The organism is Arthrobacter sp. 9V (genome assembly GCF_902506065.1).
Taxonomy (GTDB): Bacteria; Actinomycetota; Actinomycetes; order Actinomycetales; family Micrococcaceae; genus Arthrobacter.
This window is the reverse complement of the sequence record NZ_LR732912.1, coordinates 4,312,457-4,367,912: the sequence shown is the minus strand read 5'-3', so window position 1 is coordinate 4,367,912 and position 55,456 is coordinate 4,312,457. Positions and strand designations below refer to the sequence as shown.

Below are 55,456 nucleotides of genomic sequence, written 5' to 3'. Positions count from 1 at the left end.
AGCTGAGATCCCCCTGAGTCACTCGCTGATCACTCCCAACGCAAAGTACACGGACTGGAAGTACCTCGGCGGGATGCCGTCGGATTCCAGCAGCGAGGGTTTCAAGAAGCACGGGCTTTCCAGTTCCGGCGCCAAGCTGAAGGAGAAGGACCCGTTCGTGCTGAAGCCGGGTGAGTCCTTCAACATCGCAGAGAACTTCGGCTACACCGCCGGCAAGGAAACCGAAATCAAGGTGACCATGACGCCTCAGGGCGCCGACGGCGACCTTGATCATGACAAGAAGGAAACAGCCGAAACCACGGTCACACTGAAGTAATTCCGGCCGCGTTTGCCCGGGTCCGCCTCAGTGCCGGCCCGGGCAAACTGCGTTCGGGCATAAAAATGGTGCCGAACCGGATACGCCTCTCGGCGGTAGGCCGCTCGAAGCGGCTATATGTTGAAGCCCGGGGGTTTCGCGGTTCGACACCAGCTTTAGTTTTCACCGTCAGGCGGGCTAAGTCAACATTGACAGGCCGGGCGCGACGTGGGTACGTTTCTCCCCTTTTGCCGGCTAGTCCAGCTCGCCCAGGCGCCACGCGTTGGCTGCATGCTCAAGGTCCTCCGCGGTTTTCACCAGCTGATGCGAATTGCGCGTGAGCTTGCTGGCGTGGCCTTCGTTGCTGTACTCCGCGCCGTCGGCAAGGGTCGCCTGGCCGAGCGCCACCACGCGGCAGAAAGCAGCGGAACGTTCCAGCGCGACGTCGAACTCGCCGTCGAAAGCGCCGGACAAAATGGCGTCAGCCATGGTCTTCATTTCATCGGCACCCGGCGGCTCAGCTGCCCCTGCCACCACGTTGGAAACCTGCGCGGTGTCGCGGCCGGCCCTGAAATAGACGGAGATCCGTTCGGGATTTTGGATGGTGGCGGCGCGGAGCGCGTAGAGCCTCCAGAGGGCGCCGGGAAGCGAACGTGCAGGACTTTCGGCCCACATCTCCGCGATGGCTTCGAGGCCCTGCTCATCTGCCAGCTTCACGAGTCGGCGGGTGACCTTGGGGTCGTCGCTGTCCCGGCCGCGCCTCACCAGCGCCTGGGCGGCAAGGTGGGCGGCCTCTGAAACCCGAGCGGGATCGGCACCACCTGCGAACGGTTCAAAATCGATGGGCGCGAAGGGCTTGGGCTTGTGATGCCTGTTTGCTCCGCCGTACGCACGTGATCCTGGCTGTTCGCTCATGAGTTCACCGTACTCCTGTGCTCTGGTGGGGTCGAGTAACGGTTGCCGACGGCGCACGTCACCTTGAGTTCCTCGTCTGCCTTGACGTTGGGGTACAGTATTCATGGCTGTTTCAACAGCTGGAGGGCCTTTAGCTCAGTTGGTAGAGCATCGGACTTTTAATCCGTGGGTCGTGGGTTCGATCCCCACAGGGCCCACCCTCCAAATCCCCCGGGACCACACGGTTCCGGGGGATTTTTTGTGCGCCCTACCGCGGAACCCGCCCTCGTTCGAATCTCCCGCCGCACAACGGTCAGGGCAGCGAACAACTGCGGGACGGGGCGGGTAGCCCCTAGGCGATCGCCTGTGATCCGTCCGTGAAGAGCGGATACGCCGAGATTGGTGTGACCGTAGCTGTCCGTGTGGGCTCCGGTGCCGGCGTCGCAGGTGCGTTAGCCGGCTCCTTGCCGGTAACGATCTCCATCGACTCCATGTCCAGCAGGCGGCGGCTGCCGGTGTCATCCTGGAGCCAGAAGAGGTCTGTCCCCGCGACTGTCTTGACCACGGTGCCCCGGTGGTAGAGGCGGCCGTTGTGCCACGCCTCGATGTAGTCGCCCGGGTTCAGTGCGTGTGGCTCATCCTGGCTGCCCGGCAGAGTGCCGAACGCCTGCGCCAGGCTGGCTTGTGTCTTCAGCGCCTGGAAAAGATCCCTGTTTGCAATGCTCATTTCTGCTCCCCTCCGCTGGATGCGTCATCCATGAGATCCAGCTTTCCGCATGTATGTTGCGGGGGCGTTGCAGGAAAATGAGCGGTGTGTGTCGGCTACGAGGAGGCAGGCCCGTCGTCCGGTACATCGGTTTCGCCTGGAGATTGGAGGGGGAACTCGTCTGAGTATGGGGCATGGGGTCCGGGACCACTGTTGGACAGCTCGTTGGCGGCCATGGCAAGGAGGTCCCGTTCCAGTTCGGGAAGGGAGAGCATGCCCTGCAAGTAGGCCTCAACCTCGTACTCGCCTACCGAACCTCCGATGCTGAAGTACTGCAGCCACAGGTTGCCTGTGGTGATCCCCGCGCCTGAGAGCGCCGCGTGGAGTCTGCGGCGTTGCTCGGGTTCGTTGTTATCGAAGCCCATGTCCTGCGGCCCTAGTTCCGGTCTGCCGGGATCCCGGCTACGAGCTCCGCGCTGACTTCCTGCAGGCTCTGGTCCTTGTTGCGCGACTGGAGTATCAACTGTTGAAGGGCTCGCTCATGAGTAATTTTGTGGCGCTCCATAAGTATCCCGCAGGCGCGATTCACCATATCCCTGCTGTGCAGGGCGGTCTGGAGGCCCTCGCTGATGCGTTTGGGGGTCTCCGCGCTTTGAATGTGGGAGAGGAGCGTGGCGGCGGGGGAGGCGAAGAGTTCCATGAGGGATACCGCGGCGGTGTCAAAAACGGATGGCTCGGACGCATAGACCTTAATGGCACCGATGCTGTGCCCGTTGGCCATGAGCGGGGCGCTGATGACCGACCTGATGGGCAACGCGCTGACTGCTGCACTCCATTCGGGCCAGCGGGTATCGGTGCGGACGTCGTCGAGAAGGACCGATTCCTCAAACGCCCAGGAAGTAAGGCAAGGGCCTTGGCCCAGCTCGTATTGCAGGTGGTCCGCCTGCTCCACAATGCTGTCCGTGAAACCTGTGCTGGTTCTGCGCGCTTGGGAATCAAGGATGGACACTCCTGCGCCAATTGTCCCCGGCACGGATTCCTTGATGGCCAGGGACAGGTTCTGCACGGCCTGATCAACTTTTTCCTCGGTGAGGAGAAGGCCCAGAATCCTGCCGATGGCACCTGAGAGCTCGTCCAGAGGAAGTTGCTTCTTCGTCATGGTCTTCTCCTCGGCCGTTCATGTTCGTACCGGCGGCCCGACACGTAAATTCTCTGAATTGCTGGACCCCGCAGTGCATTTCCAGCCTAGTGCTTTTGCAACCTCAGGCCCCAATTGCAAAGGTCCAATTTTTACTCCTCAAATGCGGTGGAGATATTCCGATCTCCCGCAACGTGGCTGATGACTCTCTCCGCTACCTTGTGGAGTTTTATGTTGCGATGGCTGGAAGCACTGACCAGGATCTGGAATGCGGCATCGCGGCTGCAGCGGTTCTGCGCCATGACGATTCCGACGGCGGTATCGATCGCCGTGCGGGAGGCCAACGCTGCTGCGAGGTTCTCGCGCGCATCCCGTAATTGGGCGATCTTCAGTGCCAAGTAGACGGCTTTCGCGCCAGTGGCGGTGAGCCGCTCAGCTGTTGCCATGTCGTCATGGGAAAAGCCATGGGGACTCGTCGAGTAAAGGTTCACTACGGCCTCGGCAGTGCTGTTCAGTTCCATAGGCAACGCGAGAATTGAGCCAACGTCTGTGCAGGCGGCAGCCTTCATATAATCAGCCCACCGCGTTTCCTTGTGGACGTCCGGAACGTGAGTCACAGTGCGGGTGCGGAGGGCTGTTAGGCAAGGACCGTCGCCGAAGCTGTTCTGGATGTCGTCCAGTTTGCGGGCCAAAGGATCGCTATCCGCTACAGCAACTGGCTTTTTCTGCCGAATTACAGTCACACCGCAAGCGATGGTGTTGCCCTCGCGGGTCAGTTTCCTCGCAGTCATGTCTACAAGGTCTTGGAGAAATTCCCGAATGTCAGCATTTTCCACAAGCAGGTCCTGCAGGTGCGCCAGGAAGTCCGTCAGATCTACCTGGTCCTCGTCCGCGGGAGGGCCCATGATCTGTTTAGAAGGCTGAGCCTCAGTCAAAGCGTGTTTCCTTCACTACTCCATCCGGCCCGGGCTAAGCCGATACTCCGTTGCGGTTGGCTTCCAAAGCCAATTAGTGGGCGTATCCTCCAATCCGGAACCTACCTTCCACCTTGGTCCATATAGCCGGCACGGTCCAGAATGTCTCCGGCTATTTCATGAAGCCGTTTATTACTGTTGCGCGAGGCCACTTGGATGAGCCGTAGGGCTGATTCCCGGTTGCAATGGTTCTGCACCATGATCAGGGCGATTGCAGCATCCACGATTGCCCGGGATTTGAACGCAGACCGCAAATGTTCAGGATACGGATCCTCGGCGTGCATGCGTAGGGCCAACCGCAAAATCCGTGACAGGGATTCGGCATGCGCCTCCACGCGGGCAATGGTGTCCGGACCAAAGGTCCCCAGCTCCGTGGAGTAGCAGTTCAAGGCAGATTTTGACCCGTCATCGGTTTGGATAGGCACTGCCAACACAGTCCGAATACCTTCATTGGAGATCGCTTTTGCATAGTGCTGCCAGGACTCGTCGGTCTGAAGATCCGGAATCAACACGGTGCGCTGTTGCCGGAGTGCCGTAAGGCAAGGGCCGTCGTCGAACTCGTATTGTTTTTCATCCAAGCGCCGGGCAGCGTCACTGCTGCTGGCCACAGTGGAAGGGCCGCCGTCGCGCTCAACGGTGATAGCGCACAGCATGGGACTATCCCCGCCCAGAAGGGACGCCGAAATGGTTGCCAAACCTAGAAGGAATTCGGTGAAACCCGGGCTCTCCAGCAGCAGGTCCTGCAGCTGCTCAGCTGTTGGTACTGCGTCGTTCTGGGCCATGCGGCCTCAATTCCAGCAGCGCCGGAGTCCACGCATCACCGGCAGGGCGGCAGTGCGCTCGTGTTCGCGCAAAGCCCGGATGTTCAATTCCGGACCAAGTGCCACACCCGAAATCTCCTACTTCCGACATTACGCCGATGCCATGCAACAAGACAGGGGCAGTCCAAAGCGTGATGGAATGTGGATGCCGTTAGGGTTTGAGGAATGAACGTGATCCCTGCTGCTGTCATCACTCCTGCCGTCATGATCGACGTCGATATCCTGGACCGGAACATCGAACGCATGGCGTCCAGCATGCGCGGGCGTGGGCTGGGGCTTCGTCCGCACGTGAAGACGCACAAGACGTTGGAAATCGCGCGCCGGCAACTCGCAGCGGGAGCCGTTGGTATTACTGTGGCCACCATCGGCGAGGCCGAGGTGTTCGCGGCGGACGGCGTGAAGGACATCTTCATCGCCTACCCGCTCTGGGTTGAGGCGCCGCACGCGGAACGGCTCCGCGCCTTGGCGGCTCAATGTCGCCTTGCTGTGGGCGTGGATTCAGCGGAAAGCGCGACGGCGATGGGCCGCCAACTCGGTGCGGATGCCGGAAGCATTGAGGTGCTGATCGAAGTGGACAGCGGACACCACCGCAGTGGCGTCCTGCCGGATGAGGTGGGGGACGTTGCCCGTGCTGCTTCTTCTGCAGGTTTGAAGGTGGGGGGCGTTTTTACCTTCCCTGGGCACAGTTACAAGCCGGGCATGCCCACGGGGGCGGCGAGCAACGAGAATGAGTCGTTGGGCCTTGCTGCAGCGACGCTGACCTCGGCCGGTTTTGATGTGAAGACCATCAGTGGCGGATCCACGCCCACTGCCCTGATCTCCGGTGAGTCCACAGCAACCGAGCTTCGTCCCGGCGTCTACGTGTTCGGCGACGCCCAGCAGCTGGAACTGGAACGCTGCGGCTGGGAAGACGTCGCACTGACCGTCGCCGCCACCGTGGTCAGCAGGCATGAAGCCCGCGGTGGGAACGTGCGCAGAGTGGTGCTGGACGCTGGCAGCAAAGTCCTTGGCAGCGACCGCCCGGAATGGGCCACGGGATACGGCCGGCTTCCCGAATACCCGGAAGCCAAATTGACTGCGCTGTCCGAGCACCATGCCACTGTTGTGTGGCCGGAATCCTCGGAACTGCCGCCCTTGGGAACCCGGCTCCGGGTCATCCCCAACCATGTGTGCCTCACTATGAACCTGGTGGACGAGGTCACTGTGGTGCGCAGCGGGAAGTTGTGGAGCAGTGGACCGTGGCGGCGCGGGGACGGAACAACTAGGCAGGATTGTCTGTTGAGATCTCCCGCGGATCCGAAAGCACCGGACCGCTGTACGGCTTGGCGAGGAATAGCGACGTTGACGCGTCCTAACTGGAGAACGACCGGCTGTAGCCGCGTGATCGAGGGCATTCTGCGGACTCGCCCGGAGGAGGTGCCGGTTCCCGATGGTCCGATTCTCCTGGGTTACCATGTGATTGCTGGGTATATGAGTCGAGTAAACGGCCGTTTTTTTGAATCATGGGGAAGGTCTCCCATTTCCCTCCATGATCAAATTCTTCATAACGGCTGCTGACCCGTCTCTTACTTTTTGCGGCAGTGGATGAGCGAACCACAACGGTAGATCGCTCAGACCACTGCTCCATTCTCAGCGTCGGGAGGTAGTTGATGAGCAGCACACCAAGCCCCTTCATCCGTTGCGTAGTTGTGGCAGCCCTGAGCCTTTGTCTTGGGGCTACAGGCTGCACTGCCGGGCCCGGTTCTTCACCGCAGACTTCGCCGCCGACAACCAGCGAACAACCCTCTTCGCCCACCGAGAGTGCATCACCTCCCAGCCAGGAACCAGTCACAGGCGCCAGTACAAGCACTGCCCCGACACCCAAAACATGGCCCGAAGTAGTTGCGCAAGTACAACCCGGCGTGGGGCAGTTCTATGTCACAAGGTGTAATGCCGGCGCCACAGGTACCGGGTTCCTCATTGGACCGGATCTGGTGGTCACCGCAGCGCACGTTGTCCGAGAAGCGTCAGCCATCAGCATCGCTTTCGGCCGGACTTCAGTGAATGCCACGGTTCTTGGCAAAAATGATGTGGCGGACATCGCGCTGGTCAGAACCGACAGCCCCGTTCAAGGTCATCAGTTTCAGCTGCGGAGCAGCGAGCCTCCCGTTGGAAGCGATGTAGCAGCACTCGGATTCCCCTTGGGCCACCCCTTCACGCTGACCAGGGGAACGGTCAGCGCGCTCGATGCAGAGCAAGATATAGGCGACCGGATTCTACAAAACCTCATTCAAACAGACGCCGCGGTTAACCACGGCAATAGTGGCGGACCACTCATCACCCAAGACGGGCAGGTAGCCGGCGTTGTTGTCACCATCGAGATCAGAGACAACGTCAGGGCCGAAGGCATTGCCTACGCAGTAACCGCTCCGCGTGTAGCGACTGCCGTCAACGAATGGAAGTCCCGATCCACACCCGTAGCTTTCAAAGACTGCGGAAACGCCCCGGCGCCAGGTTCTGGCTTCTTTCCACTCACCGTCTCGGCAAACCACGACCAAGCCCGCAACATAGGCCAGAGTCTGATCCTTCACGGGCAAGGCATCAACCAAGGCGCGTACACCTCCGCGTTCAAGTTACTGACCCCGGAACTACAAGCCACTTTCGGTGACGCCACCAAGTGGAGCGCAGACCTCGGATCCTCCTACTGGACCAAAGCCGAGATCTTCAACGTCACGGGCACGCCTTCGGCGGATGATTTGGACGCCGACGTGAACCTCCAGACCATTCAAGACGCAGCCCATGGTCCGAACGCCCAGACATGTTCCAACTGGAAAATCCGATACTCAATGCACTGGGACGGCACCGTTTGGCTCATAGCCGGCACCTCACTACCCTTCGGCGAACCGACTGCTTGTTAGAAGCTCACTGTTTCTAAACGGCCAGACACTTTCCGGACGGTTGCTCAAAGGCAACTCTTCGTCGACCTGATGGACCAGTACCTGCAGCTAAGCCACTGCTGGAACCCCCGCCAACATCGTGTGAAACTCCCGGTCGTGGTAAACCAGCGGAGTTGAATCCGACACATTGGATCGGATGTCCAAAACCCTCGCCGCCAGCAACACGGAGCCGCCCAGCGGTGCACGGTGGATGATTTCGCACCGCAATGCCCAGGCGGCCTCTTTGAGCAGGGGCTCTCCTGTGGGCAGCACTTCCCAGTCCATGGAGTCCGTGAAGCGCGGAGCTGATGGGTCTGCGAAGGTGCGTGCGAGATCCAGCTGCCCGGAACCGAGCAGATGGACCACGATCGTTTGGGCGGCTGCGATGTGTGAAGCCGAACGGCCGCTGGTTACAGAGAAGGCCAGGGTGGGCGGATCCACTGCCACTGATGCCACTGAGGACGCGGTAAGCCCCACAGCTCCCTCTGGTCCCATTGCCGTGATAATCGAGACCCCTGCCGGATGAGCGCGGAACGCGGCCCTGAAAAGTTCGCCGACTGGTTCGGATGGCAGGGTCTCGGGGTGAGTCATTGATGCACTTTCATGGGACTGGTTAGTAATGGCGCCTCTGCAGAGGCGCACCTGATCGATGCTAGAACCTCAACATTGGTTGAGGTCAATTCGGGGGAATTCGACCCCTCACTGAGACGATTTGGAAACGTGGCCGAAACTTCCGCTCCTTACGCTGATCACAACTGTCACCGGACTTGCCCACGTACAAGGAGTAACCATGCATCTTTTGCCCCGTGAGCAGGAGAAACTCATGATCGTGGTGGCCGCCGACCTCGCACGGCGCCGTCAAGGGCGCGGGCTCAAACTGAACTACCCCGAAGCCGTGGCGATCATCAGCTACGAGTTGATCGAAGGTGCCCGCGACGGCAGGACAGTGGCCGATCTCATGAGCTACGGAACCACCCTGTTGCGCCGCGAAGACGTGATGGAAGGCGTTCCGGAGATGATCCACGACGTCCAGATCGAAGCCACCTTCCCTGACGGCACCAAGCTCGTCACCGTCCACAACCCCATCCGCTAGGAGCCCCCATGATCCCCGGTGAATACAGGCTCCAGCCCGGATCCGTCGCCTGCAACAGCGGCCGCGAGGCAACCGCCGTCGAGGTGGTGAACCGCGGCGACCGGCCCGTCCAGGTGGGCTCGCACTACCACTTCGCCGAGGCGAACAGGGCCTTGGAATTCGACCGGGAAGCCGCGTACGGCCGGCGTCTGGACATCCCCGCGGGAACAGCCGCACGGTTCGAGCCTGGCGACCGAAGGACCGTGCAGTTGATCGCGATCGCCGGCGCTCGCGAGGTGCACGGGCTCAGCAACGCTGTTAATGGAAAGCTCGACGACGGAACTCGCCTCAGCGGGTCTGCTTCAGAAGGAGACGCCAAGTGAGCTTCGAGATTCCCCGCAAGCAGTACGCCGAACTGTACGGTCCCACCACCGGCGACGCCATCCGCCTGGCGGACACCGAACTGTTCCTCGAGATCGAGAAGGACTACACGGTCTACGGCGAAGAAGTGGTATTCGGCGGCGGCAAAGTCATCCGTGACGGTATGGGCCAAAACGGGCAACTCACCCGCTCCGAAGACATCCCGGACACTGTCATCACCAACGTGACCGTCCTGGACTACAGCGGCATCTACAAGGCCGACGTTGCCTTGAAGGACGGCCACATCTTCAAAATCGGCAAGGCAGGCAACCCGCAGATTACTGACGGTGTGGACATTGTGATTGGCGCCAGCACGGAGATCATCGCGGGTGAACGGAAGATCCTCACTGCCGGCGGCATTGACACCCACATCCACTTCATCTCCCCTGAACAAGTCCCCGCGGCGCTCTGCAATGGCATCACCACCATGGTGGGCGGCGGCAGCGGTCCGGCCGAAGGAACCAAGGCCACTACCGTCACGCCCGGCGCCTGGCACATCTCCCGGATGCTGCAGGCCGCCGAAGGGCTGCCCGTTAACATCGGCCTGTTCGGGAAAGGCCACGCATCCGCCGTCGAGCCCCTCGCCGAGCAGATCCGCGCAGGTGCCGTGGGACTCAAAGTGCATGAGGACTGGGGTTCAACAACCTCGTCCATTGACATGTCCCTTCGGGTTGCCGACGAATACGACGTCCAAGTGGCCATCCACACTGACACCCTTAACGAGTGCGGCTTTGTGGAAGACACCATCCGGGCGATCGACGGACGCGTGATTCACACCTTCCATACCGAAGGCGCCGGCGGTGGCCACGCCCCGGACATCATCAAGATCGCCGGCCTGCCCAACGTGCTCCCCGCCTCCACCAACCCCACGCTTCCGTACACCAAAAACACCATCGAAGAGCACCTGGACATGCTCATGGTCTGCCACCACCTCAACCCGGACATCCCGGAAGACGTGGCCTTCGCAGACTCCCGCATCCGCGCCGAAACCATAGCCGCCGAGGACGTCCTGCATGATCTTGGCATCTTCGCCATCACCTCCTCCGACTCCCAAGCGATGGGCCGTGTAGGCGAAGTGGTGACCCGCACCTGGCAAGTAGCGGACGCCATGAAACGCCAGCGCGGGGTCCTGCACGACCCCTCAGGCGCCACCCACGGATCCCCGGAATCGGACAACTTCCGGCTCAAACGCTACGTAGCCAAATACACCATCAACGCCGCAATCGCCCAAGGCATGGCAGAGGTCATCGGCTCCGTGGAAGAAGGAAAATTCGCGGACCTGGTGCTCTGGGACCCCGCGTTCTTCGGCGTGAAACCCGAGCTCGTCATCAAAGGCGGACAGATCGCCTACGCACTCATGGGTGACGCCAACGCCTCCATCCCCACCCCCCAACCCCGCACCATGCGGCCCATGTTCGCAACGTACGGGAAGGCCCTCCAACAGACATCCATCACTTTCCTGTCCAAAGCCGCCATCGACGCCGGAGTGCCCGCCCGGCTCGGCCTCGAACGCATCATCAAACCCGTCTCCGGCATCCGCAACCTCACCAAAGCGGACCTAAAATACAACGGCGAAACCCCGGACATCGACGTCGACCCCGAAACGTACAAAGTGAGCGTCGACGGCGTCGAAGTCACCTCCCAGCCCTCCGACGTGCTGCCCATGGCCCAGCGCTACTTCCTCTTCTAGGCCGTTTAGGAATCACATGATCATCGAAAAAATCCTGGGCAACCTCCACGAACAACCGAACGACTACGCAGGCCGGCACAAAGAAAAAGTCGTCCTCCCCAGCGCCCTCCTCGTCAAACGCATCCAACGAGTCACCACCGACCACGGCAAAGAACTCGGCATCCGACTCCCCACCGGCACCGGCGATCTCCGCGACGGCGACATCCTCGCCATCAGCGACAACAACGTCATCGTCATCTCCGTGCTGCCCACCGACGTCCTGGTGATCGCGCCGCGCAGCATCCACGAAATGGGAGTCGTGGCGCATTCGCTCGGCAACCGGCATCTGCAGGCACAATTCTTTGACGCAACATCCGAGTACCAGGCCCAAGTGATGGTTTGCCAGTATGACCACACGGTCGAAAACTATCTGAAGAGCGTCGGCGTCCCCTACGACAGGCAAGAGCGGGTCATGCCGGTGCCATTCCGCCATGCCGAGCATTCGCACTAAAGCCGTGCGCCGCGTCAGGTTGGGTGCACACGCTTGCGCTCCGCTGGGAAGGGGGCCGTGCCCGTCCCCAGCCGCTCCCAACCTTCGCAAGCTCAGGTCGGGGCCCTCGCGGCAGTGGGCCCCCCGCGTGGCCCGCCACGCCGCGGCCCCCTTCCCAGCTCCGCTCAATCGCGTCGTTCTCACCCCAGGCGGTGGGCTTTGAGCGCCGGATATCAGCTGGCTCTTCAGCAGTTGACGGACTCTGCTTTGCCTACGGGGGCGTTTGCTCATTCTTTGGGGTTTGAGAGCTACATACATCGGGAGCTTGTGGGGGATGAGGGGTCTTTTGGGGATTGGTTGGGGGCTTTTGTGGGGCAGCAGCTGACTTATTCGGATGGGTTGGCTATTCGCTTTCTTTATGAGGGGGTGGAATTGGGGGTTTTGGATTCTGTTCTTTCTGCACAGTTGTTGGCTCGGGAGGTGCGGGAGGCCTCTTTGAAAATGGGGGGACGATTGCTGGAGATCGGCGGGGAAGTATTTCCTTCGAGGGAGTTGGAAGCGTACCGGCAGTTGGTGCGTGAGGGGAGTGCCGCGGGGCATCAGCCCTTGGCTTTTGGGGTTATTGCCCGGTCATTGGGCGTTCCTTATGAAGCGGCGCTTACTGCGTATCTGTTTGCCACCGTCACTTCTTTGACCCAGAACGCCGTGCGGGCCATTCCACTGGGGCAGAACGCCGGGCAGCGGGTACTGAGGGACGCGCACGACGCCGTTGCTGCCGCCGCCCAGGATATAGCACAGCTGTGCTGGGACGACTTCGGGGCCGTCAGCCCCGGCCTCGAAATTTCACAAATGCGGCACGAACGGCAACGCGCCCGCATGTTCATGAGCTAGCTAGTGCAAAGGACAGAAAACATGACAGAACCCATCAAAATCGGCGTCGGCGGACCCGTTGGAGCAGGCAAAACCCAGCTCGTGGAACGCATCACCCGGCACATGAGCGCAGAGATCTCCATGGCCGCCATCACCAACGACATCTACACCATAGAAGACGCAAAAATCCTGGCAGCCAACGGCATCCTCCCCGAAGACCGCATCATCGGCGTAGAAACCGGCGGCTGCCCCCACACCGCCATCCGCGAAGACACCTCCATGAACACCGCCGCGATCGAAGAACTCAAGGCCAGGCACCCCCACCTCCAAGTCATCTTCGTCGAATCCGGAGGCGACAACCTTTCCGCCACCTTCAGCCCCGAACTTGTGGACTTCTCCATCTACATCATCGACGTAGCCCAAGGCGAAAAAATCCCCCGCAAAGCCGGACAAGGCATGATCAAATCCGATCTCTTCATCATCAACAAAACCGACCTCGCACCGCATGTGGGGGCAGACCTCGCCATCATGGAACGGGACTCCAAGGAATTCCGCGGCAACAAGCCGTTCTGCTTCACGAACCTCAAAACGGACGAAGGGTTGGACGCAGTCCTCAACTGGATCCGCCGCGATGTCCTGATGCTTGACCTAACATCGTGACGGCGCTTGGGGCGGCGGCTGCGCCGGATTTTGGGCCGTGCCCGTCCCCAGCCGCTCCCAACTCTCGCAAGCTCGAGTCGGGGCCCTCGCGGCAGTGGGCCCCCCACGTTGCCCGCCACGCCGCGGCCCAAAAATCCGGCTCCGCCGCCTCGGTGGTATCGTCACCACGCGAGATGCGCGTATGAACACGACGACTCATGTCGGTTTCGGCCCGGACGTTTTGGTGAACGCGGGGCCCCACGCAGGGTTGGCTATCGCAGATCGCCCCGTGCGGGGGAGGTTGGAGCTTGGGGTTTCTGTGCGCGGGGGGCGGTCTGTGGCTTCGCGGCAGTTCCATGAGGGCGCGTTGCGGGTGCTCCGGCCGCATTACCTGGATGAGAGCGGGCAGGTTTGTTATGTGATGGTCAATCCGGGCGGGGCGTACCTGGGGGCTGATCTCTTTGTTATCGACGTGGAAGTTGAGGCGGGGGCTGATCTGCTGTTGACCACGCAGTCGGCCACCAAGATTTACCGGACTCCGGGCTCGTTTGCTGAGCAGCGGATGCGTATCAAGCTGGGGGAGGGCTCGCGGTTGGAGTTGGTGCCTGACCAGTTGATTGCGTACCGGGAGGCGAGCTACAGGCAGAATTCGCACATCAGTCTCCACCCGACGTCGAGCCTTGTCATGGCGGAAGTCGTCACGCCGGGGTGGTCCCCGGACGGCGCCTCCTTCAAGTTTGAGGAGGTGCGGCTGCGCAATGAGATCTGGATCGACACCCAAAACGGGGAGAAGCTGTTGGCGCTGGACAACCTTCTCATTCGGCCACCTGTCAATGACGTGACAGGAATGGGGTTCATGGAGGGCTTCAGCCACTTGGGATCGTTGGTGGTGGTGGACCCGAGGGTGGATCAAGGGCTTGCTGACGAAATGGACCGACTAGCCAAGGATTTTGACGCCTATACCGGGGTGTCTTTGACGGCGACTATTGCCGGGAGTGCCGGGCTTGTGCTGCGATCGTTGTCCAACAGCACTGAGGAGCTCAACAATTTGCTGGGTGCCTGCACCGGCGTTCTGCGGGAACGTTGGCATGGGCAGGCGCCCTTGAACCTGAGGAAGTATTGATGACTGCGCTGACCGAGTTCGCCGCCATGTACCGGGAGCGGGAATCGTTGTCCCTGCGGACGCGGCTGTTGTTCACGTTTGGCGCCGTGGCCGCTTTGCACCTTGCCGCCGTCGTGCTGTTGCTTCTTGGTACCACCGGTGGTGCGCAGCCGCTGGCTTTGGGGCTGGTGGTCACCGCATACGTGGCCGGAATCAAACACAGTTACGACTGGGACCACATCGCTGCGATCGATAACTCCACCCGCAAGTTCGTGGCGCAGCATAAGGACCCCGTGAGCGTCGGTTTTGCCTTCAGCCTGGGCCACAGCTCGGTGGTTGTCCTGGCGGGGATGTTGGTGGTTGCGGGTGCCACGCTCATTGGGCAGTTCATGGAGGACGGCACCACCGGCAACAAGGTGTTGGGCTTGATCGGCAGCGGAGTGTCCGGTCTGTTCCTGTTGGCTATGGGCTTGTTTAACGGCTCGGCGTTCTTTCGTGCGGCACATGCTTACCGGAGTGTGCGGGCCGGCGGTGAGGTGCGTCCGGAGGACCTCGAAGCGAAGGGTTTTGTGGCCAGGTTGCTCGCAAAGCCGCTACGGAAAGTAGAGCGGCCACGGAACATTTACGTGATCGGTTTCCTGTTCGGGTTGGGGTTCGACACCGCCACCACCATCGGGCTGCTGGTCATCACCACGACGGCGTCTCTCGCCGGTGTTTCGCCGCTCGCCTTAATGGCGCTCCCGCTCGCGTTCACCGCCGCCATGACCCTCTGTGACTCCGTCAACGGCGTGGCCATGATGAAAATGTACAGATCGGCCATCCACAACCCGAAACGAAAGCTAGGCTTCAACGCCGTCATCACGGGCATCTCGGCGGTTTCGGCGTTGTTCATCGCCGTGATCACGCTGGGGGGATTCGTCAACGCCGCATTTGACCTTGAGGACCCCCTGACCGCGTGGCTGGGCAGCATTGACCTTGGCGACGCCGGCCTGCTCCTGGTGGGACTGTCCGTGATGGTCTGGGGCATATCAGCGTGGCGTGGCCGGCATGTGCGGTCAGCGCAGCCCATCTAAGTCGCAGTTGAGGGCGTTTGGAAGCTTCAGAACGCCCTCAACTGCTACCTACTTGGGTTAGGAAACAGCCACCGCGTTGAAAAGCTCGTTCGTGTCCACTCCATGCTCCGGTGCGTCCAGCACGTTGGTCAGGAACACGACGCATCGGTCCTGTTCGGGGAACATCCACCATTCTGTCCCGGACCATCCCGGGTGTCCGTAGATTCCCTGTGCGAACAGCTCGGACTCGTTGGCCGGCATCTGGAATCCGAGCCCCGTGTGACGTAGGGGCGCGGGCCGGGTGGTGATGTGCGAAACCTCGGTGGTCCGGGGGCGGCGCATGGCGGCAAGCGTTGCGGGTCGGACGGCTTTACCGGAATTCCGCAGGAGCTCGGCGCCCAGATTGAGCAGGTCCGTGACCGTGCCGAACAGCCCCGCGCCGGGATGCCTGTTCCTGTACATGGCTTGGACGTCAAGGTCCGCTGCGTCGGCGCCGTGGACGGTGTGCGGGTTGGACTCCGTGCTGAACGTGAGGCTGTGTGCCCCGGTGTCGGCTGCCAGGGCCAGGACTTGATCCTCAAAAGGAGTCCCGCCGGCCCACTCGGCCATCGCTGCCGCGCCTTCAAAGGCGATGTTGCAGTACTGAACCAGGGAGCCGGCGTAAAAGGTTTGACCCGCCGAGGTGAGCGCTTCGCGAAGGGGAGTGCCGCCGTCGAGAGCCGGGTCTGAAATCCCGGAGCGGTGGCTGAGCAACTGCTCCAGGGTGACGGTGTCCGTGCGGCCGGCGCCAAAGCCCGGGAGGGCATCAGCGAGCGAGGCTCTCAAAGAAAGCTTCCCCGATTCAACCTGCCGCATCACCGCCAGCGCGCTGATGGGTTTGGTGACTGAGAACAACGCAAAATGGTCATCAATTGCGGCGTTCCTCCCTGCGTCGGACCCGAACGCCACAATGTCCTCTATGCCTTGGCTCGAGGCGATGCCGAGCGCCGCTACGGGAACACGATTGAGATCTACCTGCTTGCGTGCCCAGTCTGCAGAGGGTCCTGTTTCCACCATGGTTTTTCACGCCTTCGCTCGGGATCTTTACACACGAACCTATCTCGGACGTCGGGGAGACATAGGCGTGCCGCCTGGATGCTAGGGAAAATTGCAAGATATGACAAGTCAATGACCATCTAGTTAATTGCATGACTAACTTGTAGATAGAAGTCCGTAATTCCCGTACCCTGAAGTCGTCGTAACGCAGTGAATGGGGTGCCTGGTTTCGATTGCTTTCCTGCTTGCGGCCCCGGACCGGTCTCAAACAAAGGATTCGCACCATGAAAACCCCCTCCTCACGTACCAGGGCCATTGCGGCCTTCCCAGCTGGGCCAATCGCCATTCTCATTGCCGGTGCCATGGTCTGGCAGGGCTCACAGGCTGCCTTCACGGCCACAACCCGCAACTCCGGCAGCGCTTGGAGCACAGGTAGTGTCACTTTGACTGACGACGACCTCGGTGCCGCGGCATTCACCGTGGAAAACATTGTGCCGGGCCAAACCGGTCAGAAATGCATTGTGGTGACGTCCAATTCAAATGTTCCCGGCGAAGTACGCGCCTACACGCAGAATTTGATTTCGGACCGTGGCCTCGAAAACCGCATCTTCTTCGACCTGGAGCAGGGTACGGGCGGTTCATTCAACGACTGCACCGGTTTCACGCCCACAGCCAACACGGTTCCGGAGCTTCCCATCTCAACCTTGGCAACACAAAACCGCGATTTCGCCACAGGCGGTTCTTCCTGGGATACAACTGGTACGCCCGGTGAGACCCAGAGCTATCGCGGAACCTGGCGATTCGACACCACCGGCATGACCCAGGAGCAGGTAAACGCATTGCAGGGCGCCCGCGTGGGCATTGACCTCGTATGGGAACTGCAGTCGGACACCGCGCCTACTCCGTAGGCTGATCGGACTTTTTGCTGCGTCGTGAGCTTGGATACCAAGGACAGTGCCGGAACGGCACTGTTCTCCGCTGATGGATGGGTTCCATTCGTCGTGGGCATGATCGCCAGGGTCTATCTGGGAATTTCCCTGAGCCTGGCCGTGATCGCCCTCTTTCCGGCCCTGTTGGGTTGGAGCGGGAGTGTGGTGCAAAGCGGTTCCATGGAGCCGCACATCAGCCCCGGCGACGTGGTTCTTACCTCTGAGCTTTCCGACGCTGAACCGGTTCCGGTGGGTGGCGTAGTGGCCTACTTGAGCCCGGCCGAGGCCGAACCCGACGGAACAGAAAAGACACGGCTACACCGGGTGGTGGGCGCCAACAATGACGGCACGTACGTTACAGCCGGCGACGCCAACGTGGACGTGGACAGCACGCCCATGAAGCGCGAGCAGATCAGCGGGAGGGCCCGCGTTCTGGTACCCATGGTTGGATTGCCCGGGCTGTGGATGACGCACGGAACGTTCCCGCAGATCGCGATCTGGTCTGTGGGAACGCTCCTCGCCGTAGGCTGTGCCATCTACCTGGGCGGCGCGGCAGGCTCCGGCGGCGCGGCAGGCTCCGGAGGCTCCGCGGGCTCCAATGGCTCCACGCCCGCACCCCGCCCACAGCGTGATAACTCCAAGAATCGACGACGGTCCCGCAGCCGCGCTGCCAGCCCAAGCACGGGCCAAGTGGCAGCCCTGCCCGCCCTCTGGGCCAACCCGCGCGCCAAGGGAATCGCGGCCTTTATCCTCGCCGCGATCATCGCGGTCCTGGTCATCCTCGGCGCCACCGCTGGTACGTCCGCCGCTGCCTTCACATCAGTCACTTCCACTCCCGCGAACAGTTGGGCAGCTGCCGCGGACTGGAATCCGCCCACGGTAGCGCTCGCGGACCCCGGCACATCGGTCAAGGACACCGCTGCCATCTCGGCCACAGCGCAGGATGCCGAATCGGGCATCCGAAGCATCGACGTCGAGTATCTTCGCGACGGCACCACTACCTGGACCACCATCTGCTCCGCCACTACCGCCACAGTCACGTGCCAGTGGAATACCAAGGCAGTGCCCGACGGCGGTTACAGCCTCCGGGCGCGGGCTACGGACAACGCCGGGCTCGCCTCCGTTACCGCCCTCCGTGCCACCACGGTAGCCAACAACCTCCTGGTGGTCCTCGCCAGCCCGGCCGAAGCAGTCCGGGGCAGCATTCCTTTGTCCACCAGCTTGCTGGGTGCCGCCAACACGCTCTACAGCGTGAGGGTTGAGTACTCGCTGGCGGGGGCGAACAAGTGGAGCACCCTCTGCATATACCTCGCGGCTCCCTATAACTGCACGTGGAATACGGCGCTCACCGCCAATGAGACCTACGATCTCCGTGCCGTGGCCGTTGCAGGTCTTACCACCACATACTCGGCCGTGGTCACGGACATCACCGTGGATAACCTTGCTCCCACAGTGGCTATGACAGACCCGGGGACACCCCTCAGCGGCGTGCGTACCTTGGCGGCCACGTCCACGGATGCCCACTCCGGCGTGGCCCAAGCCAGTATTCAGTACGCCCGCACAGGGACGAGCACTTGGGCCACCGTGTGCACCGTGACGGAGAGCCCCTACTCTTGCCGCTTCGATACCACCACAGTGGCCGACGCCGGCTACTCCTTCAGGGCGATCAGCGTGGATGCTGCAGGAAACAGCAGCACGTCAGCCACTCTCAGCAGAACTGTGGACAACACGGTGGCCTCAGTTTCGCTGGACGATCCCGGCGCCTACGTCACGGGTACCGTGCCCCTGACGGCTGCGGCGAACTCCACTGCCGGGGTGGCTTCTGTCCGGATCCAGGTGGCGCCCGCCGGGACCACAACGTGGAGCACGCTCTGCAGTGTTGCAGCGCCGCCCTACGGCTGCAGTTGGAACACCACCGCCTTCACGGACGGGACCTACGACCTCCGGGCGATACTCACCGACCGCAACGGCAAGGAAACCATCTCTGCAACCGTCGCCGCCAGAAGGGTGGACAACAGCCCGCTCCGCGCAGCGGATGTCCGAACGACTAATGGCGGCGCCACCCAGGGAAGGCTCGAAACGGGCGACTCCATAAGCTTCGTCTACAGCCAGCAGGTCAGCCCGGCCACGGTAACGCCGGGCTGGGCCGGGGCAGCACTGCCTGTGACAGTTCGTTTGCGTGACGGCAACCTGTTGGGCTTGGGCAACAGCCAGGATGTGGTGGACGTGCAGCGGACCGGAAGCAGCGTCAACTTGGGCTCAGTGAACCTGAAACAGAACTACGCCAAGAACCGCAAGACCATAGTGTTCAACGCCACCATGACGGCAACCACCGAAACTGTTGGGGGAGTTCCCCGCACAGTGGTCACCGTGGTCCTGGGGAGCGCTGCCAGTGGTGGCGCCGGAGTGAGGACCTCAGGTGCGGCAGCCAACATGGTCTGGACACCGACGTCGGCGGTAACATCCACTGCTGGAGTCGCCTGCTCGCTGGCGCCCCTCACCGAAACGGGTATCTTGGATCGGGACTTCTAATCCGGACCGCTCCGGAAACAATTTTTTTGCTGCGTGTAACCCTGGCCGCCCGGCCGGAAACTATACAAGTATCCTGCAGTTCAGGGCTCTAATTACCAGGGGGAACAATCGTGCTTTCAGAGCGCGAATTGGCGTTCATCGCCATTCACAAAGACAGCTACCCATCCGTTTTCAAGTTCGTCTGCCGGCGTGTTGAATCACCGGAGGTAGCTGAAGAGATCGCGGCGGACGTCTACCGCATCGTTTGGCAAAAATGGTCCGACGACTCCCACCCGGATCTGCCGTACCTCCTGACGGTTGCAAGGAACCTTGTGGGAAATGCCTACCGGAGTCGGGACAGGCGCCTGGCTCTGCAGGAAAAGCTGCGGACGACGGCGGTCCAGCATTTTGGTGACGACTCCGAGAACGTCGCGGTACAGGATGCGATGGAACGCCTGCGGGAGAAGGACCGCGACATCCTGCAAATGGCGTACTGGGACGGTTTGGGGACCGCCGATATTGCCAAGGTGCTGCAGTGCAGCGAATCGGCGGCCAAAGTCCGCCTACACCGGGCCCGTGCTGCCTTCCGGAAACATCTGCCTGCAGGGGCCGAATCGACTACACACAAGATGGGGGTCTGAAGACAATGGATCCGATCAAGAACCAGATATCAGCGATTGACCCGCTCACTATCGATCCAGTGGCGGAACCCAACGGCGAAGAAGCGCTCCACAAAATCCTGTCCGGCACCACGGTGTTCAGCGACAACCGCCCTCTCGCGGCAGTAACCTCCCTGGAGCAGCGCAGGCGCCGCAAAGCCCAAATCACGGGTGCGCTGCTGCTTGGTGCTGCTGCGGTCACCGCGGGCGTGCTGGTTGCCTCGAGTTTCGAGACGGTCAGCTCCAATCCCTTGCCTGCTGTGACACTCCAAAGCTCAACACCCACGCCAACCCCTTCCGTTACCCCCACACCCACCGCCACTCCCACGGTGACTCCGTCGGCAACGCCCACCGTGGCCGCTCCGATCACCACCCCGCCGGTTGCTCCTACGGTGCCCGCGGTGGCACCAACAACTGCTCCAACGCAGCCGCCGGTTCCAGTGGCGACGTCGCAGACGTTCACCTTCCCGGACGGGCACATTTCCTTCACCTATCCGGTCGGCTGGACCGTCCGTGCGGAGCAAGGGCCTTCCGACGGAGTCACTGTCTTGGACAGCACCGGCGCTGAAGTAGCGTTTATGAGCAGCGGTTTCTACGGAGACGGTACTGCCGGCCTGGTGGACCGCACCATCCTCGACCGGGCTGTGGTTCCCGGTGTCCGGGATAATTCGGGTGAGCTGGTGGAGTTCGGTTTCTCGTCGAACCAGTCGCAGTACATTCCCTACGAAGGGCCGCCCTACGAGGGAATGCCCTCACCCCGAACGGGACCTGTGGAAGGTCCTCCGACTTACATCATGGATGTGCGAAAGTCTTCGGAGCTCCAGGCTGGAGTGAGTTCCTCCGGGACTAACCAGGTCAGTGTTCCCAACGGGTTCATGGTGGCCTACGTGAAGTTTGACATCAACAAGCAGCCCGCCTTTGCCACCCCCGAAGCAGCTAAGGCCTGGATGGGCAGCACGCAGTACGCCCAGCTGAAGTCCATGCTCCTCAGCCTGAGCTACAAGTAGTCCCATCTGGGGGACAGCAAACGTCGCTCTGATAGCTCAGAGCGACGTTTGCTGTCCCCTAGTTGGGTTAGCGGGCGTTGGGTTAGCGGATGGTGACCAGGTGGCTGGCGGGATCGTACCGGAAGGTGGCCGGGCCGCCGTCGTGCTTCAACGCGATGTTGCTGCCGTTGGGGGTGCCGGCCAAGCCGTAGTTTTCGGCCCAGGAGCCGTTGATCGCGGCTTTGAACTCGTAGCTTCCCGCGGCCAGGTTGGGCACGGCGAGCTTCCAGAGTCCGTCAGTGGCGTCCAAGGACAGCTGGGCTTGGGCGCAATCCGGCATCCAGTCATCCGCGCAGCCGAGTTCGGAGTTCAGGCTTCCCGGCACTGAGACGGCTGCCGGCTGTTGCCCCGGAACAGCTGCGCTGATCACGTTGGTGGCGTGGTCATAGAGGAATGTGACGGCGCCGCCTGCGTGGGTGAACACCACGTTGGGACCATCCAGCTGGCCGCCCGCGCCGTAATTTTCATCCCAGGTGCCATTGAGGGCGGCTTTGAACTCATAAGTGCCGGCGGGCAGGTTGGGGACGTTCAGCTGCCACAGGCGGTGCGTCGGTTCGTAGCTCATGAGCGCCTCGCTGCACGACGGCTGCCAGTCCTCAGTGCAGCCCAGTTCGGTGTTGAGGCTGCCGGCCACAGTGACGGTTTCGGGCTGTGTCGGTTCGCCCACCACGCCGCTCTTGGGCTCACTTGCGGACGTCTTCCCGCGGTTGTCCAGCACCACCGCGCGGTACTCCACCGCCGCGCCCGACTCCAGTGACGAGACGTCATGGAACACCTGGTACGGAGCGTTGTCGTCCGTGCCGATCTGCGTCCACTCGCCACCCGCTGTACGTGCTTGGAAGGTGACTTCGTAGAACGAGTTACCGTCGACGTCGGCTGTCACCTTGAGGCGGGAAGAGTCGCCCGCCGCGGTGACCGGCTTCTTGAGCACGACGCCGGGCGCTGCCTTGGACTTGGCAAGTTGCCCCGCCGCTTCATAAACCACGGTGGAAAGCGGTGGGACTGTGACGGCCAGATTGGCTTGGGAGTCAGTCTTGGCGTTCTTCGGGGCATCCCCGTAGATCAGCTTGAACGGTTGCTTCGCTTCATACGTGGGCACTGACGCTGTCTGGGCGGTCTCGCTGTTGTTGACGGCCACAATGTATTCCCGCTGCTCCCTGGCGTCGATCCGGGAGAAGGCGTAAATCCCAGGGCCATCGGCGGCGTAGCGGTTTTGCTGGGCACCGCTGCGGAGCGTTGGATGCTCAGCTGTGAGGGCTGCGAGTTCGCTGATCTTCTTGTACAGCGGGTGCCCGGTGTTGAAGTTGTCCGTGGCATGCGTGGAACTGGTGCCCAGGAGGTCGTCATCCAGGTACTCCTGGACCTTGCTCGCGAACATCGTCTGCCGCGAGTCCTGGTCGCCGCCGGCACCGGTGAAGCCCTGCTCGTCGCCGTAGTAGATCACGGGGTTGCCGCGCGAGAAGTACATCAGCTCGTGGGCGAGCTCGTCACGTTCCACCAGTTCGGCGTCGGAGGCTCCAACGTTGTCCTGGGCGATGAAGGTGCCGATCCGGCCCATGTCGTGGTTACCCAGGAAAGTGGGCAGTTGGTAGACGTTGGAGTCGGCGTCCGTGTACCAGTCATCTCCATTGAAGAACTCTGCCAAGCCGGTGGCCTTGCTGCTCTGAGAGGCGAAGCTCCGGGCTGCGCCTTGGAAGCCGAAGTCCAGCACGGCCTGCATCTGGTTCTTGGTGGTGAACTTGGAGGTGATGCTCTTGGAGGTGTCAAAAACTTCGCCGAACATGAAGAACTCGTCCTTGCCTTGTTCCTTGGCGTAGCTGAGAACCTGGGGTCCGAACTGCTGCCAGAATTCGTCATTGACGTGCTTCATGGTGTCGATTCGGAAGCCGTCAATCCCGAAGTCCCGGATCCACGTTTTGTAAACGTCCATCATTCCGTTCACCACCTTCGGGTTCTCGGTGAACAGATCATCCAGTCCGAAGAAGTCGCCGTAGAGGGAGTCCTCGCCGGCAAAGTTGGTGTTGCCGCGGTTGTGATACAGCGTGGGGTCGTTCAGCCAGGATGGAACTTTAACGTCCTTCTCCGCCGCGGGGACCACAGGTGTGTACGGGAATGACGTGGCGGCATCCAGTGCAGGGAAGTCCTGCGTTCCGGCATAATCGCGGTCATCGAAGACCTCGCCCGTCGCGGTCCTGTAGGGCTCGGTTTCCTTGGAGATATAGGGTGCCGAGGCCGTTTCCTGATACTGGATTACGTCTGCGGTGTGGTTGGTGATGATGTCGAAGTACACCTTCATGCCGCGGGCATGCGCTGCGTCAATAAGCGTCTTCAGTTCGGCGTTGGTGCCCAGGTGGGGGTCGATCTGCGTGAAGTCCGTAACCCAATACCCGTGATAACCGGCTGAACTGTTCGCCAGGGTGCCGTCACCCTGGACCGCCTTGTTCTTGAAGCTCGGTGTCAGCCAGAGGGAATTGGTGCCCAGGCCTTGAATGTAGTCCAGCTGACCCTGCAAACCTTTCAGGTCACCGCCGTTGTAGAAGCCTTTGCGGGTGGGGTCAAAGCCGGACACCATCGGATCGGAACCCAGGCCGCCGTCGTCATTGGCCGTGGTGCCGTTGTTGAATCGGTCCGCCATGACGAAGTAGAAGTTCTGATTGCTGATGCCGCCGCGAATCGAGTGCTGGGCGGCGGGGTCGGGTTTGATGGCGGGCGCCGCGGCCGCGGGGAGGATGGCCGAGGCGGTGAGCACCGCCGTGGTGAGTACCACGGCGGCGAGCTTGTTCAGTGGTGGGCGCTGGGGGCAGAGGTGGGGTTTTTTGCGAGCTGACAAGTTTTGGAACCTTCCGCTAAGCGACAGTGCTGTGGGTAGAGGCTGTTGTACAAGTCACAAATGTAAGCGCTTCCGCGAGGTTAATCCATAGGACTCGGGCGGTTCCACATGAGAAGAGCCTCGTCAGGAGCCAGTGACTGGAAGCGCTTGCAGTGCGTATAGCCGAAATAATGAACAATCTTCACTGTGCTATTGCATGGCTGAATCTCCGAACGCTATGCATCTGCCCATAACCAAGCCCGTCTGACTTGCATAGGGTTGAAGAGATCTGCTTCACATAACGCCCCGATTTCCCCAGCCCGACCTACCCAAGGATGAGTTTCAACGATGAAGAGCATCGCCCTCCTGCGCGAACGAGCCACCCGCGTCATGCCTACCGGTTCCCACTGCCCGGCGTCGGGCCTGTGGAGCCCGGACTCAGATCCTGATGCCGTCCAGGTTTTCGCCGAAGGCCACGTCCTGCCGGCCCATGAGGGCGTGCCCACCGTATGGCGGCGCCGCACAGCTGCTGAAGTGTCGGCATGACCAGCACCATCCTGAACAGGCCCGCCGAGTACCGCCACGTTCCGGCCTCTGAGTGGGCCGAGCTCAGCACAGGTGACCCGGTATGGATTTACGACGTCGCATGGGGCGCCGGCACTGGCCGCGTTGATGATGTCTCCAAGCACCAGGAACTCCTCTGGGTGGTCCTGGAACCGACCGGCCGTCGACTGATCTGCGGAACAGACGACGTCGAGGTCTGGACCGCCTGAAAAGACTCGCCGAGGTGGCATTTAATACCAATGTCTGAGCGGATCATACGTATTAAATGCCATCTCGGCGGTAGTTAAACGGCGGGAACCAGCACGCTGGGGGATCCCGTCTCCGCCCTGCTCACAGGACCGTCCGGGAGTCCGGTTTCCGGGTCCAGCCTGAAGCTCACGACGTCGTCCGAGCCTTCGTTGGCCACGTACAGCCAGCCTTCCCGGACCAAGTGATGGCGCGGCCACTCGCCTCCGCACGGCACCTCCGCCACCGGTTCCAGCTCAGCCCCGCCGTTGGATACCTTCAACACACAGATGCGGTTGGTGCCCCGCACACCCACATACGCGAAACGGCCGTCCGGGGACAACGCAATTTCCGCACCGGCGTCGCCCTCTTTGGCCCCGCTGGCACTCGCGGGGACCACGGTTGTGAGCTCATACGTGCCATCCGGCTCCATCTGAACCGCCGCCACTTCCACTGAGTATTCAGTGTCCACCAAGACGGTTCCGCTGTGATGCCGGGCCATGTGCCGCGGGCCGGAGCCTTTCGGCAGGATCACTTGGTGATCCAGCTGCAATCCTTCGCCCGGCGCATACTGCCACACCCGCACCAGATCATGTCCCAGGTCCGTGGTCATGACCCGGCCGTCCGGCAACATGAGACTCGAATGGGCGCGGCTGGGCCGCTGTTCGTCGGGGGAGGTTGCCGTATGGGGGTCGACGGCGGCTGCCGCACTGGTGCGCGAGGTGATGGCGCCGTCGTCGTCCAGTTCATACAGAATCACTTGGCCGTCGCCCCAACAGGTGGCCACAATGAAACGTCCTTGGGGATCGGCCGCCACGTGGCAGGTCGCTTCGCCGGCTGGCCAGGGATCGCCAAAGGGCTCCAGCTCAGCGTCGCCCGTCCGGCGATACGCCCGCACGGTTTTGCCTTCCTCCGCGACGGCGTAAATCACCGGGAGGGTGGGGTGCAGCGCGAGGAATGACGGCGAATTTGCGGTCGTCGCCAGGCCGAGGGGGGTGAGTTGGCCGTCGTCGCCGGCGGAGAGCGCCGCGATGCCTTCGCCCTTGCCGTTCCTGTCCGCAGTGTAGGAACCAACCCAGATCAGTGTCTTTTCGTTACCCATGGTCAGTGCCCCTGTACGTCCGAGTCCACACCGGCGTCCGGACCGGCGTCGAGAGTTTGCAGCTTGGTGAGGTCGTCTTTGTCCAGTTCGAAATCGAAAATGTCCAGGTTCTCCTTCATTCGTTGCGGATTCGAGGTTTTAGGTATGGCCACCAGGCCCTGCTGAATGTGCCAGCGCAGCACCACCTGGCCCGGCGTTTTCCCGTACTTGCTGCCAACGGCTTCCAACACCGGAGCATTAAGCAGGTCACTGCCGGCACCCAACGGACTGTAGGACTCGGTAATGATGCCATTGCGCTCATTGAAGGCCCGCGCGGCGGGACGGGGGATGGAGGGGCTCACCTGGATCTGGTTGACCGCGGGCACAACATTCGTTTCACGGAACAGTTGGTCCAGGTGGGCGGGCTTGAAGTTGGAAACACCGATTGAGCGCGCTTTGCCCGAGGCCTGCAGTTCCTCGAACGTGTTCCACGTGGAGACGAATTCACCGCGGCGGGGGAGCGGCCAGTGAATCAGCAGCAGGTCAACGTATTCCAGCCCCAACCGCTCCAAGCAGCCGTCCAGTCCGGCAACAGCCCTTCCCGAACCCTGGAATTCCCCGTCCAGTTTGGTGGTGATGAAGAGCTCTTCGCGGTTCACCCCACAAGAACGGATGCCGTTGCCCACGCCCTTCTCATTGCCGTACTTCTTTGCAGTATCCACATGCCGGTAACCGTGCGTCACCGCCTCCACCACGGCATCGGCAACCTCGGCATCATTCAACGGCCATGTACCGAGTCCCAGTTGAGGGATCTTGTGGCCGTCGTTGAGTTCAATGAGCGGGGCAAATGTCATGGGCGCACATTCCTTTCATAAAGCCGATCGCTGAGCTCCATATAGTCCTCTTGAACCACCTGTTGCTCAGGATGCTGATCATGCCATGCCACGATCTCCCGCGCACCGTCCGCGAACGGAATCGTGGCCCGGTAGTCAGGGACAAGCGCCTTGATTTTGGAGTTATCGAACACCACGGAGTGTGAGCGGTCACCCAGCAAATTAGGGCCGAGCTCCGCGCTGTGGGCTGCGATAGTCTCCGAAGAGACATGGAACAGCTCCGGCTCGTCCACCCCGGCCGCCCGTGCGAACAACCGGTAAATCTGGTTCCAGGGAAGGAACTCATCCGAGGTGATGGTGTAGCTCTCGCCCACAGCCTGCGGCCTGCCCAGAAGACCGACGAAGGCCTTGGCAAAGTCCCGGCTGTGCGTCAGCGTCCACAAGGATGTCCCATCACCGTGCACCATGACGGGCATGCCTGCCCGCATCCGATGAATGTCCGTCCAGCCGCCCACCATCGCAATCTTGGTCCGGTCATAGGTGTGGGAAGGCCGGACCACGGTCAACGGGAAATCAAGCTCACGGTAAGCCTGGAACAGAAGCTCCTCGCAAGCAATCTTGTCCCGCGAGTACTGCCAAAACGGGTTCTTCAGCGGCGTCGATTCCCGGATAGGCAGCGTTGTGGGTGGCTTCTGGTACGCCGAAGCTGAGCTGATGAAGACGTACTGGCCCGTCCGCCCGCGGAACAATTCCAAACCTGCCCGCGCCTGATCCGGGGTGTAGGAAATAAAGTCCGCAACGGCGTCGAACTCTCTTCCCTGCAGTACCTCACGCACCGCGGAAGCGTCCCGGACGTCCGCGTGAAGGACCTCCGCCCCCTCGGGCACCGGCCGCCCGGCTGACCGTCCCCGGTTAAGGATGGTCAGCCGGTGGCCCAGCGCGACGGCGCGTTCAGCCGCAGCCGCACTGATGACCCCGGTCCCGCCGATGAACAGGATGTTCCGGGGCGAGACGGTGTCCGCTTGAGGTAAGAGAGTGCTCACCAGGCGTAGTCCTCCGGCGCGGTGCGGTGACCCGGGAAGATGTCATCGAGCCGCTTGAGGGCATCCTCGTCCAGGCTGACATCCAGGGCGCGGATAGCAGCATCAAGCTGGTCCTGGGTTCGCGGCCCAACGATCGGCGCCGTCACGGCCGGCTGATGGAGCAACCAAGCCAGCGCCACATCACCGGGCTTTTGGCCGAGTTCGTCCGCGAAATCCTCGTACCGGCGGATCTGCTCCTCATGCTTCTTGAGGGTTTCCAAGGCCCGGCCCTCAGCGCGGCGAACACCCTGCTCTTCCTTCTTCAGCACCCCGCCCAGCAACCCGCCCTGAAGCGGAGACCACGGGATCAGGCCCAAGCCGTAGTTCTGCGCGGCCGGGATGACCTCCAGCTCAAGTTCACGCCGGAACAGGTTGTAGATGGACTGCTCACTGACCAAGCCCGTGTAGTTCCGCCTCCGGGCGGCTTCCTGCGCCTGGGCAATGTGCCAGCCGGCAAAGTTGCTGCTGCCCGAGTACAGGATCTTGCCCTGCTGGACACCAACCTCGATCGCCTGCCAAATTTCATCCCACGGCGTATCCCTGTCGATGTGGTGGAACTGGTAAATGTCGATGTAGTCCGTCTGCAGCCGCTTCAGGCTGGCATCCAGTGCCCGGCGGATGTTCAGCGCCGACAACTTGGACTCATTGGGGCGATCCGTCATGGTGCCATACAACTTGGTGGCAAGAACCGTGCGCTCACGGCGCTCGCCGCCCTTGGCGAACCAGCGGCCAATGATCTCTTCCGTCCAGCCGCGGTGCTCCACACCGCCGTACACGTTGGCGGTATCGAAGAAGTTGATGCCGGAATCCAGCGCGGAGTCCATGATTGAGTGCGCTGTTGCCTCGTCCGTCTGCGGACCGAAGTTCATGGTGCCCAGGCAGAGACGTGAAACTTTCAGGCCGGAACGGCCCAGATGGGTGTACTGCATGTTCATCCTTGGTTTCTAGAGCTGGGTGAAAGCCGCGACGGCGGGATCGGAGCCGATGCGGGCGCCCGCCTCCAGTGCCGTAATGGCTGCCAGTTCGGATTCGGTGAGGGTGAGGTCCGCAGCGCCGAAGTTCTCACGCATCCTCTTTGAGTCAGCGGACTTGGGAATCACAATGGTGCCCTGGGCGAGGTGCCAGGCCAGGATCACCTGTGCAGGAGTAGTGCCGTGCGCAGCAGCGACCAGGGCCACCTGCTCGGCGTTCAGGTCCTTGCCCTGACCCAGCGGACTGTAGGCTTCCACGGCGATGCTGAGGTCCCGGCACTTGTTTGCCAGCTCGCCCTGCTGATACGTGGGGTGGACTTCAATCTGGTTGACTGCCGGAACCACCTCAGCGTCTCTGAGCAGCGTGTCCACGTGCTCGGAAAGGAAGTTGGAGATGCCGATAGCTCGGATCTGCTTGTCCTGGTACAGCTTCTCCATCTCTTTCCACGCCTGCGTGTAAAGGCCCTGCGAAGGGACGGGCCAATGGATCAGGTACAGGTCAATGACTTCCAGCCCCAAGGCGTCGCGGCTGCGTTGGAAGGCGTCATAAGCCTCGCCCTGCTCCCCATTGCGGAGCTTGGTAGTGATGAAAAGTTCTTCCCGGGGAATGCCCGAAGCAGCCACGGCAGCGCCGACGCCGGCCTCGTTGCGGTAGGCAGCCGCGGTGTCGATGTGGCGGTAGCCCGCTTCAAGGGCGTCTTCCACTACCTTCTGCGTTTCCTCCGCAGGCACTTGGAACACACCGAATCCAAGCTGGGGGATGGTGACGCCGTTGTTCAATGTCAGCTCTGGCATGACGGTCTCCTTCGACGGGATGGTTATGGCGGTGACGCTCCGTTTTCCTGTTGCCAGAAAGCGTTTTCGGAGGCTCTCTACCGAGCCTATTCACTTTTGGCGGCGGAGTCAGCAATCCAACCTGATCCTGTTTTTCCTAGGTCTGGTAGTCCTACCCACAATGGTGGTCTTTCACACGCTGCCAACGGCAGAATGGATGAATGGGTCAAAGCGCCGAGTTCGGTAAATTCCTCAAGGTCATGCGTGCCCGTCTCTCACCCGAGGACGCTGGAGCACAGGAGTCCAGTGGTGCCCGAAGGGTCCCCGGGCTCCGCCGGGAAGAGGTGGCCAGGCTCTCGGGCGTCAGCACCGATTACTACACGCGCCTGGAGCAGGGCCGTAACATCCACCCTTCCAGGGCGGTCCTGGACTCTGTGGCCCGAGCCCTGCGCCTGGACGCAGGTGAGCAGGCACACATGATGGACCTGCTGGAGCACTGCGCCAGTTCTGCAGGCAATCCCGGCCCTGTTCAAGGGGTAAGGCCGGCGCTCCGGCAGTTGTTGGACGCCGTAGGTGATGTGCCGGCCATGGTGTTGGGACGGCGTGCGGACGTGCTGGCCGGAAACCGGATGGCTCATCTGCTGTTCACCGATTTCTCATCGCTTCCCGCGCCGGAGCGGAACCTGACCCGCTGGATCATCCTGGACCCCTTGGCCGGCACGCTGTTCAGAGACTGGAAGACCGTGGCTGCTGAAGCCGTGGGTGCTCTCCGTATGGATGTGGGCCGACACCCCAACGATCCCCAAACCAATCAACTCGTGGGAGAACTCGCCGTACACAGCGAGCATTTCCGGCAGTGGTGGGCGGGGCACAAAGTGGCGTCCCGGTCTTCAGGCACCGTCCGGCTGCACCACCCGGTTGTGGGCCACCTGGAACTGAACTTTGAAACGCTCAGTCTCCCGGACGATCCCGACCAGATGCTGCGGATCTATTCCGCGAAGGCCGGCTCGCCGTCGTCGGACGCTTTGACGCTGTTGAACTTTGGCGACCTCGGCACCCAAGTCAACCAATCTGCCACAGTCAACCAAACCGCCGCACCCGAAACCGCCCACCGAGATGACAGTTAACGACCATCCGGAGCTCCGGAACCGTCATTAACTGCCATCTCGCGGTGTGGGTAAGGGGTGTGGAGCCCTTGGTTTAGCGCTCCAGGCGGAAACCGAGTTTGATGGTGACCTGCCAGTCGGCAATTGTGCCTTCCTCGAGGTGGCCGCGGATTTCCTTGACCTCAAACCAGTCCAGGTTCCGCAGGGTTTCGGAGGCCGTTGCGATGCCGTTCTTGATTGCGTCGTCAACGCCTTCGGTGGAAGTTCCTACAATTTCGGAAACGCTATATGTGTGGCCAGCCATGGTGCTCCTCATCAACGTCATACGAATATCCGGAAAAGAAAATCAGGCCCGCCAGGCAGGCCGTCCATGCAGACTAGCCCACGGATCATCGTGCGGCCAGAGGCTGCAGGGGCTTAGCTTTCACGCCAGTCGTTGCTGGTGATGTGCGAGCCCGCCTGCGGTCCCATCTGCAGCATTCCGCCATCCACGGGCCACGAAGCGCCGTTCACGTAGCTGGAATCCGGGGACGCCAGGAAAGCAATGACGGCGGCGATTTCCCGGGCATCCCCGGGGCGCCCCACCGGGACGCCGGGCCGTTCCTTCTGCGTGGGATCCTCGTCTTCCTGGCCCGTCATGGGAGTGGCGATCTCACCCGGTGCCACGTTGTTGGCAGTGATCCCGTGTTCAGCGAGCTCCAGGGCCATGGTTTTGATGAGGCCACCCAGGCCATGCTTTGAAGCGTCGTAGGCTGAGGCCCCAACCCTCGGTTGGAACTCATGGACGCTGGTGACCGCGATGATGCGACCGCCGCGGCCGGCCTTGACCATGCGCTTGGCGGCAGTCTGCATGGCCACGAACGCGCCGTTGAGGTTGGTGTCCAAGGTGGACATCCAGGTGTCGTAGTCCAGCTCCAGGAACTTGGTGCCATCGCCCGTTCCGGAGTTGTTCACGAAGACGTCCACACCGCCAAGCTCCTCAGCCAGTTGGTCGATGGCCGCGGCCGTTCCCCGGACATCGGTGGTGTCCAGTTGGCGGACTACTGCTTTCCGGCCCAGGCCGCGGACCTCCCCGGCAGTTTCTTCAGCGCCTTGCTGATCCGAGTGCCAGGTGATCCCTACGTCCATGCCCGCTTTGGCCAGCGCCACCGCCGTGGCCTTTCCGATCCCAGAATCCGATCCTGTGACGATGGCGGTCTGCGGGGAAAATGGTGCATCGCTCATTGTCTTGCCTTTCGGTGATGTGATCAGTCCGATGATTTATCCCTACCCAGGGATTCCGGCCGTAAACACTCCCGGCGCAAAAGGGTCATCCCGGCGCAGGGTGATCGAGTGTAGATTTCTTGCAGCAGCACCCAGTGAATCCCCACAACCAGGAGTACTCATGTCAGAAGTTATTGTGGTCGGCGTTGACAGCAGCGAGACGGCCAAACGCGCAGCAGTGGCAGCAGCGAAGTTCGCCACCGCACTCGGCGCCGAACTGCACGTGATCAGCGGCTTCTCCGATGACCGCATCGAAGAATTCGGCAGCGGCAGCGACCGCATCACTGTCTCCTCAGCCGACTCCGCGGAATACGTTGCCCGCAAGGTCTCCGAAGAGCTGGACGTCCCCGCCGGCAACATCAAGTACTTCGCGGCCCGCGGTACTCCGGCCAACGCCCTCATCAACTACGCCGAGACCAACAACGCCTCACTGATCGTTGTAGGCAACAAGCGCATGAAGGGCCTTGGCCGCGTCCTGGGCAGCATCGCCAACAGCGTGGCGCACGGCGCCCCGTGCGACGTCTACATCGTGAACACCGACGTCGACGCGTAACCAACCCATGTAGGGGACAGCACCCGTCGCAATGCATGCTCATTAGAGCGGGTGCTGTCCCCTGGTTGGGTAGCTCAGCCGGGTGAGGGCTACTCGCTTAGCGGCGGCGGGTTGTCCGGGCTGCTTTGGCGACGCCTTTAAGGACGACGACGACGCCGGCACCCGCCAAAAGCCACGGCCCCGCAACAATGATGGGGTCCATCCACTGGTGCTTGGTGTCCGCGCGTTTCCTGCCCCACCTTGATGACATACCGTGGTTCTTGAACTCGCTCAGTACCCCGGTTTCGGTGATCGGGTTGTCCGGGCGCAGCGTGGCAAATGACTTCAGGTGGTTCTCCCAGGCGTCCACGCGGTCACCTGCGATCAGGAGCAGCCAGTGCGCAGCCCGTCCTTCGCTGTACTTGTAGGCGTATTTCCTGATGGCCCCTGAGAGGCCTTTTGGCGGGGTTGATGTGCCAAAAACAGGTGTCAGGAATTTGTGTTCAACAGATCGTTCACGGGGCCATTTCTCCTCTTGGCGCTCCGGGAAGTCCCAGTGCGCCCCGGTGGGGATCCCGCGCTGCTCGCGGGGGAATGACGGCCGGTCCTTGGGGTCCAGGTCCACGCCCCAGCCCGGGATTTTGGCCCGGAGTTCCTCGGGTGTTGGCCGTGGTCGCGGCCTGTCTGCTGTGTACGGCATGATGTCTCTCCTTTTTCGCCTGGTCTGCCCGGCTATGCGGCCGTGGTCACGATCGGCTTGATGCAGTCATCCAGCTTGGCCGAGAAGATGTGATATCCCTCAGCGATGTGTTCCAGCGGAATCCGGTGGGTGATGATGTCGCTGGGTTTCAAGTAGCCGTTCCGGACGTGTTCGAACAGTCGGGGCCACTGCCGCTTTACAGGGCACTGGTTCATCCGCAGGGTCAGTCCTTTGTTCATGGCATCGCCGAATTTCACGGCGCTGAACATCGGGCCGTAGGCGCCCACCACGGAGACTGTTCCGCCTTTCCGGACGGAATCGATCGCCCAGTTCAAAGCGACGGGCGAACCGCCCTGCAGCTTGAATTTCGAGGACGTTATGTGCTGGGTCAGGTTGCCGTCCGCTTCAGCTCCGACGGCGTCAATCACCACGTCCGCGCCGAGGTGGTCGGTTGCTTTCTTCATCTCCACCACGATGTCGTCGTATTCGTTGAAATTGTAGGTCTCGGCGTGGGCAAACTCCCGCGCCTTCTGAAGGCGATACTCGAGGTGGTCAATGACGATCACCCGTCCCGCGCCCATCAACCACGACGATTTCGCTGCGTAGAGCCCCACAGGTCCTGCTCCAAAAACCACAACAGTGTCACCCTGCTCAATGTCGCCCAATTGTGCCCCGAAGTAGCCGGTGGGGAGGGCGTCGGTGAGCATCACCGCGTCTTCCTGATCCATCCACTCGGGTATTTTGGTGGGTCCGACGTCGGCGAACGGCACGCGCACGAACTCCGCCTGGCCGCCGTCGTAACCACCGGTGGTGTGGGAGTAACCGTAAATGCCGCCCACCGCCGTCGCGTTCGGGTTGACGTTGTGGCAGTTGGAATACAGGCCGCGGGCGCAGAAATAGCAGGACCCGCAGTAGATATTGAAGGGCACCATCACGCGGTCCCCGACGCTCAGGTTTTGAACCGACGAGCCAACCTCGTGGACCTCGCCCACGAATTCATGCCCGAAGGTCATCCCAACCCGTGTATCCGGCATCATGCCGTGATACAGGTGCAGGTCTGAGCCGCAGATCGCGGCTCCGGTAACCCGGACTATTGCGTCATTGGGATGCTCAATCCGGGGGATATCTTTTTCTTCGACCGTGACTTTGTACGGGCCGCGGTACACCATCGCTCGCATTTTTTGCCGCCTCCAACAGCTAGCTGTCGATACAGGTCAAAATGCTAAGTCTCCTTATTATCGGTGTCCAGTTCTTTTTCAAGTAGCTCGCATTCAGTGGCCTTGGAATGCTTCGGCCAGCCACCACGAGCCCCCGTCGGAGGCGATTTTCGCGTCGATCACCAGCGGCCGGTTCTGGGTTCCGGCTTGGTAGGCCGCGATCCAAGGCTGGATGGCGGCGAGGTCCGCCGCGGTCCGTACGGTCACGCCTTCGGCTCCGAATCCGCGGGCTATGGCGGCGATGTCCGTGTCGGGGAACACGACGCTGGCAAGCTCAGCCTCAGTGTGTTCGGACGCGAAGTGATGCACCTCGGCCCCATACGCGGCGTCGTTGTAGACGATGCACACCAGCGGCAGCTTCAGCCTGGCGGCGGTTTCGAGTTCGCTGATGCCCATGAGGAATCCACCGTCTCCGGCGCCCAGGACCGGCAGTCGGTGGGGTTGGGCGAGGGCGGCGCCGATGGCTGTGTAGAGTCCGAGTCCGATCGCTTGGAATGCCTGGGTGAAGCAGAACCCGAACTCGTCCGGCACCGCGAGGTATTGGCTGGGGTAGCCCATGAAGTTGCCTGAGTCCACGGCCACGATCCTGTCGGCGGGGAGCAGGGTATCGAGTTCATGGCTGAGGACGCGGGGATCGATAGCCATGGAGGTGGACAGGTCCTCGGTGTCCACATCACGCCACCGGGAACCCTGCTTGATGGCCAGGGCGTTGGCTTCAGTGCGGTACTTTTCAGCCGGCTCGGACTGCCCGGAGCGCAGGGCCGTCAACGCATCCGCGGCCGTCAGTGCTGAGTCCCCCAGCAGGCCGAGGGTGATGGGGCGGTTGGCGCCGAGGGCGGAATCCTCGACGTCGATTTGCACTACTTTGGTGCCGGCGGAAATGAGTCGCCCGTGCCGCATGGTCCACATGTTCAGCGCGCAACCCCACCCCACAATCAGGTCCGCGCCGCTGATCAGCTCGGCCGTCAACGGTGAGGAGAAACCGCCGGAAATTCCGAGGTTGTGGGAGTCGCCGTTGAACAGCCCGCTCGCCACGGCGGAGGTTGCCACCAGCGCACCTGCATGGCGGGCCAGTTCCAGGATCTCTTCCCGTGCGCCCCTGCCGCCGCGTCCGGCAACGAACACGGGCCGTTCCGCGGCAGAAATGAGCGCCACCAGTTGCTCAACGGCGGCCGCGTCCGGGCGAACCTTCAAAGGCTCAGGCACGACGACGGCACTCACCTCGTCCGCCGAACTGGCACCTTGGACATCCAGCGGCAGGCTCAGGACCACCGTGCGGCGCTCATTCACGGCTGTCCGGAAGGCCCTCACTGTGTCCGCGACAGCGGTGGCGGGGGAGTGGATGCGTTCGGCCACGGCTCCCACGCTTCTGGCCAGCCCGTCCTGGTCGATCTTGAAGTTGGACCTGATGGCGGCGGCCTGGGTGTCGGCGGTCAGCACAATCATGGGGGTGCGGCTTTTGGCTGCCTCGCCGATCCCGGTGATGGCGTTGCTCAGCCCGCAGCCCTGATGGGTGGTCACCACGCCCACTTTGCCGGACATCCTCGAGTACGCGTCCGCCATGGTGGCAGCACCGCCCTCGTGCCGGGCCGCGGTGAAAGGAATGCCTTCGGCCATGAGGGTGCCCGTGACATCGAAATTACCGGAGCCCACCACCCCAAAAACGTGTCCGACGCCGAGCTTCGCCAGCGTTCTGCCCACCAGTGTGGAAACCCGTACCTGCTCGCTCATGCCTTCTCCGCCACATCTTTTTCAACCAGTGCGTACACGCGGCTGGGACTTCCCGTGCCGCCAACAATGGGCAACGGCGCCACCATCAACGTGGCACCCGTGACGGGGAGCCGGTCCACGTTCCGCAGCGAGGTCACACCATACTTGTCTGCGCCCAGGAGGAAGGAGTGAACGGGGAACATTGGATCCAAGGAACCAGCTTGGCCGGCGTCGATGCCCACGGTCTCCACACCGAAACCGCTGATCGAGGCGTTACCCGCAAGCCACTTGGCACCCGCAGCTGAGACCCCGGGAGTGTGGGGACCGGCGTCGTCCGCGTTGACGAAGGCCGCAGCGTCCGTGCCGCGGGCCGCCCAACCGGTGCGGAAAATGATCCAGCAATTCTCCGGGAACAACCCATGCTTAGACTGCCACTGCTCAAAGTGTTCCGGTTCCAACAGGAAGTCAGGGTCCGCGGAAACCTCGGCGGTCTTATCGATCACCGCTACCGGTCCCACCAGGCGGTGCGGCTCGATCTGGTCCACGGACTTGCCGTCCTTGCCCGTGATCCAGTGGACCGGGGCGTCCAGGTGCGTGCCGGCGTGTTCGCCCACGGTGACGTCGTTCCACGCCCAAGCCGGTCCGGCGTCGTCGAAATTACTCACCGGCGAGACGGAGAGCCCCACCGTGTTAGCGAACGGCTGGGGCAGGTTCAGGATGGGGGTCTCGGAACTCAGGGGCGTGGTGAGATCGATGATTTCCACCGAACCACTCGAAAGGGCTGCAGTGAGCCCGGCCAGAACAGACATTGTTCTCCTTATCGCTTGCTTGGTTTCAGTGCTGCTTAAATTTCAGTGCTGCTTGAAGGCGGGAAAGTCGTGAGGGTGGTGCGGTCAGTTTTTGGGCCACCAGGTGTCCGGAACCCCCGGAAAGTCCGGGCCCCGGATGAGTGGAAGCGCCGATGTGCCAGAGGCCTTCGACGGCGGTTTGGTGTCCTGCCGCTGCCGGGAAAGGCCGCCAGAGCAGGTTCTGGAAGAGCTCCGCTGAGCCGCCGTAAGGGTCGCCGTTGACGGCGTTGGGGTTGGCAGCAGCCAGGTCTGTGGGGGCGAGGATGTCAGAGGCGAGAACAGTAGCCCGGGTTCCGGGAGCAAACCGCTCAAGCCGTGCCAGGACCCGCTCCAAGTAGCCCTGTTTCAGCTGCTCGGTCCAGCCACCTTCCACCGGCAGTTCGCCCGCTGCGTCGCCCACGGGCGTGAACGGGACTTCCTGCAACTGCAACCACAACGTGGCCTTGCCGTCCGGGGCCCGCGATGGATCCAGGACGCACTGTTGGCCCACCACCACGGTGGGTTCGTTGGGCAACAGCCCGGCTTCAGCCTGTGCGCAGGCAATCCCTGTGCTGTCTGAGCCGTTGCTGATGTGAACCAACGGGACCGTTTTGAGCCGGGGATCGAGCCATTCCACAGGTTTGTCCAGAGCGAGGTGGATCTGCATGGCTCCGCGGCCGTTCTGATACCGTTCAGCAGCCGCGGCAGTGCCGGCCGGGGGCTGGCGTAGAAGCCGGGTGTAGAGGGCCTGCGGCGAAACGTTCGCGAGTACCGTCTCCGCCGAAATCACACCTTGGGAAGTCCGGACGCCGGTGACGGAATTGTCCTCCACCAGGATCTCCTCGGCGTCTGCACCCAGCATGATCCGGGCACCGTTGTCGCGCAGCAAAGACTCAAACGCCGCCACGAAACTCGAGGCCCCACCCTTCACAATCGGGAGCCCAAAGCTGTGCATGCTCATGGCCATCACCGGAAGCATGACCCCGCCGGTGGCCTGGTCCGGGCCGAGACCTGCGTGGAGGAGCCACGGCGACCACAGCTGGTCCGCTTCCCACCCGTCAAAGCGGCTGCGGGTGTAGTTCCGGCCGCTCATCACCGAATCCCGGACGAAAGCCTCCGTCCCCGTGAAGCGCCCGCGACGGACAGCGCCAAAAGCAATCTTTGCTACCTGCCCAAAGGACCGTAGCTCCGCCCCGAAGGCCCCGAATACGGTTCCGGCATTGCGGCCCAGGTCGTCCAGCATGGCCAGGTACGCAGCGGAATCGCCGGGCTCCTTGAACGCGGCAGCCGTTTGCCCCGGATCACGTTCCGCGATGACAACGCGGTGGGATCCTGTGACTGGATCGGCAGCCACGCTCGCCGTCACCGGTCCTGTGGTGTTGGCGTACTCCAGGCCCCGGGCATGCAACTCCTTGCCGAGCGCCCCGTAGGCGCCACCGGAGACGAACAGCGGGTGCCAGGAGGAGAAGGAGTCGTGGATGAAGCCCGGCAGGGTCCGCTCGGCGGAATGGATGAAACCACCCAGCCGGTCCGAGCGCTCAATGATGCACACGCGCTTCCCGGCCAAAGCCAACTCTGCGGCCGCCACCAAGGAGTTGATGCCTGAACCGATGATCGCGACGTCAACTGAATCGTCCATCTCCGCGCCTTTCGTGAGAGTGTCCCTGGCCAGGAGAGTGTCCCTGGTCAACAGACTGTGCCTGGAAATCCGGATGGCTGGCGGTGGCGTGATACTTGCCGCCGTGGAACACCAGGGGTGCGCCGCCGTCGTGCTTGTAGCTTTCCACCTCGCCCACATATATGACGTGGTCACCGGCATCATGTCGCGAAACGGTGCGGCATTGGAAGGTAGCCACCGCGCCATTCAGGAGCGGAACGCCGGCGATGCCCTCGGTGGTTTCCGCGCCCACAAACTTGTCCGTGGCCGGCGTTGCGAATTGGCGGGACAGGACGTGCTGGTCGCTGGCCAGGATGTTGATGGCGAAGTGCGTGGCGTCCTCGAAGTCGCCCAGGCTGGGCGCGCGTTTGCTGGGGCACCAAAGCACCAGCGGCGGCTCCATGGACACTGAAGTGAAGGAGTTCGCGGTCATGCCCACTTTCCTGCCGTCCGCGGCTACGGTGGTGACCACGGTGACGCCTGTGGCGAACTGGCCCAAAGCGCTCCGGAAATCACGGACATCGAAAACCGAGGTGTCCTCTTCTTTTCTGGCCTGCATGAAGTCGGCGGCGGCAGCGGAATCGAACCACCAGGGGTACGAGGTCCGAGGGTCATCGAAACCGCTGACGATGCTTGCCGCCAGCGCCGGATGGTGGGCAGCCTCGCTTAGCAAAGTCTTCTGGTGGTCCCGCCGCGGCTTCAGGAGATCGTTGGTCCACTCCACGGCCCACTGGCCCCAGCCGCGCCAGAATTCATCAAAAGTGCGCTCCATCCATGTGCGGTCAAAGGGCTGCCGGCCACGGCGAACGATCGCATCAAGGTAATACTTGGCGGCAAGCGTCGCGTTGTTGGAGCCCTGCCCGGTGAGGGGATCATTGAGGACCACAGCGTCCCCGAGGCCGAACACCAACGTGCCGTTGCTGAGCTCCCCGACGGCGGACCTCACCGTGGGCGTGATGCGCCCCAGAAGTGTGGCGCCATCATCCGTCAGCTCCGCCCCGGCGAAGTTCTCAGCCTCGTGCGGGAAATGCTCGCGCAGGATCTCCAGCGAACGTTCGAGCTGCTGTTGCGGCGTCCCGACGTCGGTCCAGCGGTCCATGGGGCCACCCACCACGCCTTCGAACACCATCATGCGGCAGGGGCCGGAGACTGTCAGGCCCGGGAACGTAAAGAACTCGCCGACGCCGGGGGCCATGGACATGCGGATGGCTTCGCCGCTGTTGGAGGTACTGGAAGCTTCCGCTTCACCTGCCCCGATTGCGGAAGCGCCGGCGTCGGGCTTGACGTAGTTCAATGCCAGCACCCGTTGCGGCCGGTCGAAGGGCGACTTGGACTTGTCGCGGGGGAAGATTTGCCCGATCTCGCCCTTGCCGGTGCTCACAATCACCAGCTCATAGTCATGGGTGAGCTCTTCGAGCATCCGCGGGGTTACCTTCTCAATGCGGAAGTCACCCCCGGCGGCCACGAACGTCTCGATCCAGAGGGCGCTCTTGATGCGCTGATCGATGGAACGGGCGGGGCCATCCAGGGGAGCTTCCCACTCGATGGGCTCTTCCGCGTCCACGCGCAGCCGAATAGAGGTGATGCCCGGCACGGAACCGGACTCGTAGAATTCGCTGAGCGCCGTCCCCAGCTGGGCTTCGGCGTCCAGGGCTGTGGAGAACATGCACTGGCTGGACATGACTTTGCCGGTGCGGATCTGTGCTGCGGAACGGTCGGACAGGAGCGTCACAGCGTAGCCGTCCCGTTGGAGGCCGAGGGCCAGCTGGGCGCCGGATTCGCCAGCACCAATAATTGCTATTTTTCGCATAACGGAGTCCTTATTAGCAGGGCTGTGCTAGGAAACCTTGGCGGCGGAGAGGCCTGCCAGGTAGTCAGCGGCTTTGTCCGGATACATGAACCAGTTCTGAAATTCCGGCGGGTGGTTGAAGCCATTGGCGAAGCGGTGTGCGATAGCAGGCTCATTGTTTGCGGCACCCAAGAGCTCCAGGACGTGAGGCGGCGGCGGAGCCAGGAGGGCATTTGTCCAGTGTGCAACGTGCTGGGCGTAATCCCAATAGCGCTCGAACGTGGCCTGCATGAAGCCTGCGTCGAACGTCGCGCTCCCGTGCTGGATGATGCTGTCCATGTAGGACGCGGCGCATTTGCTGGCGTTGTTCGAACCCTGCCCGGTGATGGGATCGTTCAACACCACGACGTCGGCCAGGCCCAGTACCTGCCGTCCGCTGGGCAGCGTAGCAATGGGGTGGCGGACGGTAGGCGCGAAGCGGCCCTGGAGCACGCCGTTCGGATCGGTCAGTTCCACCTCTGTGGCCCGCGCGGCTTCCCACGGCAGGAAGGTGTTGAGGATGTCCTTTGAATTCTGCAGGTGTTCCTCGGGTGAGAGGCCTTTCCACGTATCCATGGGTCCGCCCGGGACCCCCTCGAAGACCATGATCTCGCAGGGGCCGGTGGTGGTGAGCGCTGGGAAGACGAAGTATTCGCCCACGCCGGGGATGAGGTTGAACGAGACCGCGGAATATTCTTCGCGGGGTTTTAGTCCCTTCACATAGGTCAGGGCCAGTGCGCGCTGCGGTGCGTCGTAGGTGCTGCGTTCGGCGTCCCGGGTGAACAGTTGGGCGATCTCACCTTTGCCGGCCGCCACGATCACGAGGTCCGAGTTCTGCGTGTATTTCTCCAGCTCAGCCACGCCGGCATCTTCGAACACCAGCTCGCCGCCCCGTGCGGTGAACTCCTCCATGAACTTGGGGAACTTGACCCGCTGATCGATCGACTTGGCGTGGTTGTCCAAGCGGGAAGCCCAGCTGATGGCCTTCTCACCCGGCAGCTCGGGATGCGGGATGGTGAACGATATTCCGTCCACGGTTGGCGCGTCCGGCCAGAAATCCAGGCCGAGGTCCCTCTCGTGCTCCAGAGCGTTGTGGAAGATGCACTGGCTGGAGGCTACTTTGCCCTCGGCAATCTCTTCGGGTGTGCGGTTGGAGATGGTGGTGACCTGGTAGCCGGCGTCGAGCAGGCCGATGCCGAGCTGCAGTCCGGACTGGCCGGCGCCGACGATTGTGATGGGGCGTTGCGTCATGGTGGTGCCCTTTTCTCTTTAGGTCTTTTTGCGGGTTGGGTAGGGCTGGTTGCTAGTTTGCGGCGAGCAGGGGAATGGTTTCTTCGGCGCGTTCCGGCCCCAACGCGGAGTAACCGCCGTCCACAGCCCAATCCGCGCCGGTCACAAAACTGGCTTGGTCGCCGGCGAGGAACGCAACCACGTCACCCACCTCGTGCGGGCGGCCTACACGCTTTAGTGCATGGAAGGGTGCCGCCACGGAATCTGTCTTCTCAAGGTTTCCGTTGCTGAGGGAGTCCATGATGTTGCTCCACACCCAGCCCGGACTGACCGAGTTGACCCTGATGCCGTCCGGTGCGAAGTCCACGGCCATGCTGCGGGTGACCTGAACCAAGGCTGCTTTGCTGGCCGGGTAGAGCCAACGACCGGTCTGGGCCACTGAACTGGAAATGGAGGTGAAGTTGATGATGGCCCCCCGCCCGGATGCTTTGAGGTATGGGCGGGCCGCGTTGCTTGCCACAACGGCGCTGACGAGATTGACGTTCAGTGCCTCCAGCCAGTCCGCGCGTCCCGAGGCTGCGCCGTCGTCCTTGTAAGTGCACGCGAGGTTCACCAGGATATCCAAGCTCCCGTGCGCAGCAGCGGTCTGGCTGACCAGCCGGTCCACAGCGTCGTCATCAGTGATGTCAGTGTGGGAGTAGGTGATCCCGTCGCCCAGCCCGGCGGTGAGGGAGGCGCCGTCGGGATCTATATCCGCCACCACCACCGTGGCGCCGGCGTCCCGCAATGCGGTGACCACGCCCTGGCCCACCTTGGTAGCTCCGCCGGTAACAATTGCCGTCCTGCCCTTGAGTGCTGACATGTGCCGACCCCTTTCGCGTGGAGATGGTGCTGTTACGGAGATATGACGTGCGTCATATTTGTCTTGCAAGCGACTCTAGGCAGCCGGCGCCGGAGTGAATATCCATTTGGCGCGGGAATCATCCGAATTACGCAGGGTCTTCCTCTTCCACTGGTCCTCACCTCGCTTCGGCCGTTGGTATGGTTTTGTGAGCTGCGTCATACTTGTTCTAAAAGCGACTCTAGACAGACGCTGCACTCCGGAATATCCACTTGGCGCGGGGATCATCCGAAAGGCGAAAAGTTCCGGAAAACCGTGTGACGTGCAATTACCCGTGAAGTAGGTGGCGGATGGTCAGGATTCTTGCCCGTGATGTTCTGCGGGGGCAGCCAACAATGGCCACAAGCAATGTGGACGAGGCGCATGCCAAGATTGCGGAGTTGTTCTGCAGCCATGAGCTTGCCCCGCGGACACGCGCCTCCCTGATGGACATGAAGCTGCGTTCCTTGCACCGTGGCGATGTTGGAATCGAGTTCCTGGATTACGGCGCGGACGTTCGGATTGAGCCGGAGGGCCTCCAGGACTTCCATCTGGTGCAGATTCCCCTGGCGGGACACGCTTCCATGCAGGTAGGTGCCAGCACCGTGGAATCCAGTCCCCGCATGGCTACGGTTCCGCCCATAAACCGCCCCTTTTCCATGAGCTGGGACGGCGGCAGTCCGCACCTCATTGTCTACGTACGTCGTTCAGCGGTGGAGCGGGTGGCGGGGCAGTTGTACGGAGACAGCGCTGTGGACCTGGGCTATGGCATGGACCTTTCGGGGGCCGCCGGCCGCGCCTTCTTGAGGGCCGTCGTCGAGCTTCATGACGACATGATCAGCCGGCCACAAACCACGGCCCCCGCGTTTGTGCAGGGATTGCTGGCGGACAGCATGGTGTCACGATTTCTCATGGCGATGGAATTGCCCAGTGGTGAGACCCGGGATGCGGAGTCCGAGAGCCGGCTGGTCAGGGAATGCCGCGAACTGTTGGAGCGGCATGCCTTTGAAGAACTCACCGTGCCGGACATCGCCGAGTGCCTGGGTGTGTCGGTTCGCACCCTCCAAACGGCGCTTCGGGCGGAAACCGGAGCGACGCCGTCGGAGCTGCTGCGAAGTATCAGGCTGGACCGCGCCCGGGAGATGCTTCTCGAGGCGGACCCCCGCCAGCAGAGCGTCACGGCAGTGGCTGATCTCTGCGGCTTCACGCACCAAGGGCGCTTCTCTGCGCTCTACGTGAAGGCCTTCGGGGAGCTGCCCAGCGAGAGCCTGCGCCGCTGACCCAACTGCTGACCCAACTGCTGACCCAACTAGGGGACAGCAGACGTCGGTATGGGCGTCCATTGTGACAGGTGCTGTCCCCTACTTGGGGAACGCGCTTGGGGAGCGGCTCATGTGCCAGCTACGCCTCCAGCACGTACGTCTTCAGGTCGTCCAACGTCTGCTGCATGTGCGCGTCCATCGCCAGGCGTGCCTCGTTGGGATTGCGGGATTCCAAAGCCGCGGCGATCTTCCGGTGATGGCCGATCGCGTGTTCCTGGATCTCCGGGAACGCTGAAGTCTCGGCGCGCCGGGCCTCCAGGACGCGGTGCAAAGGTTCAAAAAGCACGGCCACAAACACGTTGCCGGAGGCGTGGAGAATTACGTCGTGAAAGGCGAGGTCGGCTTCCACAAACCCGGCGAGGTGGTTGACTTCGTGGGAGGCCTGCATCTTTTCCACGTGGTCCCTGAGTGCGGCGAGCTCATCATCGGAAATGCGTTCGGCGGCCAGTTCGCAAGCGCCGGTTTCGAGCATCCTGCGGAGCTCGATCAGTTGGATCGCAGCGGCCGCATCCTTGGTTCCTTCAGACGCCGCACGCAACACGGCTTCAAGTGATGCCCACTGGTTGAGGGGGTTAACGAACGTTCCGCGGCCGCGCTCAACGCTGAGGATCCGCTGCGCTTCCAGTGTCTTCATGGCCTCGCGCACGGTCATGCGGCTGACCTCGTGTTTTGCGCTGAGCTCCAGCTCGCCCGGTACAACTGTTCCGGGCGGAAACTCGCCCGCGATGATCCTGTCCATCAGCTCATCAGCCACGACGCCCACCAGCGACTTGCGTGCCATGTATCCCCATTTCCTGTACTTCAGACCGCCCGGTTCCCCTCGGATTTCCCTCGGGACGGGTGGATGTCAGACATCTTACGCTGGCGGTGGCCGGCTTGTTTCCCAAAACTCCATGAGTGCCTCCGCGCAGAGTTCCGGCTGTTCCCAGTGGACGTTATGACCGGCGCCGGGAATGGGTGCCAACCGGCGATCCGGGCTTGCGGCCACAAACGCGCGCATTTGCTCGATAGGGCGCACCCGATCTCCAGTACCGGCGATCACCAGCAGTGACGCGCGGACGCGCCCCGGCACCGAAGGTTCGACGCCGGTCATCGCGGCCAGGGCGCTGGCGGACAGGACCTGGAAAGGCACGTTGAAGCCGGTGCTGAGGCGCTCCATGTCTGTTGCGGACAGCTCCCCGTACCAGGCGTTCATGAGTTTCGCTATGGTCCCGGAGTCGAAGAAGCCTTGGTCCAGCTGAGAATTGAGCACCTCTTTGAATCCTTGATTCTGCGGCACCGGGGCCATGCCTACCAATGTCAGTGTGGCCACCAATTCGGGGCGGGCTGCGGCAAGCGTCAACGAAACACTGCCTCCCATGGAATGCCCCACTACATGCACGGGACCCCGGCACCGGGCGTCCAGGGCTGCCGCCACTGAAGCGGCGGCAGAGTCCAGCGTCCATTCGAAATCCGGCGGCAGGACTTCACCCGGGTGGTATCCGGGGAGGTCGATGATCCAGACTTCGCGGCCGGCGTCGAGCAGTTTTCCAGCCAGCGGTTCCCAGTACACGGAACCGGACGCCCAACCGTGGATCAGCACCGCGGGAACGGTCTCACCTGCGGGAATGGTGGGGGTGAGGACGTTCATCCACGGGAGCGGGACAGCGCTGTCAGCCATCCACCCAGCTTAGTGACGGGCAGCACCTTGCGCGGTGAAGAGCCGTGTGTCACACTAATTCAAATGTTAGACGTCTGACATCTTACATTCACCAAACCGCTACAGAGATTTCCCACGATGGAGTGCACAGTGACCCTTGAAGCCGACGTTTTGGCCGCCTTCCCGGCGGAAGTCCGGATTCCCGCTCAGTTGGTTGCCGACGCCGTTGCGGCTTCGTCTGCGGCCGCACCCAAGATCCTGGTAGTCCTCGACGACGACCCCACCGGAACGCAGTCCGTGGCCGATCTGGCCGTGCTTACCCGCTGGGAAGTTTCAGACTTCACCTGGGCCTTCTCCCATATCCGCGAGAACCACACTCAGCCTGCGGTCTACGTCCTCACCAACACCCGCAGCCTCGACCCGGCCGAAGCGGCGGCGCGCAACGAGGAGGTGGTCCGCAACGCACTGGCGGCGGCGGATGGAACGGTCAGCCTGGGCTTCGTCAGCCGCAGCGACTCCACCCTCCGCGGCCACTACCCGCTGGAACCGGACGTCATCGCCGCCACTGTCGCCGCCGAAACCGGCGAGGCGACCGACGGCGTGGTGATCGTCCCCGCATTCCCCGACGCCGGCCGCGTCACCATCGGCGGCATCCACTACATGCGTGGCACCGGAGAAGCCGCAGGCTCCCTCACCCCGGTAGCCGACACAGAATTCGCCAAGGATGCCAGCTTCGGCTTCGCCAACTCCGAGATGGCCAAGTATGTGGAGGAGAAGTCGCAGGGCCGATTCCCCGCTGCCGACGTGATCGTCCTGGACCTGAATATCATCCGCGCCGGATCCTCCGCGCAGGACCCCACCATCTCCGCGAAGGCGATCGCGGACGCCCTTGAACCGGCCACCAACTCCACCCCTATTGTGGCCGACATCGTTACCGAAAACGACTTCCGTGCCCTCGCCCTGGGCCTCGAAGAGGCAGAACGCCGCGGCAAGAAGCTCCTCTACCGCGTGGGACCGCCGTTTGTGCGGGGCCGCATCGGACAGGAAATCCCCACCGCGCTGACCTCGGAGGAAGCCTACGCAGGCAACACTCCCTCCACAGCCGGCGGCCTGATCGTGGTGGGATCCCACGTTGGCGTCACCACACGGCAACTCAACCACCTGACGTCACAGCACAGCTCGGCCCGGATCATTGAGATCGACGTCGAGAAACTCATTGCCGGTACCCAAACTGCGGGCGAAGCAGAAGCGGACGCCTACGTCGAAACCGTCGTCTCCCGCGTCGTCGACGCACTTCACAAGGGCGACGTCATCGTCCACACCAGCCGCCTGCTCATCAAGACCGACGACGCCGCCGCGAGCCTGAAGATCGCCCGCACCGTCTCAGCCGCCGTCGTCGCCGTGGTGAACCGGACGCTGAAGACCTTCCCGCCCCGGTTCGTCATCGCCAAGGGTGGCATCACGTCCTCGGACGTCGCCGCGCATGGACTGGAAATCCGCCACGCCATTGTCCGCGGACCCATGCTGCCGGGCATCGTCTCGCTCTGGGAGCCAGTGGACGGCCCCGCCAAGGGCATCCCGTACATCGTCTTCGCCGGAAACGTGGGCGACGACCAATCACTCACCGAAGTCACCCGCAAGCTCAGCGCCACTTTCTAGAAGCCACCTTCAATGGAGAACACCATGACCGCCAGCAACTACACCGTCACCGTCCTGGGCCTCGGCGCCATGGGCCTGCCCATGGCAACCCGGCTCGCGTCCGAGCTCACCGTCCACGGGTTCGACATCGCCGAGCCCCGCCTGGAGCTCGCAGCAGCAGCCGGGATCAAGACCTTCGCTTCAGCCCGCGAAGCATCGCAGGACGCCGACGCATTGCTCTTGGCCGTCCGCAACGGCGAGCAGCTCAACGACGTCCTCTTCGGCGAGAACGGCGTTGCTTCGGTATTGAAGCCCGGCGCTGTGGTGATCCTCGGCAGCACCGTGGGCACCGAGGCCATCCCGGCCACGGTCGCAAAGCTGGCCGAGTTCGGCGTGGCCCTGGTGGATGCGCCGCTCTCAGGCGGGCCGAAGCGTGCCGGTGAAGGCGATCTGCTGATCGTTGTTGGCGCTGAGCCCGAGGCACTGGAGAAGGCCCGTCCCGCCCTGGAACTCCTGGCATCCACCCTGAGCATCGTGGGCGACAAGCCCGGCGACGGCCAAGCACTCAAGACGGTCAACCAGCTCCTCTGCGGCGTCCACATCGCCGCTGCTGCCGAGGCCATGGCCCTCGCCGATGCCCTTGGCCTGGACCAGGCCAAGACCCTGGCCGCCCTCGAAGCCGGAGCCGCCGGGTCCTTCATGCTTTCCAACCGCGGCCCGCGCATCCTTGAGGCTTACTCCGAAGACGGCGCCGAGGTGCTGAGCCGCCTCGATATTTTCGTCAAGGACATGGGCATTGTGGGTAAGGCAACCCGGGCCGCCGGCCTCGCCGCACCTGTGGCCGCCGCAGCGGAACAGCTTTACCTCCTCGGCCAGGCCCAGGGCCTCGCCGCCGCCGACGACTCCGCCGTCATCAAGGTTGTTGCGCCCACAAAGCGCACCGCTTAAGCACCCCACCAGAACGCGCGACGACGGCGATCCCCCCTTCGCCGTCGCCGCCACCTCCCGCCGGTCTTCCCTGGACTGGTATGTCAAAGGAGACACCCCCAATGAATCCCCTTATCAACTCCTTGATGGTCCGGGCGGCCGATGCCCCACCCATCAAACCCGCAGTGGAGCTGGGAACGCCGCTCTTGCTGGCCATCGCAGCAGCCGGTATTGCCCTGCTGCTGGTGCTGATTATCCGCTTCAAAATCCAGGCTTTCGTAGCCCTGCTGGCCGTCAGCATCCTGGTAGGTGTTGCGGCGCAGATTCCACTCAAGGACATCTTTACTGTGGTGACCACCGGTGTTGGCAGCACCATGGGCAAGGTCGCTTTGCTGATCGCCCTCGGTGCCATCCTGGGGCGCATGATCGAAGTATCCGGGGGCGTGCAGTCGCTGGCCACCCACTTCACTGAAAAGCTCGGCGCCAAGCGCGTCGCTGTCGCTTTGACCGCCGTCGGCTTCCTTGTGGCCATCCCCGTGTTCTTCGAAGTGGGCGTGATCGTCCTCGTTCCGATCGTCTACGCATTCGCCAAGATCGCCAACGTTCACCCCATCAAGTTCGGCCTGCCCATGGCCGGCATCATGCTTTCCATTCACGTTGCTGTCCCGCCGCACCCCGGAATCGTTGCTGGTGCAGGCGTCTTCGGGGCGGACATCGGGCTCATCACCATGATCTCGCTCATCATCTGCATTCCCCTGGGATTCCTGTCCTATTGGGTTGCCAGCATCATGAACCGCAAGGACTACGAGCTTCTGCCCGGGGTTAAGCAGCAGGTTGAAGAGTTCGGCTCCGACTCCCTGGTCCACGTTGGCCACGAGGGTCCCGGTGCCCGCGCAATCGCCCCTCCGCGACCCGGCCTGATCATGTTCCTGATCGCCGCACCCATTGCACAAATCCTCCTCGGTACCGTCGGCACGCTGACCATCCCCAAGGACAACTACTGGTATGGCGTGGCCGCGTTCATCGGCAACCCGTTCTTCGCGCTCCTGGTAGCGGTGGCCCTCTCCTTCTTCCTGCTGGCCGTCCGCCGCAACTGGTCGCTCAAGGAAACCGGCGAGATTTTTGAAGGTGCATTGCCTCCCATTGCCTCCATCCTCATGGTGGTTGCAGCCGGTGGTGTGTTCGGTGAAGTCCTCCGTACCTCGGGCATCGGCGCGGCGCTGTCCCACACGCTGGACAGCCTCGGCCTGCCGTTGATCGTGCTCGGCTTCATCATCTCGCTGGCACTGCGTGCCGCCCAAGGCTCGGCCACTGTGGCCATTGTGACCACCACCGGCCTGCTGACATCCGCAGTGATGGAGGGCGGCTACACGCCGGCCCAGATCGCCGTGATCGTGATCGCCATCGGGTTCGGCGCGCTTGGCCTGTCCCACGTGACGGACGCCGGATTCTGGACCGTGATCCGCTACTACGGCCTCACTGTGTCTGACGGCCTCAAGACCTGGACTGTCCTCACCACCATCCTGGGCCTGGCCGGCTTCGTGCTGACATATGTTGCCTGGATCCTGGTGGGAGGCCTGGCCCACTGATGCGCACCAAACTCGATCATCTGGTCAATGCTGCACTGGTCTCCGGCTCCGCTGTTCCGGCATTCACTTGCTACGACTTCACCACCGCACTGGCTGTTGTTGGCGCGGCCGAGGAAGCCCGGCTCGGCGTGATCCTGCTGGTGGCTCCGAAGACTGCGTGCACACCCAACGGCCTGCGCCTCATTGCCGCCCTGCGTGGTTTGGCCGACGACGCCAGTGTCCCGGTTTCGGTTCAGCTGGACCATGCCTCGGACCTCCAGGTCATTGTTGCTTCTGTTGCCGCCGGCGCGGATGCAGTTCTCGCCGACGGTTCGTCCTTGTCCTATGCGGACAACATCGCCCTGGTACGTCAGGTCCGTGCCGCGCTGGACGCGCAAGGTGCCTCCGACGTCGTTATCGAAGCGGAACTGGGTGGCCTTGCCGGCGACGAAGACAAGGCGTTCGGTACCGATGATTCAACGCACGACGCCGGTATGCCAGTTGCGGGGCTCACGAACCCCGCGCAGGTGGCCGACTTCGTGGAGCGGACGGGTGCCCAACTGCTGGCTGTGGCTGTGGGCAACGTGCATGGAAAGTACAAGGGCGAGCCCAACATCCGCTGGGATGTGCTGCAAGAGATCTCCGCCCGGACGGAGGTGCCGCTGGTGCTCCACGGAGCCTCCGGCATACCCGCGGAAGAACTCGCAAAAGCTCCTTCCCTACGGGTTGGCAAAGTGAACTTCAACACGGAACTGCGTACCGGCATCCTCTCCACGCTGCAGACGGAGACCGCCGCGCACCGGGCAGATGGCGAGAACCTCCAAGGTTTGCTGGCCCGATGGAACCACTCGGCCGGGGCCTTTGCCGGCACCACGCTGGAGCTGCTCAGCGCCTGATGGCCAAGCTCAAGAACGCAGGGAGGCTAGGATCAAACCATGATCCTGGCCTCCCTGATTTTTGCGACAATTGCCGCCCTGCTCCACGTCTACATCTTCACCATGGAGTCCATCACCTGGACCAAGCCCAAGACCTGGAAAACGTTCAGCATCACGTCCCAAGCCGACGCTGAAACAACCAAGCCGCTCGCCTACAACCAGGGCTTCTATAACCTGTTCCTCGCCATTGGCGCCTTGATCGGCATCATCGCCGTAGCCATGGGCGCAACCCAGGTGGGCTGGACCCTGGTCTTCAGCAGTTGTGGCTCCATGCTCTTGGCCGCCCTTGTACTGGCAGCCAGCGGCAAAAAGTACCTCCGCGCAGCTACGCTCCAAGGCACCACGCCGCTGCTCGCCGTCGTGCTCGGTGTGCTGGCAGTGACCCTGGGCTAAACCGGTCCACCGGAACTGGACTAGCTCTCCGGAGGACCATCCTGGGCCGCGGCAGCGTCCATCCACACAACTTCCCAGTGGTGGCCGTCCAGGTCCCGGAACGCGCGGGCGTACATGAAGCCATGATCCTGTGCGTCGTACGTTTCGCTTCCACCGGCCTCCAGCGCCTTGGCGGCCAAGGCATCCGCGTGTTCGCGGCTCTCGGCAGAAAGGGCAACAATTGCCGCCGTCGAGTTATTTGTGTCTGCGATGGGTTGCTTGGTGAACTGGCTGAATTTGTGGTGTGTCAGGAGCATGGCGTAAATGGTCTCGCTGATCACCACACAAGCGGCAGTTTCACCACTGAAGTTCGGGTTGATGGTGTAACCGAGTGCTGTGTAGAAGGCCTTGGATGCCTCGAGGTCGCTGACGGGCAGGTTCACGAAAATCGACGTAGTCATGCGTCTGATCCTGCCGGTGTTTCCACCACTCGTCCAGAGGCAATTTCGCCGTTGTGGATATTCCCGAAGAGACCGGCGCGGCGCTTGCTGGCCCAACCCCTCGCCCGGGCGGACAATGAAGTCAGCACGCATGTGCGTGCACTGCAGGGGAGAGCCATGGAGATGGACGCGCATCCTCCCGCCGGCCAGGCAAGGGCTGTGCAACGGGACCCGGTGATCGACCTTGTCCGTTTCACTTGCCTGTTTCTGGTTGTTGTGGCGCATTGCATGATGGTGAGCCCTGTCCTGCACAAGGATGGAACAGTCACTACCCTGAACGTGCTCATGGAACAAGGCTGGTTTACCCCGGTGGCATGGGGGCTCATGATCGTTCCGCTGTTCTTTGTCCTGGGCGGTGTGACCGGCTTGCAATCGTGGCGTCGATTGAAGGCGCAAGGCGGTACGGGATTCGATTTCGCACAGGTGCGGCTCCTGCGGCTGGTCCGTCCGGCCATGGCGTTGTTGGGGATCATGTGGGGAGGGCTGTGGGTGGCGCTGTTGCTTGGTGTCCATCCGCAGGTCATTCAATTGATGACCGCCGGTGCCGCCATGCCCCTTTGGTTTCTGGCGGCCTACCTCACAGCCCAGCTCAGCATTCCCCTGATGGCCCGGCTTTACGAACGCGCGCCCTTTCTGACCTTCGCCTCCTTGGTGGCCCTGATTATTGCTGTTGATTCCCTTCGCGGCAGCATTCCCGTCGTGGCGTTCGCGAACATGATCTTTGTATGGTGTGCCGTCCAACAATTGGGCTTTTTCATGGCTGACGGCTTCTTTGAGCACCGGAGCCGCACCTGGCTTGTTGGGGCGATAGTGTCCAGCAACCTACTGCTGGGACTGGTGACCGGTGTGGCCGTGTACCCCGGGAACATGGTGGTGAACCTGAACCCGCCCAATCTTTGCCTGCTGCTCTTGGGGATTTCCCAAACAGCCACGCTCCAGCTGCTGCGAAACGGTATTCGGGGGATCGCCGAGGCTCGGTGGCTCCAAGCATTCATTGCCGTGGCCGGACGGCGTTCCATGACTGTTTACCTGTGGCACTTGCCGCTCCTGGTAGGGATGTCCGGCCTGCTGCTGCTCACCGATCTGCCCCAGCCACTGGCCGGGAGTGCGGAGTGGTGGTGGGCGCGGATACCCGTCTTTTTCGCAGTGGTGACCTTGTTGGTCCCTGTGGTGTGGCTTTTTGCTCGCCTCGAGAACCGTCCGACGGCGGCCAACCACGCCCGGGGTCCGTCGCGTCCCGCTGTGGTGACGGCCGCCGTCGTGGTCCTGGTCCCGGTGGCTGACGCCGCTTTCAACGGTTTAACGCTGGCATTGTTGGGCGGGGGAGCGGCGTGCTTTGCTCTTGCCGTCCTTCTGCTTGGCAGGGTTCCGACGCCGGTGCTGCCGCCTTCGGCACGGGAAGGCCCGGAACTGGGCGCGGGCCACGAGCCGACGTTGCCAGAGGCGGATTTACGTGCCAATCTCGAAACATGACCGAGTATACGGATTCACTGGCAGAGTCGTTCCGCCCCGGCGTCACCACGGTGCGCAATGACAAATTTCACCGCTACGAGCTGCATGTGGACGGAGAGTTGGCCGTGATTTCCCAGTTCATGGACAAGCCCGGTCATATCGATTTCATCCACACTGAAACGAAGCCCGGGTTCAACGGCCAGGGCCTGGCAAAAGTGTTGGCGCACTTCGCATTGGATGACGTGGTGGCGTCCGGAAAGCGCATCATCCCGCACTGCCCTTACATTGCCGCTTACCTGAAGAAGCACGAGGGCTACGAGCAGGACGTGGACTGGCCCGCTGAAAGGCCTGTGGGCCAACCGAACAACGAATAGGGGTCACCTGCTTACGTGCTGCCCGGGGCTGGGCTCAAACGGCCAAGCCTGTCCCGTTCCGCTGAGCGAGACCAAGGCGTCATGTTCATCCGAAATGAGTTGTCCCCGGCACGTGGCCCGGACCTGCATTGCGCTGACCAGGCTTCCCCTGTGGAGGTGATCGGAGTCGGTAACAAGGTAGGAGAAGGTCCGCATCACTGATTGGCCGGGGGCCAGCACGTTGATTTCAAGGTCCCGTTGCAGGGGTTCTGCTGTGTAGCGGAGTACCTCCATGCCTTCGTTGGTGAAGGAACGCGGTACCAGCTTGACGTCCTTCAGGTAACTCGCTGAGTCGTTGACGATCCATGCCGTGAAAATGACAGTCTCGCCCGGGATGGCCCATGTCCTGTCCGCTCCGTAAACCAACGCGACATGTCCCGAGTTCTTCTTGCGGCTGAGCAGGCCGGAGTGCCGGTGAGGCAACCCCCGAACCACCATGCTCTGACGGCCGGGCGCATTGTGGTGAAGAGCGCGTGTCAATTTTGGGAGGGGGCGGGGGTGCCGGATGTCCATGATTCCTCGAATCGCTCCAGGTTAGGGAAGGTCACGCCTGTCTAGTGCGGCTTAGGGGGGAATCGTGACGCGGTTTGCGCAAAAAGAATGGTTGTGTACAGGTTTGAGGAGCCCGATTCAAGTCACACGGAATCTGGTGTCACACTACTGTTTATGGATCAAGTATTTTCGGTAAAGGGCGATTGGGCCTCCCAAACCCTGGCAATGGCCGATGAAAGTGATCCCCACATCATGTCCATGGTGCGGCAGGGGGCCACCCAGGCCTTCGATGTGCTCTATGAGCGGCACGTGAAGATTGCGCTCTACGTTGCCCGGTCCCAGACGGACAATCCCAGTGACGCCGACGACGTAGTGGCTGAGTCTTTTGCCGCCATTTTCCAGTTGTTGACTGAAGGCAAGGGCCCAAAGGAGTTCTTCCGCTCCTATCTCCTGACCGTGGTGCGCCGCACGGCCCACGACCGGAACCGCAAGGCCCGCCGAATGCCGACTGCTGCAGACGACGCCGTCCTGGATTCCGCCGTCCTGGACAGCGATCCTGTCCTCAGCCACCTCGAGTCAAGCATAATGGCCAAGGCGTTCAAGTCCTTGCCCGAGCGCTGGCAGGCGGTGCTCTGGCACTTGGACATCGAAGGGCTGAAGCCGGCCGCTGCTGCCCCGTTGGTGGGTCTCACTCCCAACGGCGTCTCGTCGTTGGCCCTCCGGGCGAGGGAAGGGCTGCGTCAGGCCTACCTTCAGCAGCACATCAGCCGGACGGTGGGAGATGGCTGCGAAGAGTTTGCCAGCCAGTTGGGAAAGTACGCCCGGAATGCCCTGAAACGCACCTCTGAGGAGAGGGTCAGGGCTCACCTGGATGGCTGTGCCAAGTGCACGGCTTTGTTGATGGAACTCAACGACGTCCAGGGCGGCATGAGGGCCATTCTGTTCCCGTTGATCACGGGCATCGCCTTCAGCCGGGGGGCGCTTTCCGCGCTGGGATCAGCTGCCACAACCGCCGCGGGGACGCCGGCGTCGTCGGGTCAGGCCGCTACAGTCGCGGCGCGCAGCGTCAGCCAAGTCTGGAAGTTGACCACAACCATTGTGGTGGGGGTTTTGGCAGTGGCGGGAGTCCTTGCATGGTTGTTTCAGCCGACTGCCGCCACCGATTCAGATGCCGCAGGTGATCCCGGCACGAAGGTCCCGCCGGTCCACGCGACATCCGCTCCAACTACGGCGCCTGTTCCCAGCACAGTGCCCGGTTCCAGCACAGTGCCCGGTGCCAATGCCACCGCGGGGGCTTCGAATCCCGCCAAGGCTCCCGCCGCAGAGGTGCCTGGCCCCTCGAATCCGCTCCCCACCGACGTCGTGATTCCGCCGGTGCAGGGAAAGCGAAGCGCTGTGGTGGTGGACTTCGGTACGGTGACGTCGACGTCGATGCCCGCAGCTTCGGCGTCAAGGGCGCCAGTGACTCAAACGGTTGATGCGACGTTCGCCTCAGCTGGCGGTTCCGGTCCGGCGGAACGGGAGCTCCGCGTGGAATTCGCGCTGAACGGTGACGGCACGCCCACCACGGGTGAAGCGGTGTTTACCCTTCCGGACCAAGCGACCTTCCTGGCCGGAAGGACTGTTGCTCCGTCCGGGTGGACCTGCACCAGCCCCGATTCTGACCCCCGGC

55 protein-coding genes, 1 tRNA gene and 1 pseudogene (2 of these 57 cut by a window edge) are annotated in these 55,456 nt (G+C 62.3%); 29 read left to right on the top strand and 28 right to left on the bottom strand.

What is annotated here, in order from left to right:
- On the top strand, positions 1 to 316 hold the final stretch of the coding sequence (locus tag BACI9J_RS20125) for a hypothetical protein (protein ID WP_159735925.1). Its footprint begins 422 nt before the window's first position; 316 of the gene's 738 nt are visible here — the last part of the coding sequence; its start codon lies off the left edge, out of view; it ends in the stop codon at positions 314 to 316.
- Between the two features lie 234 nt (positions 317 to 550).
- On the opposite strand, the gene BACI9J_RS20120 is transcribed toward BACI9J_RS20125, so the two are convergent.
- The gene (locus BACI9J_RS20120) at positions 551 to 1,210 is read right to left on the bottom strand and encodes a hypothetical protein (protein WP_159735924.1); all 660 of its coding nucleotides are present in this window, start codon (positions 1,208 to 1,210) and stop codon (positions 551 to 553) included.
- A 124-nt stretch (positions 1,211 to 1,334) separates the two neighbouring features.
- Here BACI9J_RS20120 and BACI9J_RS20115 point away from each other — a divergent pair.
- Positions 1,335 to 1,407: transfer RNA gene (locus tag BACI9J_RS20115), tRNA-Lys, on the top strand.
- Between the two features lie 134 nt (positions 1,408 to 1,541).
- Here the strand turns inward: BACI9J_RS20115 and BACI9J_RS20110 are convergent.
- From BACI9J_RS20110 to BACI9J_RS20090, 5 genes are all read right to left on the bottom strand, one after another.
- Positions 1,542 to 1,916, bottom strand: coding sequence for a hypothetical protein (locus BACI9J_RS20110; RefSeq protein WP_159735923.1), 375 nt, complete (start codon positions 1,914 to 1,916; stop codon positions 1,542 to 1,544).
- A 95-nt stretch (positions 1,917 to 2,011) separates the two neighbouring features.
- On the bottom strand, positions 2,012 to 2,320 hold the full coding sequence (locus BACI9J_RS20105) for a hypothetical protein (protein WP_159735922.1): 309 nt from the start codon (positions 2,318 to 2,320) through the stop codon (positions 2,012 to 2,014).
- Positions 2,321 to 2,331: 11 nt separating this feature from the next.
- The gene (locus BACI9J_RS20100) at positions 2,332 to 3,054 is read right to left on the bottom strand and encodes a GAF and ANTAR domain-containing protein (protein ID WP_159735921.1); all 723 of its coding nucleotides are present in this window, start codon (positions 3,052 to 3,054) and stop codon (positions 2,332 to 2,334) included.
- 131 nt (positions 3,055 to 3,185) lie between these two features.
- Positions 3,186 to 3,968, bottom strand: coding sequence for a GAF and ANTAR domain-containing protein (locus BACI9J_RS20095; protein WP_236558789.1), 783 nt, complete (start codon positions 3,966 to 3,968; stop codon positions 3,186 to 3,188).
- Between the two features lie 101 nt (positions 3,969 to 4,069).
- Positions 4,070 to 4,789, bottom strand: coding sequence for a GAF and ANTAR domain-containing protein (locus BACI9J_RS20090; protein WP_159735920.1), 720 nt, complete (start codon positions 4,787 to 4,789; stop codon positions 4,070 to 4,072).
- Between the two features lie 204 nt (positions 4,790 to 4,993).
- Here BACI9J_RS20090 and BACI9J_RS20085 point away from each other — a divergent pair.
- Both BACI9J_RS20085 and BACI9J_RS20080 read left to right on the top strand, forming a co-directional pair.
- Positions 4,994 to 6,093, top strand: a pseudogene (locus BACI9J_RS20085) (D-TA family PLP-dependent enzyme).
- 636 nt (positions 6,094 to 6,729) lie between these two features.
- Positions 6,730 to 7,725 carry a S1C family serine protease gene (locus BACI9J_RS20080; protein WP_236558788.1) on the top strand — a complete coding sequence of 332 codons (996 nt, stop codon included), beginning with the start codon at positions 6,730 to 6,732 and terminating at the stop codon, positions 7,723 to 7,725.
- Positions 7,726 to 7,812: 87 nt separating this feature from the next.
- Here the strand turns inward: BACI9J_RS20080 and BACI9J_RS20075 are convergent, their stop codons facing one another.
- Entirely contained in the window at positions 7,813 to 8,334 is a 522-nt protein-coding gene (locus BACI9J_RS20075; RefSeq protein ID WP_159735918.1) for a flavin reductase family protein, read from the bottom strand.
- Positions 8,335 to 8,533: 199 nt separating this feature from the next.
- On the opposite strand from BACI9J_RS20075, the gene BACI9J_RS20070 reads away from it, so the two are divergent.
- The 8 genes from BACI9J_RS20070 (at position 8,534) to BACI9J_RS20035 (ending at position 15,078) form a co-directional block, all read left to right on the top strand.
- A complete protein-coding gene (locus tag BACI9J_RS20070) occupies positions 8,534 to 8,836 on the top strand; it encodes an urease subunit gamma (RefSeq protein ID WP_159735917.1) in 303 nt (100 codons plus the stop codon).
- An 8-nt stretch (positions 8,837 to 8,844) separates the two neighbouring features.
- Positions 8,845 to 9,198 (top strand): urease subunit beta, encoded by a 354-nt coding sequence (locus tag BACI9J_RS20065; RefSeq protein WP_159735916.1) that lies wholly within the window; start codon positions 8,845 to 8,847, stop codon positions 9,196 to 9,198.
- Positions 9,195 to 10,925, top strand: coding sequence for an urease subunit alpha (gene ureC / locus BACI9J_RS20060; protein WP_159735915.1), 1,731 nt, complete (start codon positions 9,195 to 9,197; stop codon positions 10,923 to 10,925). The genes BACI9J_RS20065 and ureC overlap by 4 nt, the downstream gene beginning before the upstream one ends.
- Before the next feature lie 16 nt (positions 10,926 to 10,941).
- Positions 10,942 to 11,415, top strand: coding sequence for an urease accessory protein UreE (gene ureE / locus BACI9J_RS20055; RefSeq protein WP_159735914.1), 474 nt, complete (start codon positions 10,942 to 10,944; stop codon positions 11,413 to 11,415).
- Between the two features lie 198 nt (positions 11,416 to 11,613).
- Positions 11,614 to 12,285: an urease accessory protein UreF gene (locus BACI9J_RS20050; protein ID WP_159735913.1), complete on the top strand. Its 672-nt coding sequence runs from the start codon at positions 11,614 to 11,616 to the stop codon at positions 12,283 to 12,285.
- 21 nt (positions 12,286 to 12,306) lie between these two features.
- A complete protein-coding gene (gene ureG, locus BACI9J_RS20045; RefSeq protein WP_159735912.1) occupies positions 12,307 to 12,924 on the top strand; it encodes an urease accessory protein UreG in 618 nt (205 codons plus the stop codon).
- Between the two features lie 181 nt (positions 12,925 to 13,105).
- Positions 13,106 to 14,026 carry an urease accessory protein UreD gene (locus BACI9J_RS20040; RefSeq protein ID WP_159735911.1) on the top strand — a complete coding sequence of 307 codons (921 nt, stop codon included), beginning with the start codon at positions 13,106 to 13,108 and terminating at the stop codon, positions 14,024 to 14,026.
- Positions 14,026 to 15,078 carry a HoxN/HupN/NixA family nickel/cobalt transporter gene (locus BACI9J_RS20035; protein WP_159735910.1) on the top strand — a complete coding sequence of 351 codons (1,053 nt, stop codon included), beginning with the start codon at positions 14,026 to 14,028 and terminating at the stop codon, positions 15,076 to 15,078. Before BACI9J_RS20040 ends, BACI9J_RS20035 begins: the two co-directional genes overlap by 1 nt.
- Positions 15,079 to 15,135: 57 nt before the next feature.
- Here the strand turns inward: BACI9J_RS20035 and BACI9J_RS20030 are convergent, their stop codons facing one another.
- Entirely contained in the window at positions 15,136 to 16,113 is a 978-nt protein-coding gene (locus tag BACI9J_RS20030) for a serine hydrolase domain-containing protein (protein ID WP_159735909.1), read from the bottom strand.
- Positions 16,114 to 16,376: 263 nt separating this feature from the next.
- Here BACI9J_RS20030 and BACI9J_RS20025 point away from each other — a divergent pair, with 263 nt between their 5' ends.
- The 4 genes from BACI9J_RS20025 (at position 16,377) to BACI9J_RS20010 (ending at position 21,198) form a co-directional block, all read left to right on the top strand.
- Positions 16,377 to 17,000: a hypothetical protein gene (locus BACI9J_RS20025; RefSeq protein WP_159735908.1), complete on the top strand. Its 624-nt coding sequence runs from the start codon at positions 16,377 to 16,379 to the stop codon at positions 16,998 to 17,000.
- A gap of 24 nt (positions 17,001 to 17,024) precedes the next feature.
- Positions 17,025 to 19,553 carry a signal peptidase I gene (locus tag BACI9J_RS20020; protein WP_236558787.1) on the top strand — a complete coding sequence of 843 codons (2,529 nt, stop codon included), beginning with the start codon at positions 17,025 to 17,027 and terminating at the stop codon, positions 19,551 to 19,553.
- Between the two features lie 110 nt (positions 19,554 to 19,663).
- A complete protein-coding gene (locus BACI9J_RS20015; protein WP_159735907.1) occupies positions 19,664 to 20,173 on the top strand; it encodes an RNA polymerase sigma factor in 510 nt (169 codons plus the stop codon).
- Positions 20,174 to 20,178: 5 nt separating this feature from the next.
- A complete protein-coding gene (locus BACI9J_RS20010) occupies positions 20,179 to 21,198 on the top strand; it encodes a hypothetical protein (protein ID WP_159735906.1) in 1,020 nt (339 codons plus the stop codon).
- A gap of 82 nt (positions 21,199 to 21,280) precedes the next feature.
- Here BACI9J_RS20010 and BACI9J_RS20005 read toward each other — a convergent pair whose 3' ends face one another.
- Positions 21,281 to 24,067: an alpha-amylase family glycosyl hydrolase gene (locus BACI9J_RS20005; RefSeq protein WP_236558786.1), complete on the bottom strand. Its 2,787-nt coding sequence runs from the start codon at positions 24,065 to 24,067 to the stop codon at positions 21,281 to 21,283.
- Positions 24,068 to 24,394: 327 nt separating this feature from the next.
- On the opposite strand from BACI9J_RS20005, the gene BACI9J_RS20000 reads away from it, so the two are divergent.
- Entirely contained in the window at positions 24,395 to 24,592 is a 198-nt protein-coding gene (locus tag BACI9J_RS20000; RefSeq protein ID WP_159735905.1) for a hypothetical protein, read from the top strand.
- A complete protein-coding gene (locus BACI9J_RS19995) occupies positions 24,589 to 24,819 on the top strand; it encodes a hypothetical protein (protein ID WP_159735904.1) in 231 nt (76 codons plus the stop codon). The genes BACI9J_RS20000 and BACI9J_RS19995 overlap by 4 nt, the downstream gene beginning before the upstream one ends.
- Positions 24,820 to 24,893: 74 nt before the next feature.
- On the opposite strand, the gene BACI9J_RS19990 is transcribed toward BACI9J_RS19995, so the two are convergent.
- Genes BACI9J_RS19990 through BACI9J_RS19970 form a run of 5 tightly spaced genes read right to left on the bottom strand, consistent with a single transcriptional unit; the run spans position 24,894 to position 29,597 of the window.
- Positions 24,894 to 25,937, bottom strand: coding sequence for a lactonase family protein (locus BACI9J_RS19990; RefSeq protein ID WP_201296629.1), 1,044 nt, complete (start codon positions 25,935 to 25,937; stop codon positions 24,894 to 24,896).
- Between the two features lie 2 nt (positions 25,938 to 25,939).
- A complete protein-coding gene (locus BACI9J_RS19985) occupies positions 25,940 to 26,770 on the bottom strand; it encodes an aldo/keto reductase (protein WP_159735903.1) in 831 nt (276 codons plus the stop codon).
- The gene (locus tag BACI9J_RS19980) at positions 26,767 to 27,792 is read right to left on the bottom strand and encodes an NAD-dependent epimerase/dehydratase family protein (protein WP_159735902.1); all 1,026 of its coding nucleotides are present in this window, start codon (positions 27,790 to 27,792) and stop codon (positions 26,767 to 26,769) included. The genes BACI9J_RS19985 and BACI9J_RS19980 overlap by 4 nt, the downstream gene beginning before the upstream one ends.
- Positions 27,789 to 28,760, bottom strand: a complete 972-nt coding sequence (locus BACI9J_RS19975; protein ID WP_159735901.1) for an aldo/keto reductase — start codon at positions 28,758 to 28,760, stop codon at positions 27,789 to 27,791. Before BACI9J_RS19975 ends, BACI9J_RS19980 begins: the two co-directional genes overlap by 4 nt.
- A 15-nt stretch (positions 28,761 to 28,775) precedes the next feature.
- Positions 28,776 to 29,597: an aldo/keto reductase gene (locus tag BACI9J_RS19970; RefSeq protein WP_159735900.1), complete on the bottom strand. Its 822-nt coding sequence runs from the start codon at positions 29,595 to 29,597 to the stop codon at positions 28,776 to 28,778.
- Positions 29,598 to 29,797: 200 nt separating this feature from the next.
- Between BACI9J_RS19970 and BACI9J_RS19965 the strand changes: the two genes are divergently transcribed.
- Positions 29,798 to 30,703, top strand: a complete 906-nt coding sequence (locus BACI9J_RS19965; protein WP_159735899.1) for a helix-turn-helix transcriptional regulator — start codon at positions 29,798 to 29,800, stop codon at positions 30,701 to 30,703.
- Positions 30,704 to 30,776: 73 nt separating this feature from the next.
- On the opposite strand, the gene BACI9J_RS19960 is transcribed toward BACI9J_RS19965, so the two are convergent.
- A complete protein-coding gene (locus BACI9J_RS19960; RefSeq protein WP_159735898.1) occupies positions 30,777 to 30,986 on the bottom strand; it encodes a dodecin in 210 nt (69 codons plus the stop codon).
- A 113-nt stretch (positions 30,987 to 31,099) separates the two neighbouring features.
- A complete protein-coding gene (locus BACI9J_RS19955; protein ID WP_159735897.1) occupies positions 31,100 to 31,906 on the bottom strand; it encodes an SDR family oxidoreductase in 807 nt (268 codons plus the stop codon).
- A 160-nt stretch (positions 31,907 to 32,066) separates the two neighbouring features.
- Here BACI9J_RS19955 and BACI9J_RS19950 point away from each other — a divergent pair, with 160 nt between their 5' ends.
- Positions 32,067 to 32,498 (top strand): universal stress protein, encoded by a 432-nt coding sequence (locus BACI9J_RS19950; protein ID WP_089593275.1) that lies wholly within the window; start codon positions 32,067 to 32,069, stop codon positions 32,496 to 32,498.
- Between the two features lie 97 nt (positions 32,499 to 32,595).
- Here the strand turns inward: BACI9J_RS19950 and BACI9J_RS19945 are convergent, their stop codons facing one another.
- The 8 genes from BACI9J_RS19945 to BACI9J_RS19910 form a co-directional block, all read right to left on the bottom strand.
- Positions 32,596 to 33,177 (bottom strand): hypothetical protein, encoded by a 582-nt coding sequence (locus BACI9J_RS19945; protein ID WP_159735896.1) that lies wholly within the window; start codon positions 33,175 to 33,177, stop codon positions 32,596 to 32,598.
- Between the two features lie 32 nt (positions 33,178 to 33,209).
- On the bottom strand, positions 33,210 to 34,355 hold the full coding sequence (locus tag BACI9J_RS19940) for a zinc-dependent alcohol dehydrogenase (RefSeq protein WP_159735895.1): 1,146 nt from the start codon (positions 34,353 to 34,355) through the stop codon (positions 33,210 to 33,212).
- 93 nt (positions 34,356 to 34,448) lie between these two features.
- Positions 34,449 to 36,125 (bottom strand): thiamine pyrophosphate-binding protein, encoded by a 1,677-nt coding sequence (locus tag BACI9J_RS19935; RefSeq protein WP_159735894.1) that lies wholly within the window; start codon positions 36,123 to 36,125, stop codon positions 34,449 to 34,451.
- On the bottom strand, positions 36,122 to 36,913 hold the full coding sequence (locus tag BACI9J_RS19930) for a cyclase family protein (protein WP_159735893.1): 792 nt from the start codon (positions 36,911 to 36,913) through the stop codon (positions 36,122 to 36,124). Before BACI9J_RS19930 ends, BACI9J_RS19935 begins: the two co-directional genes overlap by 4 nt.
- 25 nt (positions 36,914 to 36,938) lie before the next feature.
- Positions 36,939 to 38,570, bottom strand: a complete 1,632-nt coding sequence (locus tag BACI9J_RS19925; protein ID WP_159735892.1) for a phytoene desaturase family protein — start codon at positions 38,568 to 38,570, stop codon at positions 36,939 to 36,941.
- The gene (locus tag BACI9J_RS19920; protein WP_236558785.1) at positions 38,554 to 40,398 is read right to left on the bottom strand and encodes a flavin reductase; all 1,845 of its coding nucleotides are present in this window, start codon (positions 40,396 to 40,398) and stop codon (positions 38,554 to 38,556) included. Before BACI9J_RS19920 ends, BACI9J_RS19925 begins: the two co-directional genes overlap by 17 nt.
- 27 nt (positions 40,399 to 40,425) lie before the next feature.
- Positions 40,426 to 41,667 carry a styrene monooxygenase/indole monooxygenase family protein gene (locus BACI9J_RS19915; protein ID WP_159735891.1) on the bottom strand — a complete coding sequence of 414 codons (1,242 nt, stop codon included), beginning with the start codon at positions 41,665 to 41,667 and terminating at the stop codon, positions 40,426 to 40,428.
- A gap of 52 nt (positions 41,668 to 41,719) precedes the next feature.
- On the bottom strand, positions 41,720 to 42,508 hold the full coding sequence (locus BACI9J_RS19910; protein WP_159735890.1) for an SDR family oxidoreductase: 789 nt from the start codon (positions 42,506 to 42,508) through the stop codon (positions 41,720 to 41,722).
- Positions 42,509 to 42,882: 374 nt separating this feature from the next.
- Here BACI9J_RS19910 and BACI9J_RS19905 point away from each other — a divergent pair, with 374 nt between their 5' ends.
- Positions 42,883 to 43,806 (top strand): AraC family transcriptional regulator, encoded by a 924-nt coding sequence (locus BACI9J_RS19905; protein WP_236558784.1) that lies wholly within the window; start codon positions 42,883 to 42,885, stop codon positions 43,804 to 43,806.
- Between the two features lie 121 nt (positions 43,807 to 43,927).
- Here the strand turns inward: BACI9J_RS19905 and BACI9J_RS19900 are convergent, their stop codons facing one another.
- Together BACI9J_RS19900 and BACI9J_RS19895 are read right to left on the bottom strand one after the other, a co-directional pair.
- Positions 43,928 to 44,629, bottom strand: coding sequence for a FadR/GntR family transcriptional regulator (locus tag BACI9J_RS19900; protein WP_159735888.1), 702 nt, complete (start codon positions 44,627 to 44,629; stop codon positions 43,928 to 43,930).
- A 75-nt stretch (positions 44,630 to 44,704) separates the two neighbouring features.
- A complete protein-coding gene (locus BACI9J_RS19895; protein ID WP_159735887.1) occupies positions 44,705 to 45,508 on the bottom strand; it encodes an alpha/beta fold hydrolase in 804 nt (267 codons plus the stop codon).
- A gap of 129 nt (positions 45,509 to 45,637) precedes the next feature.
- On the opposite strand from BACI9J_RS19895, the gene BACI9J_RS19890 reads away from it, so the two are divergent.
- The 5 genes from BACI9J_RS19890 to BACI9J_RS19870 all read left to right on the top strand — a co-directional run bounded on the left by BACI9J_RS19890 (position 45,638) and on the right by BACI9J_RS19870 (position 50,948).
- Entirely contained in the window at positions 45,638 to 47,146 is a 1,509-nt protein-coding gene (locus tag BACI9J_RS19890) for a four-carbon acid sugar kinase family protein (RefSeq protein WP_159735886.1), read from the top strand.
- Between the two features lie 24 nt (positions 47,147 to 47,170).
- Entirely contained in the window at positions 47,171 to 48,073 is a 903-nt protein-coding gene (locus BACI9J_RS19885; RefSeq protein ID WP_159735885.1) for an NAD(P)-dependent oxidoreductase, read from the top strand.
- Between the two features lie 101 nt (positions 48,074 to 48,174).
- Positions 48,175 to 49,641 (top strand): GntP family transporter, encoded by a 1,467-nt coding sequence (locus tag BACI9J_RS19880; RefSeq protein ID WP_159735884.1) that lies wholly within the window; start codon positions 48,175 to 48,177, stop codon positions 49,639 to 49,641.
- On the top strand, positions 49,641 to 50,516 hold the full coding sequence (locus tag BACI9J_RS19875; protein ID WP_159735883.1) for a class II fructose-bisphosphate aldolase: 876 nt from the start codon (positions 49,641 to 49,643) through the stop codon (positions 50,514 to 50,516). The genes BACI9J_RS19880 and BACI9J_RS19875 overlap by 1 nt, the downstream gene beginning before the upstream one ends.
- 39 nt (positions 50,517 to 50,555) lie before the next feature.
- Positions 50,556 to 50,948, top strand: coding sequence for a DUF1304 domain-containing protein (locus BACI9J_RS19870; protein ID WP_105693827.1), 393 nt, complete (start codon positions 50,556 to 50,558; stop codon positions 50,946 to 50,948).
- A 20-nt stretch (positions 50,949 to 50,968) separates the two neighbouring features.
- On the opposite strand, the gene BACI9J_RS19865 is transcribed toward BACI9J_RS19870, so the two are convergent.
- Entirely contained in the window at positions 50,969 to 51,388 is a 420-nt protein-coding gene (locus BACI9J_RS19865; RefSeq protein WP_159735882.1) for a VOC family protein, read from the bottom strand.
- A 156-nt stretch (positions 51,389 to 51,544) separates the two neighbouring features.
- Between BACI9J_RS19865 and BACI9J_RS19860 the strand changes: the two genes are divergently transcribed.
- Together BACI9J_RS19860 and BACI9J_RS19855 are read left to right on the top strand one after the other, a co-directional pair.
- Entirely contained in the window at positions 51,545 to 52,900 is a 1,356-nt protein-coding gene (locus BACI9J_RS19860) for an acyltransferase family protein (RefSeq protein WP_159735881.1), read from the top strand.
- Positions 52,897 to 53,253, top strand: coding sequence for a GNAT family N-acetyltransferase (locus BACI9J_RS19855; protein WP_159735880.1), 357 nt, complete (start codon positions 52,897 to 52,899; stop codon positions 53,251 to 53,253). Before BACI9J_RS19860 ends, BACI9J_RS19855 begins: the two co-directional genes overlap by 4 nt.
- Before the next feature lie 3 nt (positions 53,254 to 53,256).
- Here BACI9J_RS19855 and BACI9J_RS19850 read toward each other — a convergent pair whose 3' ends face one another.
- Positions 53,257 to 53,772 (bottom strand): hypothetical protein, encoded by a 516-nt coding sequence (locus tag BACI9J_RS19850; protein WP_236558783.1) that lies wholly within the window; start codon positions 53,770 to 53,772, stop codon positions 53,257 to 53,259.
- A 186-nt stretch (positions 53,773 to 53,958) separates the two neighbouring features.
- Between BACI9J_RS19850 and BACI9J_RS19845 the strand changes: the two genes are divergently transcribed.
- On the top strand, positions 53,959 to 55,456 hold the 5' portion of the coding sequence (locus BACI9J_RS19845) for a sigma-70 family RNA polymerase sigma factor (RefSeq protein WP_159735878.1). 152 nt of this gene lie beyond the right edge of the window; the window shows 1,498 of its 1,650 coding nt (coding positions 1-1,498); its start codon is at positions 53,959 to 53,961; the stop codon falls past the right edge of the window.

Excerpts from the sequence above, each read along its gene's own strand:
- BACI9J_RS19960 (WP_159735898.1), bottom strand. The coding sequence starts at position 30,986 with ATGGCTGGCCACACATATAGCGTTTCCGAAATTGTAGGAACTTCCACC.
- BACI9J_RS20000 (WP_159735905.1), top strand. The coding sequence starts at position 24,395 with ATGAAGAGCATCGCCCTCCTGCGCGAACGAGCCACCCGCGTCATGCCT.
- ureG (WP_159735912.1), top strand. The coding sequence starts at position 12,307 with ATGACAGAACCCATCAAAATCGGCGTCGGCGGACCCGTTGGAGCAGGC.
- ureE (WP_159735914.1), top strand. The coding sequence starts at position 10,942 with ATGATCATCGAAAAAATCCTGGGCAACCTCCACGAACAACCGAACGAC.
- BACI9J_RS20120 (WP_159735924.1), bottom strand. The coding sequence starts at position 1,210 with ATGAGCGAACAGCCAGGATCACGTGCGTACGGCGGAGCAAACAGGCAT.
- BACI9J_RS19930 (WP_159735893.1), bottom strand. The coding sequence starts at position 36,913 with ATGTCTGTTCTGGCCGGGCTCACTGCAGCCCTTTCGAGTGGTTCGGTG.
- BACI9J_RS20010 (WP_159735906.1), top strand. The coding sequence starts at position 20,179 with ATGGATCCGATCAAGAACCAGATATCAGCGATTGACCCGCTCACTATC.
- BACI9J_RS19880 (WP_159735884.1), top strand. The coding sequence starts at position 48,175 with ATGAATCCCCTTATCAACTCCTTGATGGTCCGGGCGGCCGATGCCCCA.
- BACI9J_RS19915 (WP_159735891.1), bottom strand. The coding sequence starts at position 41,667 with ATGACGCAACGCCCCATCACAATCGTCGGCGCCGGCCAGTCCGGACTG.
- BACI9J_RS19855 (WP_159735880.1), top strand. The coding sequence starts at position 52,897 with ATGACCGAGTATACGGATTCACTGGCAGAGTCGTTCCGCCCCGGCGTC.
- BACI9J_RS19950 (WP_089593275.1), top strand. The coding sequence starts at position 32,067 with ATGTCAGAAGTTATTGTGGTCGGCGTTGACAGCAGCGAGACGGCCAAA.
- BACI9J_RS19990 (WP_201296629.1), bottom strand. The coding sequence starts at position 25,937 with ATGGGTAACGAAAAGACACTGATCTGGGTTGGTTCCTACACTGCGGAC.
- BACI9J_RS19970 (WP_159735900.1), bottom strand. The coding sequence starts at position 29,597 with ATGCCAGAGCTGACATTGAACAACGGCGTCACCATCCCCCAGCTTGGA.
- BACI9J_RS20040 (WP_159735911.1), top strand. The coding sequence starts at position 13,106 with ATGAACACGACGACTCATGTCGGTTTCGGCCCGGACGTTTTGGTGAAC.
- BACI9J_RS19925 (WP_159735892.1), bottom strand. The coding sequence starts at position 38,570 with ATGGACGATTCAGTTGACGTCGCGATCATCGGTTCAGGCATCAACTCC.
- BACI9J_RS20035 (WP_159735910.1), top strand. The coding sequence starts at position 14,026 with ATGACTGCGCTGACCGAGTTCGCCGCCATGTACCGGGAGCGGGAATCG.
- BACI9J_RS19935 (WP_159735894.1), bottom strand. The coding sequence starts at position 36,125 with ATGAGCGAGCAGGTACGGGTTTCCACACTGGTGGGCAGAACGCTGGCG.
- BACI9J_RS19900 (WP_159735888.1), bottom strand. The coding sequence starts at position 44,629 with ATGGCACGCAAGTCGCTGGTGGGCGTCGTGGCTGATGAGCTGATGGAC.
- BACI9J_RS19905 (WP_236558784.1), top strand. The coding sequence starts at position 42,883 with ATGGCCACAAGCAATGTGGACGAGGCGCATGCCAAGATTGCGGAGTTG.
- BACI9J_RS19945 (WP_159735896.1), bottom strand. The coding sequence starts at position 33,177 with ATGCCGTACACAGCAGACAGGCCGCGACCACGGCCAACACCCGAGGAA.
- BACI9J_RS19965 (WP_159735899.1), top strand. The coding sequence starts at position 29,798 with ATGGGTCAAAGCGCCGAGTTCGGTAAATTCCTCAAGGTCATGCGTGCC.
- BACI9J_RS19910 (WP_159735890.1), bottom strand. The coding sequence starts at position 42,508 with ATGTCAGCACTCAAGGGCAGGACGGCAATTGTTACCGGCGGAGCTACC.
- BACI9J_RS19870 (WP_105693827.1), top strand. The coding sequence starts at position 50,556 with ATGATCCTGGCCTCCCTGATTTTTGCGACAATTGCCGCCCTGCTCCAC.
- BACI9J_RS19875 (WP_159735883.1), top strand. The coding sequence starts at position 49,641 with ATGCGCACCAAACTCGATCATCTGGTCAATGCTGCACTGGTCTCCGGC.
- BACI9J_RS20105 (WP_159735922.1), bottom strand. The coding sequence starts at position 2,320 with ATGGGCTTCGATAACAACGAACCCGAGCAACGCCGCAGACTCCACGCG.
- BACI9J_RS19885 (WP_159735885.1), top strand. The coding sequence starts at position 47,171 with ATGACCGCCAGCAACTACACCGTCACCGTCCTGGGCCTCGGCGCCATG.
- BACI9J_RS19975 (WP_159735901.1), bottom strand. The coding sequence starts at position 28,760 with ATGCAGTACACCCATCTGGGCCGTTCCGGCCTGAAAGTTTCACGTCTC.
- BACI9J_RS20090 (WP_159735920.1), bottom strand. The coding sequence starts at position 4,789 with ATGGCCCAGAACGACGCAGTACCAACAGCTGAGCAGCTGCAGGACCTG.
- BACI9J_RS19985 (WP_159735903.1), bottom strand. The coding sequence starts at position 26,770 with ATGACATTTGCCCCGCTCATTGAACTCAACGACGGCCACAAGATCCCT.
- BACI9J_RS19895 (WP_159735887.1), bottom strand. The coding sequence starts at position 45,508 with ATGGCTGACAGCGCTGTCCCGCTCCCGTGGATGAACGTCCTCACCCCC.
- BACI9J_RS19955 (WP_159735897.1), bottom strand. The coding sequence starts at position 31,906 with ATGAGCGATGCACCATTTTCCCCGCAGACCGCCATCGTCACAGGATCG.
- BACI9J_RS19860 (WP_159735881.1), top strand. The coding sequence starts at position 51,545 with ATGGAGATGGACGCGCATCCTCCCGCCGGCCAGGCAAGGGCTGTGCAA.
- BACI9J_RS20030 (WP_159735909.1), bottom strand. The coding sequence starts at position 16,113 with ATGGTGGAAACAGGACCCTCTGCAGACTGGGCACGCAAGCAGGTAGAT.
- BACI9J_RS20065 (WP_159735916.1), top strand. The coding sequence starts at position 8,845 with ATGATCCCCGGTGAATACAGGCTCCAGCCCGGATCCGTCGCCTGCAAC.
- BACI9J_RS20110 (WP_159735923.1), bottom strand. The coding sequence starts at position 1,916 with ATGAGCATTGCAAACAGGGATCTTTTCCAGGCGCTGAAGACACAAGCC.
- BACI9J_RS19920 (WP_236558785.1), bottom strand. The coding sequence starts at position 40,398 with ATGCGAAAAATAGCAATTATTGGTGCTGGCGAATCCGGCGCCCAGCTG.
- BACI9J_RS20075 (WP_159735918.1), bottom strand. The coding sequence starts at position 8,334 with ATGACTCACCCCGAGACCCTGCCATCCGAACCAGTCGGCGAACTTTTC.
- BACI9J_RS20025 (WP_159735908.1), top strand. The coding sequence starts at position 16,377 with ATGAAAACCCCCTCCTCACGTACCAGGGCCATTGCGGCCTTCCCAGCT.
- BACI9J_RS19865 (WP_159735882.1), bottom strand. The coding sequence starts at position 51,388 with ATGACTACGTCGATTTTCGTGAACCTGCCCGTCAGCGACCTCGAGGCA.
- BACI9J_RS19995 (WP_159735904.1), top strand. The coding sequence starts at position 24,589 with ATGACCAGCACCATCCTGAACAGGCCCGCCGAGTACCGCCACGTTCCG.
- BACI9J_RS19940 (WP_159735895.1), bottom strand. The coding sequence starts at position 34,355 with ATGCGAGCGATGGTGTACCGCGGCCCGTACAAAGTCACGGTCGAAGAA.
- BACI9J_RS20070 (WP_159735917.1), top strand. The coding sequence starts at position 8,534 with ATGCATCTTTTGCCCCGTGAGCAGGAGAAACTCATGATCGTGGTGGCC.
- BACI9J_RS20100 (WP_159735921.1), bottom strand. The coding sequence starts at position 3,054 with ATGACGAAGAAGCAACTTCCTCTGGACGAGCTCTCAGGTGCCATCGGC.